This window comes from Afipia massiliensis, from assembly GCF_014203115.1.
GTDB lineage: Bacteria > Pseudomonadota > Alphaproteobacteria > Rhizobiales > Xanthobacteraceae > Afipia > Afipia massiliensis.
The window spans coordinates 112629-168648 of sequence record NZ_JACHIJ010000006.1; the positions used below are offsets into that span (position 1 = coordinate 112629).

Sequence of the window (56020 nt, forward strand, 5' to 3'; positions counted from 1 at the left end):
TTGTCGTTGGTGACGGTGATGTCCGCGGTTCCGATGTTGTTGGAGCCGGGCTTGCGCCACTTCTCGATCGAGATCTTGACCTTGTCGCCGGGCTCGGCGGCGGTGGCTGCGCCGGTCGCGCCGAGAAAGATCGCGGCGATGGCGGAAACGATGATCGTTGTCTTCATGGTCGTAATCCTGACTGTTCCAATGCGGCCTCGACCGCCGGAGCGGCGGCCATAAATCCAAAGCGGCCTTAAAATCCAAAAAAGAACGTGCAGCCATTGAGCGCGAGCGTTTCACCGTTACTATAACGGCCGCGACATCGATGCGGCAACGGCTGTTGAACAGGAATTGCAATGAACGATATCTGGCGACTCTCGGCAGCCGATCTTGCGGCGCACATCCGCTCACGCACGCTCTCGGCGAGGGAGGCCGCGCAGGCCGCCCTCGATCGATTGAATGCCGTCAATCCCGCGATCAATGCCGTGGTCGATCATCGGCCCGAAGACACGCTGGCACAGGCCGACGCAGTTGATGCCGCGCTTGCGAAGGGCGAAAATCCCGGCGCGCTCGCAGGTGTGCCGATCACGATCAAGGTCAACATCGACCAAGCCGGATTCGCTACCACGAACGGCGTGAAGTTGCAGCGTGACCTGGTGGCGCAGACCAACAGTCCGGTGGTGGACAATCTGCGCAAGGCAGGCGCAGTGATTGTCGGGCGCACAAACGCACCGGCATTCTCGTACCGCTGGTTCACGACCAACTTGCTGCATGGCGACACAAAGAATCCACGCGATCCCTCGATCACGCCGGGCGGATCGTCGGGCGGCGCGGCGTCCGCCGTCACGGCAGGTATCGGCCATATCGCGCACGGCACCGACATCGCGGGCTCGATCCGCTATCCGGCCTATGCCTGCGGGGTTCACGGCCTTCGTCCTTCGCTCGGCCGCATTCCCGCATTCAATGCCGCGCTCCCGGAACGGCCCATCGGCCCCCAGATCACGGCGGTCTCCGGCCCGATTGCGCGCACCGTAGGGGATGTGCGGCTGGCGCTCCATGCCATGGCGCAGCGCGATGTGCGCGACCCTTGGTGGGTGCCCGCACCGCTCGAAGGGCCGGCGCGGCGCAAGCACGCCGCGATATGCCTGCGCCCCGGCGGCCTTGAGACGGTCAAGGAAGTCACCGACGCGGTCGTGGACGCCGGCAAGCGGCTGGAGCGGGCAGGCTGGAGCGTCGAGGAAGTCACCGAGATTCCGCCGTTCGAAGAAGCGGCAGAGTTGCAGGTCAAGCTGTGGCTCGCGGACGGCTACGACGCGATGCTCGATGCCGCCGAGCGCGAAGGCGATCCGGGCGCGCTTGCGGTGCTGCGCGGTCACGAGAAGATGGCGCGCTCGATCGACCTCGCTGCATTCTCCAAAGCGCTGACGCGGCGCGCGACGCTGGTCCGCGCCTGGGGGACATTCTTCGAGACCTATGCCGTCATCGTGATGCCGCCGTGCGGCGAACTGCCGTTTCCATGGCAACTCGATTTGAAGGACGACACGTCGTTCCGGCGGGTGTGGCGGGCGCAGATGCCGCAGATCGCGCTGCCGTTCATCGGCATGCCGGGACTGACGGTTTCGACCGGGCTGGTCGGCCGCATTCCTGTCGGCGTTCAGATCGTCGCCGGACGCTACAGGGAAGATCTCTGCTTGCTGGCGGGCGAGGCAATCGAGGCGGGCGGCGTGCCCGTAAGCCCGATCGATCCGGTGCTGGCCTGAAGGCGGCGCTTGGCGCTGAATACACTCTCGGTATCCGCGAGAAGTTGCTGTGTGCGCCTGACCACGCTTCGTCCGGCCTTGAGATCGCGGTTGGCGACGTGAAGCAGGCGATGCCCCTCGACGACGAGTTCACGGGCATGCTTCAACTGCTCGTCAAACGAGACAACCGCTGCCTCTGGCTTGGCCGTCGTCATGATCCGGCTCCGTGTCCGCGCTAGTCCGACAGTCCAACGCTGATGTTAGCCAATCGTTCAGCGTGAGTCCCGCTGAACGGCCAAACTTTCCACCAAAACCTGATCCGCAACGTAATGCTTTGGCGGTATGGGGGAATCCGGCGTTGAACCTGACGCCGGCCGTGGCCGTCCAACCGGAAAGGCGGCAAACGCCGCCGCTTGCGAGGGCGGGCGTGCCGGTTATTCTCTCTGCACGCGGGGCGGGGTGGACATGAGCCAGACAAAGACGGCGGACCGGGGTGAACCGGCGGAAGCGTCTGCGCCGATGCCGGCGAGCAACCGCAAGGTCGGCGTCTATCTTGCGCTGCTGCAACTGTTCTTCACGCTGGGCTGGACGATCTATGTGGTCTACCTGCCGCAGCTCGCGGCCAAGGTCGGGCTTCCTCCCGGCGCCGTCATCGTCATTCTTCTGGTCGATCAGGCGATCTTCACCATCACCGATACGCTGATGGGTATCGCGGCGGATCGCATGACGCCGATCGTCGGGCGGCTCAGCCGCGTCGTGATCTGGCTGACGGTGGTTTCCTGCGCGGCGTTCATCGCGCTGCCGTTCGTCGCCGACCTCGGCCCGGACGCGAAGATCGCACTGATCGCGCTGACGATGACATGGGTCGTCACATCGTCGGCGTTGCGCGCGCCGCCGCTCGCCTTGCTCGGAAAGTTCGCAGCAAAACCGTCGATTCCGATGCTGTCGTGTCTCGTGATGCTCGGTTACGGCATCGCCGGCGCGGTCTCACCGTATCTCGGCGTCGTGCTGCGCAACCACGATCCGCGAATTCCCTTCGTGGTCTCGACCGTGGTGCTGCTGCTCACCGCGCTGATGATGTCGTGGATCGAGCGCCAGTTGCGCGAAGGCAAGTTGAGCGTGCCGGAGCGCAAGCCGCTGGCGGTGCCGAAATCATGGGGCGCGCTGGCGCTGGTCTTCATCGTCGCGGTGCTTGTTCTCGCACTCGGCTATCAGCTGCACTTCAGCGTCAACAGCGCGCAGTTGTTCTTGCGGTTCGCCAAGCAGCCCGATCTGCAATGGCTGATGCCGGTGTACTGGATCGGCTTCAACATCGCGATGTTCCCAGCGAGCTTCGTCACGCGGCGGCTCGGCGGATTGCTGGTGATCGGCTGCGCGGGATTGCTCGGCGCAGGCGCGGTGTTCGGGATGGAGAATGCCACCGGGCTGAACACCATGATCGCGATGCAGTTCCTGGCCGGCGCGGCGTGGGGTTGCATCCTGATGAGCGCGGTCGCGGCTGCCATCGCGGTCAGCGGCGGCGCGGAAGGCAAGGTGCTCGGCCTGATGTTCTCCGCGCTGGCGCTGGCGACATTCGCGCGGATTGCCGCCGTGGCAGGCGGCCTGACGAAAGACCCCGCCTATCAGGCCTTGCTGCAATGGACGCCGATTCTGTGCTGGGCGCTGGCCGGCGCGGCCTTGCTGACGATTGCGGTGACGCGGCTGCGCAAATGGCGGGAGAGTGCCAATCCCGCCGATGCACCTGTCTAGATAACGTGTGCATTTATTCCCGCAGTCCGGCTCCTTTTTCTCGTGGACGCTCTCCAACCTTTGACTTGGCAAAGGACAGGGGACGTCGCAGAACGAATGTCATGCGAGTTCGCGTAATCCTTCAGGCGCTTTGCGTGATGCTTCCGATGGCTCTTGCAGCGACGGCGGGCCACGCGGCTGCGATGGAGCGCGGCGTTGCGATCACCGATCCCGCAATTCTGCAACGCCTCGACAATGCGGGACTGAGCCTCGGCAAGCTGCTCGGTGCAGACGCCAACCGCTCCGGCGCGGAGCTATTCGCGTTGCCGTCGATGGGGCCATTGCAAGCCGCGACCGATCGCGATTTCAACAGCTATGTCCTCGAACACAGGGACGATCTCGACAGGCTTCATCTGTTCGACCGCGACGCGCTCAATGCGCCGGGAACGCGGTTCAGCCTGACCGGCATCGTCAACCGGATGGACCGCGCCTACGTCTCACCCGCCGAATGCGGCGAGATCCGCCTGATCTACCGGCCCATCGCCAACAGCGACTCCCCGAACAAGGAGGCTCCGCCGTCGCGCCTGCCGATGACGCTCAATCTCGTCGTGAAGGCCATGCCTGCAAGCACGAGCGATGCGACATGCGCCGAGCTGGCCCGGCGGTGGCTCGCTCTGGCCGATCAGCCCCCGACGACAGAGCGCGCGGCGATGCTCACCGCCAGCGGCGGTGCGCTCGAATGGGTGACGCGCGAGGCCATCGACCGCATCGAGATCGATGTGCAGATCGCCCGCGCATCGGCGGACGTCAACGACTTCGAGGGCAGGGCGGATTACCTGATGAAGGTGTTTCGCTACGACGGAAAGAACTTCGAAGAGTCGCCGCTGGAAAACCAGATCGACACCGCGCGAATTCAGGCCGATGCCCGGCTGGCAGCGGACTTCAGGCAATGGCTGCTCGATCCGGTGCGGATTGCGGATCTCGATCGCGGGACGATCGTGCTGCCGGACCGGTTTCTTGCATCGAGCGCCATCAATGTGACGCCTGCACATGATGACCTGAACAGCAAAGCACGCGCTCTGTTCACCGACGACGACATCGCTGCCGCGTTGGCGAAGGCATCCGCCAATGCGCCGCTGGAAAACCTGCAATCTCCGGCGGGCTTTATGCACAGGCTGAATGACATGACATGCAGCGGATGCCATCAGACCCGCGCAATCGGCGGCTTTCATCTTCCGGGAATGGAACGGCCGGGATGGGCGGCAGGTGCTGTGGTGGTCGCAGCATCGCCGCACTTCTTCGGCGATCAGGAGCGCCGCCGCGACATCCTGATCGCGTTCCGCGACGGCCGCGCGCCGGATTTTACGCGGGGATTTTCCGCGCGTCCCCAGGCGCATCGCGCCAACGAACTGACCGGTACGACCTATGTGAACGGATGGGGCGCGGTGTGTGACGCGGGTGCTGCGCCCGACAAGAGCTTCACGTCATGGACCTGCGCGGAGGGGCTGATGTGTCAGGCATCCGGCGCGAAGGATTCCCGCGCCGGTTTCTGTTTTCCGAAGAGCAATTAACGCAACGCAGGGATTCCATGCCCGTTCGTCCCCGCGAAAGCGGGGACCCAGATCTTTGAGGCCTTTGATTTCTGGATTCACGCTTTCGCGGGAATGAGCGGAATTTTTTCCGATGACGTGCAGTGTTTACGCCACGATCCCCGCAGCGCGCATCTTGGCGATTTCCGCTGCGGTGAAGCCCGCCGCCGCCAGCACCTCATCGCTGTTCTGGCCGACATGGGGCGCCATGCGCGGCTGCACTTTCTGCGCGCCCTCGATGAAGATCGGCGTGTTGATGGTGCGCAGGTCGCTGTCAGCAAACTGCACGACGGCTTCGGTCTCGCGCATCTGCGGATCGTCCGGAACGTCGGCGGAGATGCCGACGACGCCGAAAATGAGTCCGTTGCCGTCGAGAGTCTTGCGCCAGTGGGCGAGCGGCTTGGTCGCGAACACCTCGTCGAGGATCGCGATCAGGGCCGGTGCGTTCTTGTGGCGGATAGGCTTGGTCTCGAAGCGCGGGTCGGCGGCGAGTTCTTCGCGGCCGATCACTTTCACAAACACCGGCCACTGCTTGTCCTCGTTGAGCAGCGAGAGGATGATCCAGCGGTCGTCGCTGCACTTGTAGTGGCAGGTGACGGCATTCAGCGCGCGGTCGCGCGGCGGGCGCTTCTGGAAGGTCGCGCCGCAGAGGGCCGCCTGCGCATAGATGCCGTTGGACCAGATGCCGTTGACCATCAGGTTCGACATCACCTGCGTACCCTTGCCGGTGCGCTCGCGCTGATAGAGCGCGGTGGCGATGCCTGCGAACATCGACATCGCGCAGGGATGATCGCCCATGCCGGGCATCGAGCGGGCCGGTGTGCTCTCGTCGGTTTCGCGCACCAGGTCCATCAGGCCCGAGCGCGCCCACCATGCGTTGCTGTCGAAGCCCGGCTTGTCGGCTTCCGCGCCGATCTCGCCGTAGCCAGTGAACGACGCATAGACCAGCCGGTCGTTGAGCGGGGCGAGGTCCTTGTAGGTGACGCCGAGCTTCTTGCGGACCGGAGGCGGGAAATTGGTGATGAACACGTCGCAGTCGGCGGCGAGCTTGCGCAACACGGCCTGCCCCTCGGGCTTGCTCAGGTCGAGCGCGAGGCTCTTCTTGTTGCGGCCTTCCAGCATCCACGCATAATTGTGCGGGCTGATGGGGTATCCCGGCAAATTAGGCAGGTTGCGGACCGGATCGCCTGCACCCGGCGGTTCGATCTTGATGACGTCGGCCCCGAAATCGGACAGCGCCGTTGCCGCCGCGGGCGCGGCGATGAAACTGGCGCAGTCGATAACCTTGAGACCTTCGAAAATTCCCTGACCCATGCGGTTTGTTCCCTTTTTTTGTTAAGGGCCGCCTGGGAGGTGACCCAAATCAGTCGTTTTTGCGCTCGTCCGAGATCGCCTTGCCGTCATTCGGCAGCGAACCCGGTGCCACGAGGGTGACATTGCCCTGTAGCTTTGTCACGGCACGCAGGGTCGATGCAACCTCATCCCGGAGCGATTCGCCGCTTGACGGGCATTCCGCAGACAGGGTCATGACATCGACTTCGCTGTCGCGCGTCACAACGAGGCGCAACCGCCCCAGTTCGGGGTGCCGCTTGCCGATTTCGGCGATCTGCTCGGGTCGGACGAACATGCCCTTGACCTTAGTGGTCTGGTCGGCGCGGCCCATCCAGCCCTTGATCCGCATGTTGGTCCGGCCGCACGGGCTTTGTCCGGCCAGCACGGCGCTGAGATCGCCGAGCGCCAGGCGAACCCACGGATGATGCGGATCGAGCGTGGTGACGACGATTTCGCCGACGTCGCCGTCCGCCACCGGCTCGCCGGTTCCCGGGCGCACGATTTCAACAATGATGTTCTCGTTGACCACCAGGCCTTCGCGCGCCGCAGTCTCGTAGGCGACGATGCCGAGGTCTGCGGTTCCGAAATTCTGATAGGCGTCGACGCCGCGCGCCTTCATTTCGTCCTGCAGCGACTTGGGGAACGCCGCGCCCGATACCAGCGCGCGCTTGATCGAGGAGATGTCGCGGCCGGTCTTGTCCGCCGTGTCGAGCAGGATCTTCAGAAAATCCGGCGTGCCGGAATAGCCGACGGGGCGATAGGTTTCGATCAGTTCAAACTGCTGTTCGGTGTTGCCGGGGCCGCCGGGGATCACGGCGCAGCCGAGCGCGCGGGCTGAGCTATCGAAGATGAAGCCGCCGGGCGTCAGATGATAGCTGAAGGTGTTGAGCATGATGTCGCCCGGGCGAAAGCCTGCGGCGAACACCGCGCGCGCGCCGCGCCATGGATCGTCGGCGGCGACTTCCGGTTCGAAAATCGGACCGGGTGAGGTGAACAGGCGGCCGAACGATCCCGCCGGCGAGGATACGAAACCGCCGAACGGCGGCGCGGCCTTGTGCAGCGCGGGCAGTTCGGATTTGCGCAGCACCGGCAGTTTGGCGAGAGCGGCGCGGCTGGTGATGGTGGCGAGGTCGATGCCCTTGAAGCGCTCCGCATAGGCTGGTGCTTTCGCCGCAGCACGCAGCGCGCCGGGCAGCCGCGCGAACAGGTCGGCATCGCGCTCGGATGGCGAGCGGGTTTCGAGAGCATCGTAGTGGTTGGTCATGGGTAGTCCATATGTTCGTCATTGCGAGGAGCGAAGCGACGAAGCAATCCAGTCTTGCGTCAATTCTCACCGCAGGCGTGTGTGGCCATGTCTGGATTGCTTCGCTGCGCTCGCAATGACGGATGTGGTTACAGCCAGCGCTTGCGGCGCTTGAAGCTCTTCAGGTTCTTGAAACTCTTGCGCTGGTCGCCTGCGCCGCCGAGATAGAATTCCTTGACGTCCTCGTTGTCGCGCAGTTCGGCGGCGGTGCCGTCGAGCACGACTTTGCCTTGCTCCATGATGTAGCCATGGCTCGCGACGGAAAGGGCCGCGCGCGCATTCTGCTCCACCAGCAGGATGGTGACGCCGAGGTCGCGGTTGATCTGCTTGATGATGCCGAACACTTCCTTGACCAGCAGCGGCGACAGACCCATCGACGGCTCGTCCATCAGGATCATCTTCGGGCGCGCCATCATCGCGCGGCCGATCGCCAGCATCTGCTGCTCGCCGCCGGAGAGATAACCGGCGAGGCCGGTGCGTTCCTTGAGGCGCGGGAAATACTTGTAGACCATGTCGATGTCGTCATCGACGTTCTTGTCGCTGCGGGTGTAAGCGCCGAGCCGCAGGTTTTCCAGCGCGGTCATGTCCGCGATGATACGGCGGCCTTCCATCACCTGAAAAATTCCACGGCGTACGATCTTGTCGGGATCGATGCCGTCGATGCGCTCATTGTCGAACACGATCTCGCCGCGGGTGACTTCGCCGTCCTCGGTCTTGAGCAGTCCGGAGATCGCCTTCAGCGTGGTCGACTTGCCTGCGCCGTTGGCGCCGAGCAGCGCGACGATCGCGCCCTTCGGCACGTCCATGCTCAGGCCGCGCAGCACGAGGATGACGTTGTCGTAAACGACCTCGATGTTGCGCACGGCCAGCAGCGGCGCGGCTGTTGCAGCGGGAGCAGGCTTTGCGTTGGGTTCAGCGGCTGTTTGCACGTCGGTCGTCCTGGTTGGGCAGGATGCCGCCCCGCGATGCGGGGCGGCGCTGTTGTGTTGAGGTCCGGCTTACCAGCCGAGCCATTCGTTCTTGCGCGGCAGGTCGACGGTCTTCACCTTGTCGAGCTTGATCGCGCCGTTCTTGACGAGGTCGCCGACGGACGCGTCGGTCGCACCGGACACCTTCATGCGATAGATGTCGACCTTCAGCGTCGGGCGGTGATCCTTCTCGGTCCAGGTCGAAGGATTGCAGACGCCTTCCATTCCGGCCGGAACCCAATCCTTCTTCTGATAGAAGGCCTTGAGAACGTTCTCGCCGGTTGCGCCGCCGTTCTTGGCGGCCCAATCGAGAGCTTCCTTCATGTACATCGCGGTGCAGACACCGGCGATGTAGTGAACCGGCCGATAGGTGGTGCCGGCAGCGTCGGACATCTTGGAGATCTCCTGCATGGTCTTCATGCCGGGAGCATTGCCGCCCCAGGCCACTGCGGTGCGCAGCGGGAACACCACGCCGTCGGCGGCCGCACCGGCGGCCTTCGCAGCGTTCTCGTCCATGCCCCAGACGTTGCCCATGAACTGGACATCGACGCCGGCGGCCTTACAGGCGTTCAGCACAGAGATGTTCGAGCCGGCGGTGTTGCCCAGATAAGCGTAGTTCGCACCCGAGCTCTTCAGCGTCAGGCACTGCGCGCTGTAGTCGCCCGGCGTGAGGGCGAACACGATGGCCGGCAGAACCTCGAAGCCGAGTTCGGCGGCGAGCGCTTCACCCGCAGCCTTCGGTGCGTTCGGGTACGGATGGTTCGCGCCCATGTGAACGTACTTCGGCTTGCCGGATTTACCCTTGGTCTTCCAGTCGTCCGCCGCCCAGGTCAGCATGCCGCGCAGTGCGTCGGAATAGCTCGGACCGTAGAACAAGTTGTAGGGCGCAGCCTTGCCCTTGCCGCCCGCGCCGGTCGGATCGGACAGCGCCGCCGAGTACGATGCCGAGATGTCCGGGATCTTGTCCTGGGCGAGGAAGCCGGTGAGGGCTTCGGTATCCGCCGTGCCCCAGCCGATGATCGCGGCGACCTTGTCGGAGCCGGACCACTTCTTGTACTGCGCGATCGCGCGCGGCACCTGGTAGCCGTAATCGACGGTGTCGATCTTCACCGGCTTGCCGCCGATGCCGCCGTTCTTGTTGATCCAGGCGTAGGCGTCGGCGACGCCTTGTCCGTAAGGCGTTCCGACGTCGGATGTCGCGCCGGAATAGTCGGCGAGATGGCCCAGCGAAACCTGCGCCTGAGCTACGCCGGCGGTGCCGCCGAGCAGCAGGGCGAGTGACGCTGTACTCAATAATTTCGTCATGGTCATAAGCGTAATCCTCCGGTTTCCTCTCGAGGTCTTCTTATTGTCTGTCCCGTTCCGACCTCAATGCGAGAACGGGTAGAGTTTCCAGTAAGCCTTGATTTGCCTCCACCGGTGAGCAAGTCCGTCCGGCTCGAAGATCAAAAAGATGATAATGATGACGCCGATGGCCATCTCGCGCAAGAATGCGATGTTGTTCTTGAGTCCCAGAAACTGATCGATGGTGCTGCCGCTGAGCGCGGCGCTGAGCCACTCCATCGATTCCGGCAGCAGCACCATGAAGGCGGTGCCGAGCAGCGTACCCATGATCGAGCCAATGCCGCCGATGATGATCATGGCGAGGAAGATGATCGAGCGGTCGATGCCGAAGCCTTCGTTGGAGACGACCTGATTGTAGTGGGCATAGAGCGCGCCGCCGACGCCGGCGAAGAATGCCGCCAATCCGAACGAAAGCGTTCGGTACTTGGTAAGATTGATGCCCATGATTTCGGCGGAGAGATAATGATCGCGGACCGCCACCAGTGCGCGGCCGTCGCGCGTCCGCATCAGGTTGGTGACCAGCAGATAGCAGACGATGACGTAGGCCAGCACGACGTAGAAATACTGGCGGTCGCCGCGCAGCACCTGGCCGAAAATCGAGAACGGCTCGGCATGTGCCGGAACGCTGCCGCCGGTGAACCATTCGGCGCGCGAGAAGAAGTCGAGCAGGATGAATTGCGCCGCCAGCGTCGCGATGGCGAGATAGAGGCCTTTCAGCCGCGCCGCGGGGAGGCCGAAGATCAGGCCGACAAGTGCCGTGACGAGACCCGAGAGCGGAATGGCGAAGAACACCGGGACGTGGAGCTTGGTCGAGACATAAGCCGAGGTGAACGCGCCGAATCCGAAGAACGCAGCATGGCCGATCGAGATCTGTCCGGTGAAGCCGACCACGATGTTGAGGCCGAGCGCGGCGATGCCGAAGATGCCGATCTGGATCAGTAGGCTCAGCGCATACTCGTTCAGCACGTAGGGTGCAAAACAGATCAGCACGATGCCCGCGATCATCGCGTTGCGGCTGGTCGTGGTCGGAAACACGGTGGTGTCCGCCGCGTAGGTGGTGCGGTAATCGCCTGCGGGAAGGAGGGTATGGCCTGCCATGATCAGATCCGCTCGATGTCTTTGGTGCCGAACAGGCCGTAAGGCTTGATCATGAGGATGATGATGAGCGCGTAGAACGGCGCGATCTCGAACAGGTTGCCCCAGTGGAGATATTCGCTGTCGACAAAGTGCGCGACGTTCTCAAGCAGCCCGATGATGATGCCGCCGACCACCGCGCCGCCGACACTGTCGAGGCCGCCGAGGATCGCCGCCGGGAACACCTTGATGCCGTAAGCCGAGAGGCCCGCCGAAACGCCGTTGACCACGGCGACGACGACACCGGCGACGGCCGAGACGGTCGCGGAAATCGCCCATGCCATCGCGAACACGCTCTTCACCGAAATGCCGAGCGACTGCGCGACCTGCTGGTTGAACGCAGTGGCGCGCATGGCGAGGCCATACTTCGACACCTTGAAGAACCACGCCATGCCCGCCATCATCGCCACCGACACCGCGAGGCTGAGGATGTAGACGGTCTGCACCTGCATCCCGAAAATATTGACGAGCTGGGTGTTGAAGATTTTCGGGAACGGCTGGAGGTTGACGCCGAACATCCATTTCATCAGCGCCGAGAACACCGTGGACAGCGCGATCGTCACCATGATGACGGAAATGATCGGCTCGCCGATCATCGGGCGCAGGATGATGAGCTGGATCAGGATGCCGAAGATGAACATGAAGACGAGCGTGATCGGCATGCCGATCCAGAACGGCACCTGATATTTGGTGAGCAGGAACCAGCACACCCACGCGCCGATCAGCAGCAATTCGCCCTGCGCGAAGTTGACCACCTGCGTCGCCTTGTAGATCAGCACGAAGGACATCGCGACGACGCCGTAGAGCGTGCCGACCACGAGGCCGTTGATGAGAAGTTGAACGAGAAGCTGGGTGTTCACTCGGCGGCCTCCGCCGTCTTGTGTGACGTTCCGAGGTCGATGACGGGCAGGGTGCAGCGGATGCGCTGCGTGGTGCCGTCCTGGAAACGGATCACGGTGTCGATGTCGATGTCGGGCTTGCCGCCGTAGATCGCATTAATAATGTCGGCGTATTTCTCGTTGATCACGGTGCGGCGGACCTTGCGGGTGCGGGTCAGTTCGCCGTCGTCGGCGTCGAGCTCCTTGTAGAGCAGCAGAAACTTGGAGATGCGCTGCGCCGGCGGCAGCGTGGCGTTGACCGCTTCGACTTCCTTGCGCAGCAGCTCGTAGGTTTCCGGGCGCGAGGACAGGTCGGTATAGGTGGTGAAGGAAATCCGGTTCTTTTCGGCCCATTTCGAGACGATGGAGAAGCGGATGCAGAGCATGGCGGCGAGGTAATCGCGCCCGTCGCCCAGCACCACGGCTTCGGCGACGTAGGGCGAGAACTTCAGCTTGTTCTCGATATACTGCGGCGAAAAGCGGTCACCGCGCGCTGTCTGCGCCATGTCCTTGATGCGATCGATGACCACAAGCTGCTTCGCCTTGTTGAAGTAACCGGCGTCGCCCGAATGCATCCAGCCGTCGCGGACTTCCGCAGCGGTGGCGGCCTCGTTCTTGTAGTAACCCGAGAACATGTTGGGATGGCGCACCACGATCTCGCCGACGCCGTTGACGTCGGGATCGCGGATTTCGATCTCGATGGTGTTGCCCATGGCAACGCCGGTGGTGTCGGGATCGACGGCCTCAGGCTGATGCAGGGTAAATGCGCCCAGCGTTTCGGTCTGGCCGTAGAGCGTGCGCAGCGGAACGCCCATGGCGCGGAAGAACTTGAAGGTGTCGGGGCCAAGCGCAGCGCCGCCGGTCGCCGCCGAGCGCAATCGGGTAAACCCGAGACGGTCACGCAGCGCGCGGAACACCAGCGTTTCCGCCACCATCGATGTCTTGCCTTGATCCAGCGCGGAAAGGCCGGCCTTCATGCCGGTTTCATACAGGCTCTGCTTCATCGCGGAGGCGTCCATCACGCGGGCGCGAACGTCGGCGGCGATGGCTTCCCAGATGCGCGGCGCGAACAGCACGAACGTCGGCGCGATCTCGCGGAAGTCGTTCATCATGGTGTCAGCCTGCTCGACGAAGTTCACCTTCATCCGGGAGAGCAAGCCTTTTCCGAGCGCGTAGACCTGCTCCATGATCCAGGGCAGGGGCAGCACCGAGACGTATTCATCGTCCGGGCCTTTCGGGTCGAAGGAGAGATACGTCGCGCAATGGCGCAGCACGCTGCCCGCGGTCAGCATCGCGAGCTTCGGGTTCGACGTGGTGCCGGACGTGGTGCAGAGGATGGCGACGTCCTCGGTGTTGGTGGCATCGACCAGCTGATCGTAAAGCTGAGGCTCGCGCGCGGCGCGCTCGCGGCCCATCTCCGCGAGCTTCGCGGCATCGATCAGCCGGGGATCGCTGTATTTGCGCATGCCGCGCGGATCGGAATAGACGATGTGCTTGAGGTGCGGCGCGCGGTCGCCGAGTTCAAGCAGCTTGTCGACCTGCTCTTCGTCCTCGGCGAACACGATCTTGGTTTCGCCGTAGGTCAGAAGATACAGCACTTCCTCGGGCAGCGATTCGCGATACATACCGAGCGACATGCCGCCGATGGCGTGGGCCGCGATTTCCGCCGCTACCCAGTCCGGACGGTTATCGCCGATGATGCCGATCACATCGCCGCGCTTCAGTCCCAGCTCGATCATGCCGAGCGCGAAATCGTGCACGCGGGTGTGGTAGTCGTTCCACGAGAAAACGCGCCAGAGACCGAAGTCCTTTTCGCGCAGCGCGATGGCGTTGCCGTGCTCCTTGGCGTTGAGCCGCAGCATCTTGGGGTAGGTGTCGGCCTGTGCGACGCGGCCTGCATAATCCATCATGCTGTGGCCTCCGCGACGGGATTGGTGTCATCGAGAGCGTCGAGCACTTCGTCTTCTTCGCCGAGATAGGCCTTGCGGACATGCGGATCGTCCAGCACGTCGGCGGGCAGGCCCTCGGCGATCTTGCGGCCGAAATCCAGCACGGTGACGCGGTGGGAGATGTCCATCACCACACCCATGTCGTGCTCGATCATCATCACCGTCATCCCGTATTCTTCGTTGAGATCGACGATGTAGCGGGCCATGTCTTCCTTCTCCTCGAAGTTCATGCCGGCCATCGGCTCGTCGAGGAGAATGAGTTTCGGCTCCAGCGCCATGGCGCGCGCGAGTTCAACGCGCTTGCGCAGACCGTAGGAGAGGGTGCCGGCGGTCGCCTTGCGCACCGACTGCAGGTCGAGGAAGTCGATGATCTCTTCCACCTTGCGGCGGTGTTCGAGTTCTTCGCGCCGCGCGCCGGTCAGCCAGTACAGCGAGCCGGTGATGAAGTTGTTTTTCAACAGGTGGTGCCGCCCGACCATGATGTTGTCGAGCACGGTCATGTGGTGGAACAGCGCGAGATTCTGGAACGTGCGGCCGATGCCGAGCGCCGCGCGTGCATTCGGCTTGAGGCCGGTGATGTCGCGGTCCTGATAGAAAAGCTGTCCCTCAGTCGGGGTGTAACGGCCGGAAACGCAGTTGACGATCGAGGTCTTGCCGGCGCCGTTGGGGCCGATGATCGAAAACAGTTCGCCTTCCTTGACGCCGAAGCTCACGTCGGTCAGGGCGCGCACGCCGCCGAACCGCAGTGAGACCCCCCGCACCTCCAATGCGTAAGCCACTCAAATCCTCCCAGATACGGCGCTTGGCGCGCTCTTTATCTATGGTTCGATGCCATGGTCCCGATCCTATACCGGGGGGCCGTGGCAAGCCATTCTACTATTGATGTTTTGCGCCGCAGGACGCATTTGCCGTCGTCGTCCTTACGGCAAACCGCGACACTGAAATGTCTTGTGCCTGACAATTCGTTGGGCAATTTCGGTATGCGCGCGGTATACCAAAGGACATTTTACCGCGTCGCAACATTACGCGAAGCGAGGGGCGGTTAAGACAGCATGGTTTCTGCGGAATATCTCAAGCGTATTGCGGTCTGGTCGCGCGGCCTGAATGAGCGGGAAATCGAAGTCGCTCGCGCCGGCGTGATCGAGAAGTCGTTCGGCGCGAACGAATTCATCTGCATGCGCGGCGATCATTTCGAATACTGGATGGGCGTGGTGAGCGGGCTGGTCCGGATCGGCACCGGCTCGCGCGACGGTAAGGCTGTCAGCTTCACCGGCATGACCAACGGCGCGTGGTTCGGCGAGGGAACCGTGCTCAAGAACGAAGCCCGGCGATATGACGCAGTCGCCTTGCGGGAGACGCGCCTGGCGTTGATGGATCGCGCCACCTTCTTCTGGCTGTTCGAGAACAGCGTCGCGTTCAACCGCTTCCTGGTGGGATTGCTGAACGAGCGGCTCGGCCAGTTCATGGGGCTGGTCGAATACGGCCGGATGCTGGACGCCAAGGCGCGCCTCGCGCGTAGCATCGCGTCGTTGTTCAACCCGATCCTGTATCCGGATCATACGCGCCACCTGGACATTACCCAGGAAGAACTCGGCGCGATCTCCGGCATCTCCCGCCAGAACGCCAACCAGTGCCTCAAGACGCTGGAAAAGGAAGGCCTGCTGCGCCTCGAATACGGCGGCGTAACGGTGATCGATCTGGAGAAACTGCGCGGGTACGGGGAATAGCTTCTGCGTCGCAATGTTTCTTCACGTCGTCCCGGCGAAGGCCGGGACCCATACTCCCTGTCGTTGTTTTGATGACAGATCGGACAGCACCGTCAGGGATTGCGCCACAACGAAGACCTAGGGGTTATGGGTCCCGGCCTTCGCCGGGACGACATCCAATATGCTCCTCCTTCATCGAATGCCTTCGGCAAGCCTCACTCGGCCCATTCCTGATCGGTCGTGAACACAATGGACAGCCAGCGGTCGGGGGTGTCGTTGCCGATGGCGTCGCCGATCTCGTCGCGGATCTTGTCCCATTCCTCAAGCCGCCTTGGCGGCAAGCCGGCCGGGACAATGAAGTAAAGCTCGATCTGTCGGCCGCGGCCGACGCGCGCGACATAGGCCCGATATGACAGGAATTGATAGCGCAGCACGATTTGCTGGGCGATGGCCTCGACGTGCTGCATGAGATCGGGTGGTGTGACCAGCAGGGCGTCGGCCAGCGCCTGACGCACGGTGCCGATCGGTATCGGAATGACAATCAGGCAGACGATCGCCAGCGCGGCAGGGTCAATATAGGGCGACATCCATTGCAGGTTCGTACCCTGAATCATGTAGCCGAAGATGAAGGCAACGAGCAGGGCAGCGGTCAGCGCCGCCGACATCATCCAGGCCTTGGCGTCCAGGGCGACAAAATTGGATTTAATGACCCGGTTGGCTCTCGTGTCAAAGATCGCCATGCCGATCGCGGCGAGAGTTATCACGACGGCGTAGATGATCGCCTGGTCGAAGGCGAGTTCGCGCCCTCCCGTCAGCAGGCTGCCGATGGCGGTGATCAGCGCGTAGATCGCGGCGCCGATCAGCAGGATGCCGTTCAGACCGAGAACCATCGGCTCCAGATGCCAGAAGCCCATGGTGAACTGTGCGATCAGCCTCGACCTGGAGCCGCCTTCTCGCGTCGATGCTGCGATCAGGTTGGCGACCAGCAGCGCCAGCATGGTCATGACAGCGTCGATCAGCGCGTAGACGCCGTCGAAAACAATCGCGTAGGACCCCGACAGAAGACCGAACAGAATTCCAAGCCCGGCCAGAACCAGGGTTACAGCGATCGACAGGCGCAGAACGCCTTGTTCTGTTCTCATGCGAGCGCATCCGGCAATTCCGCGGTGTAATCCCTACATCGCGGAGCGGACGGTATCACACCTCAAGCCATTCCTTGCGGATGGCCTGATTGGCCTTGAGGTCGGCCGGAGTGCCCTCGAACACGATGCGGCCGTGGCCCATCACGTAGAGCCTGTGGGAGATGCGCATGGCGATGGACAGCTTCTGTTCAACCAGAAGGATCGCCACGCCGCGTTTGGCGATTTCCGCGATCAGGTCGCCGACCTGCTGCACGATCAGCGGCGCGAGACCTTCGGTCGGCTCGTCGATCATGATGAGTTCAGGGTCGCCCATCAGCGTGCGGCAGATGGTCAGCATCTGCTTCTCTCCGCCGGAGAGCACGCCCGCCGTCGTATCGGCGCGCTCCTTCAGGTTCGGGAACATGTCGAGCATGTTCTCGAGCTTCCACTTGCCCGGATGTTTGGGGTCCTTGACGCCGAGCAGCAGGTTCTGCCGCACGGTGAGGCCGGGGAAGATGTCGCGATGCTCGGGCACGTAGCCAAGCCCGAGATGCGCGATCCTGTAGCTCGGCAGACCGGCGATGTTCTGGTCCTTGAACTTGATGGTGCCGTGTGGCGGCACTTCGCCCATGATCGCCTTGACCGTGGTCGAGCGGCCGACGCCGTTACGCCCCAGCAGGCTGACGACCTCGCCGGCGCCGATATGCATATCGACGCCCTGAAGGATGTGGCTCTTGCCGTAATAGGCGTGCAGATCCTGAACTTCCAACATCAGGCAGCTTCCTCGCCGAGATAGGCTTCCTTGACCTTCGGACTGTTGCGGATTTCCTCGGGTGTTCCGGATGCGATGATATGGCCGTAGACCAGAACCGAGATGCGGTCGGCAAGGCCGAACACCACGCTCATGTCGTGCTCGACGATCAGCAGCGTCTTGCCGACCGTGAGGCGGCGGATCAATTCCACTGCTCGTTCGGTCTCGGCGTGGCTCATGCCCGCGGTCGGTTCATCGAGCAGGATCACGTCCGCGCCGCCGGCGATGGTGATGCCGATTTCGAGCGCGCGTTGTTCGGCATAGGTCAATAGACCTGCCGGCACGTCGCGCCGCGAGGTGAGGCTGATGTCTTCCAGAATGCGCGCCGTCAGTTCGCGCACTTCCGGCAGGTTGTCGACGCTTTTCCAGAACGCGTATTTGTGTCCCGTCGCCCACAGCACCGCGCAGCGCAGGTTTTCCCACACCGTCATGTTGGCGAAGACGTTGGTGACCTGGAAGCTGCGGGACAGCCCGCGCCGGTTGATCTGGTAGGGCGCGAGACCGGAAATCAACTCGCCGCGCATCAGCACTTCGCCGCTGGTCGGCGCCATGTAGCCGCTGATGAGATTGAACGTGGTCGATTTGCCAGCACCATTGGGGCCGATCAGGGCGTGGCGTTCACCCTGCGCAACCCTCAGGTTGAGATCGCGGATCACCTTGGTGATGCCGAAGTTCTTCTGGACGTCACGAATTTCGATGGCGTCGGGCTTCACGGTCGACATCATGCTGCCATTCCCTTCGCACGCGCTGCGGTCAGCGCTTCGTCCCAGGCTATTGCGACCCGCTTCCATGTCATGCGCGCGACGATGAAGCCGCCGACGATCAGGATCAGCGCGAGAACCCATGTCAGGGGACTTGCGGCGTTGAACGGAATGCCGAACGCCTTGATGTTCGGACTTTCGGTCGGATTCATCGTGTAGTGAACGACGGATTCGATCGCGAGCATCAGGCCGATCATGAGCGCAACCGTCGGAACGAGCGCGACGAGATATGACGGCAGCACACGCCCGAGCGTCCCGCCCCTGAGCAGCGGGCGATGCATCATCAACAGTCCGGTGATGCCGCCGGGCGCGAACATCACAACCACGATGAAGAACAGCCCGAAGTAAAGCTGCCAGACGTGGGTCAGGTCGCTCAGTCCGAGCGACAGCAGCGTGACGAAGATCGCGCCGACGATCGGGCCGATGAAGAAGCCGACGCCGCCGATATAGGCCGCGAACAGCACGGTGCCGGACTGCACCGCGCCGAGATAGGCCGAATTGGCGATCTCGAAGTTGATGGCGGCGAGCGCGCCCGCGATGCCGGCAAAGAAGCCCGAGAAGCAGAACGCGATGTAGCGGACCACGTGCGGATCGTAACCGACGAACTGCACGCGCTCGGGGTTATCGCGAACCGCATTGCACATCCGTCCCAGCGGCGTGCGGGTGAGGGCGTACATCGCAATCATGCAGATCAGCGTCCAGGCCGCCACCAGATAGTAGATCTGGATCTGCGGACCGAAATTCCAGCCGAATACGCTCAGCAGCTTGGTGCGGTTGGCGGAAATGCCGGCTTCGCCGCCGAAGAAGGTGCGCAGGATCAGCGCCGAGGAGGCGACCAGTTCGGCGACGCCGAGCGAGATCATGGCGAAGGCGGTGCCTGAGCGTTGTGTCGACACCCATCCGAGCAGGATTGCGAAGGCGAGGCCTGCCAGTCCGCCGATCAGCGGCACCAGCGGCAGCGGGATCGCCCACTTGTTGCCGCCGATGATGTTGATGGCGTGAATGACGAGGAAGCCGCCGAGACCGTAATAGACCGCATGGCCGAACGACAGCATGCCGGTCTGGCCGAGCAGGATGTTGTAGGACAGCGCGAAAATGATCGAGATGCCGATCAGACTGAACGTTGTCAGAGCGCCGCCGGAGCCGAAAACTTTCGGCAGCACCAGCAGAAAGATCGCGACAGCGGCCCAGAGGCCGTAGAACTTGAGGTTATCGGCCGCGGTCGGAGGCGGCGGCGCGACGCGTGCGGTGATATCGCTCATGTTTCACGCGTCCCCAAAAGGCCCATCGGGCGGAACGCCAGGATCAGCACCAGCAGCACATAGGGCATGATCGGCGCGATCTGTGCCACGGTCACATTCCAGATGTCAGCCAGCCATGTCGCGGACCATGCCGGACTGAGCGGCCCAAACACTTCGGAGAGCGAGCCGTTCATCGAGACGGCGAAGGTCTGCACGAGGCCGATCAGCAGCGAGGCGATGAACGCGCCCGGTAGCGAGCCGAGCCCGCCGACCACCACGACGACGAACAGGATGGGTCCGAGGAGGCCGGCCATGTTCGACTGGGTGACCAGCGCCGGACCTGCGATGACGCCCGCCACCGCGGCGAGCGCGGTGCCGACGCCGAACACCATCATGAAGATGCGCCCGACATTATGGCCGAGATGGCCGACCATGTGCGGATGGGTCAGCGCAGCCTGCACGATCATGCCGACCCGCGTGCGCTTCAGCACGACCAGCAGAGCCAGGAAGATGGCGACCGACACCAGCAGCATGAACATCTTGTAGGCGGGATAGTTGGTCGAGAAGATCGTGAAGGCGGGGAAATCGAGCGAGGACGGCACGCGGAAATCCACCGGGCTCTTGCCCCAGATGATCTGCACGACTTCCTCGATCGCGAACGCGAGGCCGAAGGTGAACAGCAGTTCGGCGACATGGCCGTTGCGGTGGACCTGGCGCAGCCCGAAGCGCTCGACGCCGGCGCCGATGACCCCCGCGAGGATGGGCGCGACCAGCAGGGCGGGCCAGAAGCCGAACCACCGGCTGATCTGAAATCCGAAAAATGCGCCGAGCATGTAGAAGCTCGCATGCGCGAAGTTCAGCACGCCGAGCATGCTGAAGATGACCGTCAGGCCGCTGGCCATCAGGAACAACAGCATCCCGAACAGGACGCCGTTCAGTGTGGATATGACGATTAGTTCAAGCACGACCTCAGCACTCCCCCCGGATACATGAAGGTCTCGTGTTCACCCCGGCGCGGGCCGGGGCGAACACAATCAGTTGGCGAAAAAAGCCAGCTTGCGGTGACCTCTTATGGACGGGTCATCTTGCAAGTGGTCGGCAGGACGGTCTTGTCGGCATCGATCTTGGCGACACCCTTCCAGCCCCAGCCGGTCTTTTCTTCGTCAAACGGCTCCTTGTTCTTCAGTTCGCCGAATTGCGCGATGTAGATCGGCTGGAAGAACTGGTGGTCGTCCTTGCGCATGAAGCCCTTGCCGCCGTTGAAGACTTCATAGTCCATGCCTTCGAGAGCAGCGGCAACCTTCACCGGCTCAAGTGACTTGGCCTTTTCGGCAGCGAGCGCGAACATCCGCATTTCGTTGACGGCGCGCGGATAGAACAGGCTGAAGCCATACTTGTCGCGCAGCGCCTTTTCGAACGCCATCGACGACTTGTTGTCGATGTTGGCGTAGCCTTCCGCGACCTGGAACACCTGATCGTTCAGGTTGCCCTGCTTGATCGCGGTCGGGCCGCCGGTGCCGCCTGCGTAGTAGGTGTACCAGTTGACCTTGAGCCCGGAGTCAGCCGCGGCCTTGAGCAGCAGCGCGAAGTCCTGGCCCCAGTTGCCGGTGATGACGCTGTCCGCGCCGGACGCCTTGATCTTCGCGATATACGGCGCGAAGTCGGTGACCTTCAGCAGCGGGTGCTTTTCGTCGCCGACAATCTCGATGTCCGGACGCTTCGTCTTCAGCATCGCGCGCGCGGTGGTGCGCACCGATTCGCCGAACGAGTAGTCCTGGTTGATCAGATAGATTTTTTTGATCGACGGAGTGCCCTTCATGTAGTTGGTGAGGGCTTCCATCTTGATGTCGGAGTTGGCGTCCCAGCGGAAGTGCGAGAAACTGCACTTTTCGTTGGTGAGGACCGGGTCAACCGCGGCGTAGTTGAAGTACAGCACTTCCTTGCCGGGATTGCGCTCGTTGTACTTGGTGATGAAGTCGGTCAGCGCGCCTGCCACCGAGGAGCCGTTGCCCTGGGTGATGTAGCGCACGCCCGAGTCGATCGCCTTCTGGGCCTGGATCAGGCTTTCCTGCGGATTGGTCTTGTTGTCGAGCGGAACGATTTCGACCTTTTTGCCGAGAATGCCGCCCTTGGCGTTCACTTCGTCGGCAAGGAACTGAAACGTCTTGAGGCCGATTTCGCCGACGCTGGCGCCGCCGCCGGACAACGGGTCGATGTAGCCAATTTTCAAGGTGTCCTGGGCCATCGCCGCTCCGCCCAGCATGGGAAGCGCGAACGCCGCAGCCATCATCAATTTACGCATTTTTATCTCCCTGAATTCTCTTTGTGATCGGCCCGTTCTTGCGGGTGGACAGCCAAGATTTTGGGATCTTGTACCGTCCGGGCCGTTCGTGCGGCGGATTGTGGTCCAACACCCCGCAAGCCGCAAGCCCGGTCTCTGGGCGGAATGGAGAATGCTTAATTTGCCCGTCCGGGCAGGACCGTGATAGGGGTCCGGGCCGTTTGCTGGGACCGCGACCGACGGACGCACGCCGTCGTTGGTTGTTTCTGTGCTGCCTGCATTTCGGTAATCTTCGGTGCGGGGTTGAGTGAATATGCCAGCGAGAAAATCGCGATCGACGGTCGCCGTGCGGGATCGATGATGGCCGTCCTGCCATTTGATCTGAAGGGGAAACGCGTGTTCGTGGCCGGCCATCGGGGGATGGTGGGCAGCGCCATCGTGCGCCGGCTCGGCCGCGAGGGTGCCGAGGTCCTGACTGTTTCGCGGAGCGAACTTGATCTGCTCGATCAGGCCGCCGTGAACAGGTGGTTCGCGGCGATGCGCCCGCAGGTTGTGTTCCATGCGGCCGCGAAGGTCGGCGGCATCGTCGCCAACAACACCCTGCGCGCCGAGTTCATCTACGAGAATCTGCTGATCGCGACCAACGTCATCCATGCGGCGCATGTGCACGGCGTCGAGAAACTGCTGTTTCTCGGTTCCTCCTGCATCTATCCGAAGCTGGCTCCGCAGCCGCTGCGCGAGGATTCGCTGCTGACCGACACGCTCGAGCCGACCAACGAGCCGTATGCGATCGCCAAGATCGCCGGCGTCAAGATGGCGGAGGCTTACCGCGCCCAGTACGGCAGCGACTTCATCAGTATCATGCCGACCAATCTCTATGGCCCCGGCGACAACTATCATCCCGAATACAGCCACGTGGTCGCGGCGCTGATCCGCCGCTTCCACGAGGCGAAGGAAACCGGCGCGCGCGAAGTCGTGGTGTGGGGCACCGGCACGCCGCGGCGCGAGTTTCTCTATGTCGACGACATGGCCGACGCCTCGATCCATCTGATGAAGAATTACTCGGAAGGCGGCCTGATCAATGTCGGGACCGGCGAGGATATTTCCATCGCGGACTTTGCGCGCGTGGTCGCGCGGACCGTCGGCTACACCGGCGAGATCTCGTTCGACACGTCGAAGCCGGACGGAACCCCGCGCAAGCTGCTCGATGTCGGCAAGCTCGCGAATTTCGGATGGCGGGCGACGACTTCGCTCGACGACGGCATCAAGCTTGCCTATCAGGCGTTCCTGAAAGAACGATCACCGTAGTCCGACGCCGAGTCCGGGAACTGTTGACGCCGTTTCGCAAGACATCACGGAACAGGCGGCGTCTTGCGTCGTTGGCTCTTCATGTCTCACACATGGAGAGAAGTAATGGCTCAACAGGAACGCGAAACGTCTTCCCTTATCGGCAGTGACAAGGTGGATGGAACTGCCGTCTACGACGCGGACGGCGAGAAGATCGGTTCGATCGAACGGGTGATGATCGAAAAGATGACCGGCAAGGTATCGTATGCCGTCCTCAGCTTCGGCGGCTTTCTGGGCATCGGCGACGATCATTATCCGCTGCCGTGGTCGTCCCTCAAGTACAACGTGGAGCTGGGCGGCTATCAGACGATGATTCCGGTGGAGAAGCTGAAAGGCGCTCCAAAGTACGCGGACGAGAACGAATGGGACTGGGGTGCGACCCGGACGAAAGGCCTGAGCGACTATTACGGCGTTGCGATGTAAGATCATCGCCGATGTGGTCGCGGTCGCGTCGAATCCCGGCGCGTCCTTGGTCCGTGATTGACGGCGATGAGTGACATCCACGATCTTCAGCGGTTTATGGAGGCGCAGGCGCCGGTCTATCCGCGCGTGGTGTCGGAGTTGCGTGCGGGCCGCAAACAAAGCCACTGGATGTGGTTCATCTTTCCGCAGATCGAAGGCCTCGGATTCAGCGCGATGGCGCAGAGGTACGCCATCGGCTCGCGCGCGGAGGCCGTGGCGTATCTGGATCATCCGGTGCTCGGGCCGCGGCTGCGCGAATGCACGCGGCTGGTGAACGCGGTCGACGGCAAGGACATTCATGCGATCTTGGGTTCGCCCGACGATATGAAATTCAAATCGTCGATGACGCTGTTCGCCAAAGTCACTGCCGACAATGCGGACTTTGTTGCGGCCCTGCATAAATACTACGATGGCGAATTCGACGCGGCGACAATCGCCCGCCTGTGAGCGACAGATCCATGAAACAGACGCCCGTTGTTGTCACCGACGTCGAGACCATCGCCAGTTCGGTATTGACCGTGCCGACCGGGGGCGAGGGCTTCATCGACATCACGGCGGAGGTCGCGCGGTTTCTGAAGCAGACCGGCGGCGTGACGGGAGCCGTGACCCTGTTCATCCGTCACACCTCGGCGTCGCTGACCATTCAGGAAAACGCCGATCCCGATGTGCTGGCGGACCTGATCACGTCATTGCGACGGCTCGCGCCTGCCGACGGCGGCTGGCGTCACACCATCGAAGGTCCGGACGACATGCCGGCGCATATCAAGACCATGCTGACGTGCAGCAACCTGCAGATCCCGGTTCTCGACGGCGCGCTGGCGCTCGGCACCTGGCAGGCGATCTATCTGATCGAGCACCGGACAAGGCCGCACAGCCGCGAGGTGGTGATGCAGTTCATGGGAAGCTAGCGCGATACCATCACCGTCATTCCGGGGCGCGAGCGCTTGCGAGCGAACGCGGAATCTCGAAGTTGTTTCCGATGAACTCTTCGGGATTCCGGATCAGTCGCGGAGCCTGTCATCGGGCCGGCCAAAAGCGCGTTTACGCGCGTCTTTGACGCGCTATGGCCGGACCCGCTGGCGTCCTGTCCGGAATGACGTGCTGAAGAAGACTAGCTCGCCGCACTCGCGGTCTTGCCGTCACTCTTTTTCTTCTTCGGCTTCGGCAAGGTCGCCTCAGTCCCGATGACTTCAGCGCGCGCAAGCTCCGCGATCTCGGCGTCGCTGAGATTGAGCACCTCGCGCAACACTTCGTGGTTATGCTGGCCCAGCGTCGGCGCGACATTCACGATCGGATAGGGCAACTCGTTCTCGCCTTCGCGATAGGCCACCGACGGCAGCAGATGCGGACCCATGAACGGCCGGTCGCTCGGCTGCCAGTGTCCCGTCTTCAGCAAATGCGGATCGGAGGCGAGATCCTGCGGCAGCTTGGCGATGCCCGCAGGCACACCGGCCTTCTGCAATGTCACCATCGCGATATCGGGACGCACATCCGCGAGCCAGTGACGGATCGCGACCTCGATGGAATCTTCATGCGTGCGCCGGCCTTCAGCAGTCGCGAACTCGGGATTGGCCGCAAGGTCCGCCCGCCGCATCACGCCGCACAGCGCGCGCCACTCGTCGTCGCTGCGAACCGAGAGCGTGATCCACTGATCGATCCCGACGGTGGGGAAGCAGCCATTCGGCACATATTGCGGATGACGGTTGCCGATGCGCGGACTTGTTGCGCCGGTAGCGGATTGTTCGAGGATCGACGGCGCGACCATCGGCAGCATGCATTCCACCTGGCTGAGGTCGATGTGCTGACCTTCGCCGGTGCTCCGCTGATGCATGAAGCCGAGCAGCAGCGCGGCGGCGCCATTCAGGCCGCCAATCGGATCGCCGATCGCAGCATGCAGCATCACCGGCGGGTCTTCCGGGCCGCCGGTGACCGAAGGCAAACCCGACGCCTGTTCGAGCGTCGAGCCATAGGCGCGCACGCCGCTCCATTTTCCCGTCATGCCGAATGCGGGCATGGTGACGACCACGAGACGCGGATTGATCTTGAGAATGTCGTTCACGCCGAGGCCGAGGCGCGGCATCACGTCGGCGGCGTAGTTGTCGATCACCGCGTCGGCGTCCTTCATCAGGCGCTTGAGCAGCGAGAGGCCGGCGTCGGTGGTGAGGTCCAGTGTGATGCCGCGCTTGTTGCGGTTGTTCATCTGAAACCAGTAGGTCTTCTCGTAGGTCCGCTCCTCGTGATAGGGCGGCCGCGTGTCGGTGCCGCGGAACCAGTCGGGATACTGGCAGGACTCCACTTTAATGACGTCGGCGCCGAGATCGCCCATCTGGCGCGTCGCGGTCGGGCCGGCCCATCCCATGGTGAGATCGATGATGCGCAGGCCCTTCAGCGGCAGCGCGTCCGCCGCATTCGCCGCGCGGGTCGCGTTGCGTTTATGCGCGGGCAGGGCGGCCTTGTCGTCCGCCCCCGCCAGCGGCGCGCGACCGTTCGGCTTCGGCCGTGAACGCGTCAGATATTGCGGCAGCACCGGCCCCTCGAACGACGCAGTGCCGATCTCCACCGGCCCGAATACGCCGCGGGTGCGATGCACATCCTGTTCGAGCAATTCCTTCATGTCGGGCACGACCGCGAGCGGCAGCCGCAGCTCGATGCCCATCTCGAACCATTCGAGTGCGGTTTTCTTCAGCAGCGCCGGCGTGATGATCGCCTTCAGTTCATCCGCATGGTTGAAGCGGCCGATGGTCGCCGAGTATTTCGGATCGGCGCCGAGTTCGGGCATGTCGAGCATGGTGCAGAACGCCGCCCATTGCGCGGGCGTGACCACGGTGACGCCGAGCCAGCCATGCTTGGTGACGAAGTTGCCGGACGGATAGCCGCGGCCGAACCGGTTGATGCCGGGGCGCGGGCGCGTGAAGCCGGACTCGAGCGCAAGCCCGGTGTCGAACTCGCTGATATGCAGCATCGCTTCAAGATTGTTGACGGCGAAGCGGTGCGCGCCGTGCGCGTATCCATAAAGGCCGGCAAGGCTCGGAATGAAGGCGGTCAGTCCGCCGACCACGCCGATCTGCCCGTCGCGCGGCAGCACCGGCGGTCCTTCGATGGGGCCGACCAGTTTCACGAGGCCCGCAAGGCTGCGGCACACCGAGTCGGTCGCGAGATAATTGCGATATGGGCCGTGTTCGCCGAACCACGACATCGCGGTGATGGCGAGGCCGGGATCGACCTTGCGCAAACGGTCGTGCGAAATCTGCGAGGCTGCGATCTCGTCGGGATGCCGCGCGTCGAGCAGCAGGTCGGAACCGGCGAGCAGTTCGAGAATCCGGTTGGCGCCTGCCGGTGTTTCCGGGTCGGCGGTGATGCTTTTCTTGTTGGTGTTGAGCCACGCGAAGGTGAGGCTCTGGCGTTTGCCGTCGCCCGCATCCGCAAGCGGCGGAACAAGGCGGCCGGGATCGCCGCCCTGCGGCTCGATCTTGATGACCTCCGCGCCGAAATCCGCGAACAGTTTGCCGCAATAACCGAGCGTATCGCCCGATCCGAGTTCAACAACGCGCAGACCAGAAAGGGGGAAAGATGGCATTTGATCCCTGTTTTTTTATTGGCTTTGTTTTTTGCAGGGTGCCTGATCTGGTTCGATCACGCAATCATTCAGGCGGGTAGGAAGGAGCCGCATATGTGATCGTCATCACCGGGCTTGTCCCGGTGATCCACGTCTTTTTTCGTTGATCGCGCCAAGACGTGGATGGCCGGGACAAGCCCGGCCATGACGAAAGCGAGATTTGACGTTCGACTAAGACGCCATGCGCGGCGGCGTTCTGTTCAGCGCAACAGCCATGGCGCTGATCAGCGGCTTCATGAAAAACGAGTCGTTGGCGGGATAAATGTCGGTGTGCAGACCGTTGGCCTTCAGCTCATCCGACACGACGGGGCCGACCGAGGCCACCGGCGTCTGCTTGAGGCCGGCGCGCAACTGGTCTTCGCAGTTGTGGGCGCGCGCGACATCGACCAAACGCCGTACCTGACCTGAACTCGTCAGCGCAATCGCATCGACGCGGCGCTGCGCCATCTCATCAATGGCTGCGACGATGTTGGTGTCCGCCGCCTGTCCGTCATAGATGTAGGGCAGCACAGGCTCGACGGTTGCGCCGAGCGAAGTGATCGCGGCGATCAGCTTGCCGTGATCCTTGTCGGGATAAAGCTGAAGCCCGACACGATGACCTTTCAGATTCTCCTGAGCGAGCATGGTGGCGACGCCTTCCGAAGTCGGCGTCTCGGTCTGGACGTCGGCTTCGAGGCCGATTTCGCGCAGCGCACGCACCGGCTTCGGGCCGCGTGCGTATCGCTTCGCTTTCGCAATGGCCGCGACAAAATCCTGATCGACGCCGATGCGCCGTGCAACCTTCATCATGCGGCGCAGGCCTTCGCCGGTCATCAGCACCAGATCGTCGAACGGCTTGTCGATGAACAGCCTGATCCAGGCCTCAATCGGGGCGGGGTCCGGCGCGTCATGAATGGTGAACATCGGACATTGCAGCACGTGGGCGCCCTGTTCCTGAAGCAGGCGAGAAAACTGCGCTTCTTCGCGCGTTTCCAGAATCAGGATGCGGTAACCTTCAAGCCTGCCAGCCATATCAACCTTTCGCGACCAAAGCCGAACCGAAGCGCCAGCCTATTGCCGCCGCGGATCGCATGCCAGCCTGTTTTGTGGCCGCTTTCGTCATGTGAGCCAATGAGTCGGCACGGGAAGGAGCGCGTAGCATCGACAATCACGGTCGTCATCACCGGGCTTGTCCCGGTGATCCACGTCTTTCTTCTCGGATGCCGCCAAGACGTGGATGGCCGGGACAAGCCCGGCCATGACGAGAGAAGATGATCGCTCCGCACCTCGCAATGACGATGCAGGCTACCGATGCAATTGGCGAACGGAAGGAGTGGTGTTACAGGAAGGTTCCGCCCGCCACCTGTCGTCCAGAATCGAAAAAATCCCCATGTCCGCACAGCAATTCGTCCTGACCCTGTCCTGCCCGGACCGTCCCGGCATCGTGTCCGCGGTCTCCACCTTCCTGTTCGCCAACGGGCAGAACATTCTCGACGCGCAGCAATACAGCGACATCGAGACCGGCCGGTTCTTCATGCGGGTGAGTTTCGATTCGCCCGCCGCGCAGGCGGACCTGCCGACGCTTCAGGCCGGATTCGGCGTGATGGCGAAGCCGTTCTACATGGTCTGGCAGTTGCGCGACCGTGCCGTGCAGCAGCGCGTGCTGCTGATGGTGTCGAAGTTCGATCATTGCCTCGCCGACATTCTCTATCGCTGGCGGCGTGGCGAAATGCCGATGACCCCGACCGCGATCGTTTCCAACCATCCTCTGGAGACCTATGCCGGGCTCGATTTCGCAGGTATCCCGTTTCACCATCTGCCGGTGACGCGCGCCACCAAGGACGAGCAGGAAGCGGCGGTCTGGAAAATCATTCAGGACACAAAGACGGATCTCGTGGTGCTGGCGCGCTACATGCAGGTGCTGTCGGAGGATTTCGCCGGAAAGCTCTCCGGGCGCTGCATCAACATCCACCACTCGTTCCTGCCGGGCTTCAAGGGCGCCAAGCCCTACCATCAGGCGCATGAGCGCGGCGTCAAGCTGATCGGCGCCACCGCGCATTATGTGACGAGCGCGCTGGATGAAGGCCCGATCATCGAGCAGGACATCGAGCGCATCAGCCACCGCGATGCGCCGGAAGATCTCGTCCGCAAGGGCGCGGATATCGAGCGGCGCGTGCTCGCCCGTGCGATCCGCTATCATCTTGAGGACCGCGTGATCCTCAACGGTCGCAAGACCGTGGTGTTCACGGACTGACTTTCAACAGCCCGCCTGCCGTCACCCTGAGGTGCCGTAGCGAAGCGGAGGCCTCGAAGGGCGACGGCGCGATTCCGGGTGGTCATCCTTCGAGGCTCGCAAGAGCTCGCTCCTCAGGATGACGGCCGCAACCGTTACGCCGCCGACAGCCGCCGCTCGATGTCCTCGACCGGGTGGCCGGTCAGATCCTTGTCGATTTCGGCGATGATGCGGACTTTCACATTGGTATCGAGGAGGCGGCGCAGTTCCGCCAGCGTGCGTGGCGGCGCCGCGATCACGAAGCCGGGGATGTCGCGGTCTCGCGCCAGCCCCTCCAGTGCATCCGCGATGGTGCGCGCAAACCGCTGTTCGCCGATCTCTTGCCAGTCGGTTTGCTCCATGGCGCTCCGTCGCGCGCCGACGCTCGCGAATGAGCGTCCGGGCTGATCGGACCCCTGTTCGCGCGTTGGCGGATTATCGTTCCGGAGAACCTGCTCGGTTTTCAGGCGGGGGGCGGTCTGGTTACCTTCGTTGCGGAGGAAAAGGGCTTTGCGGCCGTCGCCGACGATGATGTAGGCGTTATGGGGAATGCGGATAAATTCATTGTTTTTGGTCATGTGGATGGTCTCCCATGCCTCGCAAACCAACCGCCCGGCCGGGCTTTCGTTCCGGACGCCGCGCTGGTTAAACGGCCGGAAACCGTATCGACAAGCGCGGCCGAGCGGCTGCGTGCAATGCATAAAAGTTGCTCAGTCTTGCTGACGGATTGTGGTAGTGAGCGCGCCAAGATCGGACAGGGCCGATCCGGAGAACATGATGCAGAAATCGAAGCCGCCGTTTCGCGCCGACCATGTCGGCAGCCTGTTGCGGCCGGAGCGGATCAAGGACGCGCGCGCGCGGTTCGCCAAGGGCGAGATCAAGGCCGCCGAACTAGCGCGCGTCGAATCCCTCGAAATCGGCAAGATCGTCCAGAAGCAGAAGCAGAACGGCCTGAAGCTCGCGACCGACGGCGAATTCCGCCGCTCGTGGTGGCATTTCGATTTTCTTAAAAATCTCGACGGCTGCGAGCTTCACAAGACCGACGGCATCCAGTTCAACGGGATAACGACGCGCGGCGAAAGCATCCGCGTCACCGGCAAGCTGGATTTTCCCGGCAGCCATCCGATGATCGAGCATTTCAAGCTGCTCAAGGACAAGTGCGACCTCGCCGGGATCATGCCGAAGATGACGATCCCGTCGCCGTCGCTGCTGCACTATCGCGGCGGCCGCCGGGCGATCTCGCAGGAGGTCTATCCGGACATGGATGACTTCTTCGTCGATCTGGCAAAAACATATCGCAAGGCCGTGCAGGCGTTCTACGACGCAGGCTGCCGCTATCTGCAGTTCGATGACACCGTGTGGGCCTATCTTTGCTCCGAGGACCAGCGCGAGAAACTGCGCGGGCGAGGCGAGGACCCCGATGCTCTTCCGGCGGTCTATGCCCGCGTCATCAATTACGCGATTGCCGAGCGCCCCGCCGACATGACGATCACCACGCATGTGTGTCGCGGCAATTTCCGTTCGACCTGGATTTCATCCGGCGGCTACGAGCCGGTGGCGGAGATCCTGTTGTCGCGCGTCAACTACGACGGCTACTTCCTCGAATACGATACCGATCGCGCGGGCGGGTTCGAGCCGCTGCGGTTCCTGCCGAAAGGCGACAAGACGGTGGTGCTTGGGCTCGTCACGTCGAAGAGCGGCGCGCTTGAGACAAAGGACGACATCAGGCAGCGCGTGATGGAGGCGGCGAAGTTCGTATCGCTGGATCAGCTTGCGCTGTCGCCGCAATGCGGCTTCGCCTCGACGGAGGAAGGCAACGTCCTCACCGAGGACGAGCAGTGGGCGAAATTGCGCCTCGTCGTCGATGTGGCGAACGACGTCTGGGGCAGGTCCTGAGGGCGGACCTTGAACCAGAACTTCGACCTGAGACCGTGATCTTGTAACCACGCGGAAACGCTGTCCGCGCGAGGCTCGCCGCTCGCTCGAAAACCCCTTCCACGCCACACGTCCGCGCGCCGTCCCGGAACAATTTTGCCTGCCCACCGTTGAAATGTGGGCAAATGCGGCCGGTTACGGCGAGGGGACATGATCTTGAACATCGGCGATACGGTGCGTCCAGGCGTCGTGCAGGCCGTACGGGGGCCGGGCGTCGCCTCAGCGATTGTTGCCGCGCTCATTATCACCGGTCTTTATGTTGGTCGCGAAATCTTCGTTCCCATCGCGCTCGCCATTCTACTCAGTTTCGTTCTCTCGCCGCCGGTTGATCGTCTCGAGCGCTGGCGCGTGCCGCGAAGCGCCGCGGTGCCCATCGTCGTGGTCGGAGCTTTTTTCCTGATCTTCGCGCTGGGCAGCCTGATCGCCTCGCAGGTCACGCAACTCGCCGAAGGCCTGCCGGGCTATCAGCAAACCATGCAGACCAAGATTTCATCGCTGCGGAGCTTCACCTCGGTGGGGCCGCTGGAACGCGCAGCGAGTGTCTTGCAGGATCTCGGCAAGGAGCTGAACAAGCCGGAAGCCAGCGTCGAGACCCCGCGCACGGCGCCGCAGCCGGATCAAGCCAAGCCGCTCCTGGTCGAGGTGCGGGCGCCGCCGCCGACGGCCCTTGAAAATGTCGCGGCGCTGATTTCGCCCTTGCTGCAGCCGCTGGCGACCGTGGGCGTGGTCCTGATCTTCGTCGTGTTCATTCTGTTCCAGCGCGAGGATCTGCGAAACCGCTTGATCAAGCTCGCCGGCGCAAACGACCTGCAGGCGACGACATCCGCCATCGATGACGCAGCCGGCCGCCTCAGCAGCCTGTTCCTGTCGCAACTCGGCTTGAACACCGCCTTCGGCATCGTGATCGGATTGGGACTCTGGGTGATCGGCGTGCCGAGCGCGGTCCTGTGGGGCATTCTCGCAGGCATCATGCGCTTCGTGCCGTATATCGGCGCGTTCATCGCTGCGTTCTTTCCCCTGACGCTCGCGATCGCCGTCGATCCCGGCTGGTCGATGCTGGCATGGACCGCCGGGCTGATCATCATCACCGAGATGACGGTCGGCCACGCCATTGAGCCGATGCTGTTCGGCCGCAGCAGCGGTCTCTCGCCGTTCGCGGTGGTGGTGTCCGCAACATTCTGGACCGCGTTGTGGGGCCCGATCGGTCTCGTGCTCGCGACGCCCATGACGGTGTGTCTCGTGGTGCTGGGTCACCACGTGGAGAGCCTGAAGTTCTTCGACATTCTGCTGGGCAATCGTCCCGCGCTGTCGCCGCCCGAGATTTTCTACCAGCGCATGCTTGCGAATGATCCCGGCGAAGCTGTCGAGAAGGCCGAGGAATATCTGAAGGAGCGCACGCTTTCGGAGGTCGCGCTGAAGGGATTGAAACTCGCTCACAACGACCTGAAGCGGGATCGTCTGCCCGCCGTCCGCCTTGCTGCCATCCGCGACAGCGTCGTCGAACTGATCGACGATCTCGCCGATGAGGACGACGACGCCCGCAAGGGCGACACCAACGATGCGGAGGCCGAAGCCGCCATCGAGGCGTCGGTCCCGATGCCGGAACTGCCTTTCGTCATCCGCGAAGGCCTTCCCGCGGCCTGGCAGGCGGAATACCCGGTGCTATGCGTGGCCGAGCGCACCGACCTCGACGAGGCTGCCGCGCTGATCCTCACGCAGATCCTGTCGAAACACGGACTTGGCGCGCGCGTGGCGAAGAAAGAAGACGTTTCCAGCAGTGGAATTTTCCGCCTCGACGGCGAGGGTGTCGCGCTGGTTTGTATTTCCGCGCTGGATGATGGAAGTCCGGCCTATACGCGCCATGTCGTGCGCAAGCTGCGCCGCAAGATGCCGCAAGCCAACATCCTCGTCTGTTACTGGATGGCGGAAAATCTCGCGATCACGAAGGACAGTATCAAGGCCGATGCGCTCGCGACTCGCCTGAGCACGGCGGCAAAGTATTGCCTGGATCTCGCACAGCCGCGCGGCGAGACGGGCGAGGATGGCGCACCCGTGCGCGATGTGGTTCTCCGCGTCGCCGGGTGAGGGCGACCGCGGTTTCGCGTCGCAGACTCAGTGTCCGCTCAGCACCAGCGTCTTGACCGGCAGCAGCAGCGCCTGAATCCGCAGCAGCATCGCGTGCACGATGCCGACGGCATCCACCGCATGCAGCCAGATGCGCTTCGACGTGCCGGTCTCCTTGGCGGAGATCACGTCGTGGTTATTGGTGTAGGCGTTGGCGATGCAGCTGCTGCCGGGCGTCACGCCTTCAAGGCCGCCCTTGTAGATCGGCTCCATGAACACGAGAATCGTACCCGGACGTTGCGTCTGCTGCGCTTCGAGCAGCTGCTCCCCGCCGCGGAATTGGCCCGCCGCGATATAATTCTGCACGTTCGTGACCACCATCGGGATCACGGTCCATGGTTTTGAAATGCAGGTGGCCTCGGCGACCATGCCGACCTTCATGACCTGCGCTTCGATCTGTCCGAACCCTGCTGAAAGCGCGCGCTGTCCCGCGCCTTCCGGAATCAGGATGCCGGCAGACCGCATGATCGGATTGACGACATCACCCGGCCGCAAAAAGAACTGTTCGACACGTCCATCGACGCCGGCGCGAATGAAGGTCTTGTCCAGATCCACTTGCGCCTGGGCCAGTGCGGCTTCCGCGCTTGCCTTCTCCGCAGGTAGAAGTGTCGTCACGCGGATCACGGCAGATTGCTTCGCTGCGGTGACGGCATCGAGTGTGCCCTGTCGCCCCGCCATGATCACTTCGAGCTTCTCGATGTCGCGCTGCGGAACGATGCCCGGATTGCGCTTCTGCAACTCGCGTTTGACGTCGAGTTCGTCGGACGCCTGCTGAAGCGAACTCTTGGCTTCCTGAATCTGGGCCTCGGCCTTGACCACATCCGATTGCGCCGCGACCAGCGAGGCATCGACTTCCGCGCTCTTGCGCTTTGCAGTTTCCAGCGCTGCCGCCTGCTTTGCACTGTCGAGCGTGAAGATGACGTCGCCCTTCTTGACGGGAGCGCTGTGATCGACACGAACCTCTGCCACGCGGCCGACCACTTCAGGAATGATGGGCACGGTTCGATAGTACATGGTCGCGCTGGTGGTGGACGGATGGAAATAGAAAATGACGGTGATCAGCGCCACGGTCAGTATCACGCATGAGGTGATGCCCCAGCGCAGCTCGTACCAGACCGAGAACAGCGTAATCTCTTTGCCCAGCCGCTTTCCTTGCGCATAGCGGCGATAGAGGTAATCGGGAAAGACTGTCAGAAGCGAGCACAGGATCAGTTCAAGCATGATGCTGCACCTCGCTCTTGCCGACAGAGGCTTTCGTCTTGTCGGATGCGTCCGCGGGAGGTGTGTGAGCCGCCGTTTGGTCCGGCGGTTCGGATGGATCCGGATCGGGCGGAATTCCAGCCATCTTCTGGACCGAGCCTGCGATGCTGCGCAGTGGTGTGCTGAAATCCGGCAAGTCGACCAGAGCGAGCAACAGCGCGATCACCCAGAACAGGTGATTGTGCGTAAACAGCGCGAGCAGGCAGAGCACGGCCACGATCTCGAACTGCAGCTTCTGGGACTTGTGCGCCATCCGCTCGGGCAGGGAGTGGATCTGCAGATAGATGTTGCCGACGAACAGAATGGCGCCGAGCAGGATAATGCCGACGACCACCATCAGCACATCGGTGTCACCGGGGGCGGTGATAAAGCCCGGGAGGTGATGCGGTGCGGCTGGATGTAGGGACTCGCTCAAAGGCAACCTCCGCCCGGAAGAATGTTCGTCATAAATAAACTACCAAAAATAAAAACTGGATCAGTCATCCAGCGTTGCCGAGGGTTCCATCCTCGCACAGGGGCGGAACTTGGCAAGATGCAAAAGATGTTCTGCGGGAGAGAACTGCAGTTTCTGGATAGTGGGTGCCGGCAGCGTCCCACCCGCGCGAAATGCGCATCGTTCAGTCGTGGGCGGTGAAAATCCACATGCTCCTGTCGCATTGATGCAATGGGCAGTGTGCCGAACTGCCGTCACCATCCCGCCTTTTGCACGGAAGTTCGCCGCCGTTTCGCCTTTTGACTGCGCGGCCGTCAGTGACGGGTTTCTGGCGCTCCAGAAACGCTGAGCGCCTCCGCGACATGACGCAGCTTGTCGGGATTGCGAGTGATGTAGATCTCGGTGATCTTGCCGTCCTCGATGGCGAACGCCGTGGTCTGAAACACGTTGTCGCGCTCAAAGCTGACATAGCCCGGCAGGCCGTCGATCCGCATCGGCTCGAACGTATCGGCCTTCTTGATCCCGAGTTTTCTGCTCAGGCCCTCATAGAGGCGCAGCACGCGCTCCAGCCCGACGATGGGATTGAGGAAGGCAAGCACCTTGCCGCCGCCGTCCGAACGGATCACGACGTTCTGCGCGAGGATCGAGCGCAGGGCGTTGGTGTCGCCGCTGCGCGTGGCGACGAAAAAGGCTTCGGCGATACGGCTGCCTTCGTCGCGCGCAACGGGAAAACGCGGCCGCGAGTCCTGAACATGCTTGCGCGCCCGCGCGGCCAGTTGCCGGACTGCGGCGGGTTCGCGCTCGACGGTCGCTGCGACTTCATCCAGCGGGACGCCGAACACGTCATGCAGCAGGAACGCGGCGCGCTCCAGCGGCGACAGGCGTTCCAGCGCGAGCATCAGCGTCAGCGTGAGATCGTCCTGATCCATTTCATCCGGCTCCTCGATCATCGGCTCCGGCAGCCACGAGCCGACATAGGTTTCGCGGCGGGAGCGGGCGGATTTCATGACGTCGAGGCACAGCCGCGTCACGATGCGGGAGAGGAACGCGGCCGGAGTGTCCACTGCCGTGCGGTCGGCCTGCTGCCAGCGCAGCCACGCGTCCTGCACGACGTCCTCGGCCTCGGCGACCGAGCCGAGCATGCGATAGGCGAGACGCACCAGCCGGGGCCGGTGCGTCTCGAATATTTGCGTGCCGTCGTCAGGCAGCGACATCGGCCTTGTCCACGGGATGGAGCGCGCGGAAACCGACCTGCAACCTGTTCCAGACATTGATGGCGCCGATCAGCATGGTCAGGTTCACCTGTTCGCTCTCGGTGAATTCGCTCTTGAGCAGTTCGTAGTCGCTGTCCGGTGCGCCTGTCGCCGCGAGCAGCGTCAGGGATTCCGTCCAGGCAAGAGCTGCTCTTTCGCGGGCGCTGTAAAGCGGGGATTCGCGCCACGCGGTCAGCATATAGATCCTCATCTCGGTTTCGCCATGGGCGCGCATATCGGTCGAATGCATGTGAAGGCAGAAGGCGCAGCCATTGATCTGCGAGGCACGCATTTTGACCAGTTCGATCAGGCTGTGCTCAAGGCCGCTTGTCTTGATGGCGGCTTCGAGAGCGTGCATCGCCTTGATGGCATTGGGGGCAAGCGTGTAGGCGGCTTCAATACGAGGCTTCATGATTGTCTCCAGTTTGTGTGACAGTTGTTTCGGTCAGCGGCCCGGTTATGCGGCCGCGGTGGTCTGATCGCGGCGCAGCCACGCGTCGAATGTGATGGCGCCGAGACGGGCGCCGGCATCCGGCGTCAGCGAGCGATCGTCGAGCTTGATGCCGAAGTAGCGCGCGTCGGGATCGGTGATCACGTCTCTCCGGTCGTTCCTGGCGGTCAGGTATGTCCGGATCAGCTGATCGAGCTGGAAGGATTCCGGTCCGGCAACTTCGACCATACCCTTCGCAGGGGCGAGCGCTGCGTCGACGACGGCAGCAGCAACATCATCGGCCGCCATCGGCTGAATCCGCGCGGACGAGACGCGAACGGTCTGTCCCTGCGTCGCTTCCTGCGCGATTCCGCCGACGAATTCGAAAAACTGCGTGGCGCGGACGATGGTGTAGGGCTGCCCTGAATTTTCGATCAGGCGCTCCTGCGCCAGCTTGGCGCCGAAGTATCCGAACTCGAGCAGACGCTCGGTGCCGACGACCGACAGCGCGACATGAAGCTTCACGCCGGCGGCCTTTTCCGCCGCGAAAATGTTGCGTCCCGCTGCCTCGAAGAAGGCGAGCGCGGCTGCGGCCTCAAACGACGGCGAGTTCGCCACGTCCACGACGACATCGGCGCCCGCGAATGCCTCCTTCAGTCCCTCGCCGGTGACGGTGTTGACGCCGGTCGATGGTGAAGCCGCCAGAACATCATGGCCGCGCTGGCGCAACTGGGTGACGACGCGCGATCCGATCAGGCCGGAACCTCCGATAACGACGATCTTCATGATGGCCTCCTGTCTGCTGCCGCGATGCGCGGCGGTTGATGACGGAAGTGCATGAAAGGTCTTTGGTTTTCGGCGGGTTTGCCGCCTTTGCCGTCGGGTTCTTTCTGCACCTTCGCCATCAAGACGAGGCAGCAGGGGCCGGATGTGACATCGCCCGAAAGATTTTTTTTGAAGGGACGGAAATGGACGTAATTTGAACCGCTTCGGTTCCGATGGCCTGATTGGAGGCAAATACGTCATTTTGGCCGGCTTCTCCGCCGCGTAGGTCTTGGTCCGGCCTTTGGACAATGGAGCGAGCCATGAAAGATCTGCTGACCAACATCATCGACGCCCATGGCGGCATCGCGCGCTGGAATTCGTTTCAGAAGGTCGAGGCGACCATCGTGTCCGGCGGTGAGCTTTGGGGCATGAAGGGTCTGGTGCAGGATTCCAATCCGCGCCGCATGACGGTTTCGCTGCATGAGGAATTCGCCTCGGTCACGCCGTTCGGAGCCGCCGACCAGCGCACCAGCTTCACGCCGGACCGCATCGCTATCGAGAAGCTCGACGGCACGGTGGTGGCCGAGCGTCGCGATCCGCGGGCGCTGTTCGATGGACACGAGATGCTGACGCCATGGGGACCGCTGCATCGCGCCTACTTCAACGGCTACGCGCTGTGGACATATCTGACCACACCGTTTCATCTGGTGATGAAGGGCGTCGAGGTTTCAGAACGCGATCCGTGGCGCGAAGGCAATGAGACGTGGCGCGTGGTCCGTGCGCGCTTTCCCAAATCGATCGCCACCCACAGCGATATTCAGGACTTCTTCTTCGGCGAGGATTTTCTGCTGCGGCGGCACGATTACAACGTCGATGTCTCAGGCGGATTCGACGCGGCGCAGAACGTGTTCAACTATATCGAGGCCGACGGGATCAAACTGCCGTCAAAGCGCTTGGCTTACACGCGCGCTCCGGATCATCGCGTCGCGCTCGATCCGCTGATGGTCTCCATCGATATCAGCGACGTGCATTTCAGTTGAAGCTTTCAGCCGAGGCAGGGACGGCGCAACGCATGCGTTGCGCTAGTCCATCTTGCTGAGGCGCATCAGTTCGAAGCCGCCGCCATCGAACAGCAAAAGTTTTCTCTGCGCCTGGTTGATCCGCCACGTCCTGATTTTTTCCAGCGTGCTGTGGAATTTGCCTTCCTGCCTCATCGCTGCGGCTGAGCAGGCCATGCGCGTAGAGGCCATCGGCAGGAACTTGATCGCATTGCCGTCGATCTTCGCCGAACCCGCATAGCGGTTGCAGCCGCCCATGCCGTTGACGATGCCGTCGTCGCGAATCTCCAGCGTCGTTTGCAGCCGGTCGATCACGCCGCCGCCGTCGATGTCTTCCGCCAGCCATTTGCCGGTCGGTGTTGCGGAATCCGCCGCCGCGCCGAAGGCCACCAGGCTGAGGAAAAGGACCGATGCGGCAAATCTGATGAGCATGATGTGGCTTCAAAAACGAGGAGGCGGGGACACGTATCCTCCGTGGACACGTATCATCATGTGGATGATTGCCGATGCCGCCATTTTAAAGGCTCTAACTTTAAAGGGCGGGATTTTCCGGAATCCCGGTTTCCATTGTGGGCAGATGATGGTAGGAAGCCGAACGCAAAATCGTTCTGCCCACAAATTCTGGCCCACCCGAACCCTGCCCACCGGTCTGATGAAAAACGACCAGCTCCTGGCTCAGATTTCCGAATACTGCCGGCAGGCGGGAATGGCGGAATCGACGTTCGGCCGCCGCGCGGTGAACGACGGCAAGCTGGTGCACCGGCTGCGCGAGGGCAAGCGCATCACCGTCGATACGCTTGAGCGGATTCAGGCTTTTCTCGGCGACGGCGTGCCGGTCGTCACCGTGCCGGAACCGCCGATCGAGAAGCGCGATCCTACCGGGAATTTCCGCTTTTTCGAGAACCGGCAGAAATATCTGCTGTTCGTCCACACCTGCTCGGAAAAGCGGGTGATTGCCGACCGGGTGGCGCTGGAGTTGGGGAGCATCCATCCGCGCCCGCCCGCGTTGCGTGTTTTCGACGCAGGCGTGGGCGACGGGACGGTACTGGCGCGGGTGATGCGCGCGATGCACAGCCGGTTCCCGAACATGCCGTTCTATATCGCCGGCAAGGAGATCAGCCTCGAGGACGTGCGGCTGACCCTGAACAAGGTGCCGGACCGGCTGTTCGAGCATCCTGCCACGGTCTTCGTCCTGACCAACATGAACTACGCCGAGGCGCCGTGGCTGGCGCCGAAATCGCCCACCGCCGCCGCCGGCATGATCTGGCGCGAGGTCGCGCTGCGCGGCTCATCCTCCGGCGAATTCGAGACGCAAATCGCCGACTTGCAGCCGTTTCTGGAAGAAAACTGGCGCGCCGCTGTCAGCTCGCGCTCGGGCATGCCGGTCTATGAGCGACCGATCGCGCTCGTGATCTATCGGGAGGATCACCGGTTCCTGCTCGATGCCATGATTCCACGGGCCGGCCGGGTCGAAGCCAATTTCGATCTGGTGATCGCCTCGCAGCCTTATCGGGCCAGATCGTCGCTGAATTTCCGCGCCAAGAAGATTGTTGCGCCATTGGCCCGCGCGCTGCGCGCCGGCGGCCGGCTGATCGGGATTCACTCCTACGGCCGCGATCCCGGGATGGAGATTGTGCAATCGGTTTGGCCGGGAGAAAATCCTTTCGCGGTCAGCCGCCATGAGCTACTCCGCGCCGTGAAATACGAGCTGGGCTCGTCCGGGCGCGATCTTAACTTTAATGCCTATGCGGATAACCGCTCGATCTTCCGATACGATATGGAAGCTTTACCAAACGAGGTAACGGGTCCCATTGGGACCTCGACGGCCTTTGCAGCATGGAACGCGGCGGTGTATGTCGCTCAGGTCGAAGACGACCGCCTGGACGAAGTCACGCAAAGCGGACGTTATCTCGACGCCACCAGAGAGGTTCTGCGCAAGCACAACGGCCTCTGGTTCTACGATGAATCCTACGTCATCTCACGGCGTCGAGATTGAAGAATCTAACTTGAGAATTCAAACGGGCCGACCGCGGCCCATCTGGAAGGGATTGGTTGATGCGCGCGTCTTATCTGTTCACAAGTGAATCGGTTTCTGAAGGTCATCCGGACAAGGTTTGCGACCGGATTTCGGACGAGATCGTCGATCTGTTTTTCCGTGAAGGCCCGAAGGCCGGAATCGATCCGTGGGACATCCGCGCCGCGTGCGAAACGCTGGCGACCACGAACAAGGTGGTGATCGCGGGCGAGACGCGCGGCCCATCGACGGTTACCAACGATCACATCGAAGCTGTCGTGCGCGCTGCGATCAAGGACATCGGCTACGAGCAGGATGGCTTCCACTGGAAGAACGCCGACATTGAAATCCTGCTGCATCCGCAGTCGGCCGACATCGCGCAGGGCGTCGATGCGAAGCAGCCGACCAACGCGGAAGAGGGCGCGGGCGACCAGGGCATCATGTTCGGTTACGCCACCAATGAGACGCCGGAACTGATGCCGGCGCCGATCCACTACGCGCACAAGATCCTGCGCCTGATCTCGGAAGCCCGTCACTCGGGCGTCGAGAAGGTGCTCGGCCCGGACTCCAAGAGCCAGGTCACCGTGCAGTACGAAAACGGCAAGCCGGTCGGCGTGCGCGAGATCGTCGTGTCGCATCAGCATCTCGTCGAGGACATGACCTCGAACCAGGTGCGCGAGCGCGTCGAGCCATACGTGCGCAAGGCGCTGCCGGAAGGCTGGATCAACGGCAAGACCATCTGGCACATCAACCCGACCGGCAAGTTCTACATCGGCGGTCCCGATGGCGACGCAGGCCTCACCGGCCGCAAGATCATCGTCGACACTTACGGCGGCGCGGCTCCGCACGGCGGCGGCGCGTTCTCCGGCAAGGACTCCACCAAGGTCGACCGCTCGGCGGCTTACGCGGCGCGTTACGTCGCCAAGAACGTCGTCGCGGCTGGCCTTGCGGATCGCTGCACGCTGCAGCTCGCTTACGCCATCGGCGTCGCGCGTCCGCTATCGATCTACATCGACACCCACGGCACCGGCAAAGTCTCGGACGACAAGATCGAGAAGGCCGTCGCCGAGTCGATGGACCTCACGCCGCGCGGCATCCGCAAGCACCTTGATCTCAACAAGCCGATCTACGCGCGCACTGCCGCTTACGGCCACTTCGGCCGCACCCCGGACGCCGACGGCGGCTTCTCGTGGGAAAAGACCGATCTCGCCGACACGCTGAAGAAGGCGGTTTAAGCAACATCCACGACGTCATGGCCGGGCTCGTCCCGGCCATCCACGTCTTGGCGAAAACTCAGGAAAGACGTGGATGCCCGGCACAAGGCCGGGCATGACGACATCAAAATAGCGGGTCGTGCGATTGCGCCGGCCCGCCTCGAATAAGGATAGCAACATGACCACCGCCACCGCGAAAGCCCCCGCAGGCTTCAACGACTACATCGTCGCAGACATCGGCCTCGCCGATTTCGGCCGCAAGGAACTCTCGCTGGCCGAGACCGAAATGCCCGGCCTGATGGCGACCCGCGAGGAATACGGCCCGAAGCAGCCGCTGAAGGGCGCGCGCATCGCAGGCTCCCTGCACATGACCATTCAGACCGGCGTGCTGATCGAGACGCTCGCCGCGCTCGGCGCCGACATCCGCTGGGTCTCGTGCAACATCTACTCGACGCAGGATCATGCCGCTGCCGCGATCGCTGCTGCCGGCATTCCGGTGTTCGCGATCAAGGGCGAGACGCTGAAGGATTACTGGGACTACACCGCCAAGCTGTTCGACTGGCACGGTGGCGGTCACCCGAACATGATTCTCGATGACGGCGGCGACGCCACCATGTACGTCCACCTCGGCCTGCGCGCCGAGAACGGCGACGTCGCATTTTTGGACAAGCCGGGCTCCGAGGAAGAAGAAGTGTTCTTCGCGCTGCTCAAGAAGCAGCTCAAGGAAAAGCCGAAGGGCTACTTCAAGGCGATCGCCGACAGCATCAAGGGCGTTTCGGAAGAAACCACCACGGGCGTGCATCGTCTGTACGACATGCAGAAGGCCGGCACGCTGCTGTGGCCAGCCATCAACGTCAACGACTCGGTGACCAAGTCGAAGTTCGACAACCTCTATGGCTGCCGTGAATCGCTGGTCGACGGCATCCGCCGCGGTACCGACGTCATGATGTCGGGCAAGGTCGCGATGGTCGCTGGCTTCGGCGACGTTGGCAAGGGTTCGGCGGCCTCGCTGCGCCAGGCCGGCTGCCGCGTGATGGTTTCCGAAATCGATCCGATCTGCGCGCTGCAGGCGGCGATGGAAGGCTATCAGGTCGTGACGATGGAAGACGCGGCGCCTCAGGCCGACATCTTCGTCACCGCGACCGGCAACAAGGACATCATCACCATCGAGCACATGCGCGCGATGAAGGATCGCGCGATCGTCTGCAACATCGGCCACTTCGACAACGAGATCCAGATCGCCTCGCTGAAAAACCTGAAGTGGGACAACATCAAGCCGCAGGTTGACGAAATCACCTTCCCCGACGGTCACCGCATCATCATGCTGTCGGAAGGCCGCCTCGTGAACCTCGGCAACGCGATGGGCCATCCGTCCTTCGTGATGTCGGCGTCGTTCACCAACCAGACGCTGGCGCAGATCGAGCTGTGGGCCAACAACAAGGACGGCAAGTACAAGAAGGAAGTCTACGTGCTGCCGAAGTCGCTCGACGAGAAGGTTGCGCGCCTCCACCTTGCCAAGATCGGCGTCAAGCTCACCGAGCTGCGCAAGGACCAGGCCGACTACATCGGCGTGAAGCAGGAAGGCCCGTACAAGAGCGATCACTACCGCTATTGAGCCTTTCTCTCTGCACAAAACACAAAGCCCCGGAGCGATCCGGGGCTTTTGTTTTGCTTACCTAAGGTGAGGAAGACCGACACACGAACAGCTATCGGCTGTCGCTGGCTTTTCCACCGGGCAACAGCCGCCGCAGCGCGCGAAGCGGTCTCGTGATACGCCACGAGGTACTCTGCTGTAGTTGCAGGTTCGTCGCTAGCAATTCATTTCGCTGCGCATCCAGTGCGGCCATCGCCTTTTCGCGGCGGTCCATCTCGGGAAGGATTTCGTTCATGAGCATCCAGGACAGCCGTGACACGACTTTGTCCAGAGTGGCGCGGAACGTCGCGCTCCATTGCAGGCCGCCTGCCTCCATGACGGTGCTGTAGGCTTCCTGCACGGTCTTGCCGGGCGATGGCGCGCAGCGAAGCAGCGAGGGCCACCATCCACAGCGCTCCGCGAACGCCGATCCGTAGCTATGGGCGCGAAAGCGCGACGCGTCCGATGTGCGCCAGTTGGCGATGAAATGAAGCGATGTTGCCACGGGGAGGTGGCTCACCTGGCCGCCATCCGCATCGATGATCCGCCGCCAGAGAACCCAGTCCGCAGCATCGGGGATGTTTTCAGGCCAATAGCCGACACGCTCCAGGCTGTCGCGGCGATGGACGATGGCATTCGCGGGGATGCTGTTGCCGACCTCGCGAAACTCCGCCTGAGCATCCGGAAACGTAATGTCGGTATAGAGCGGGATCGCCGTGCCTTCGTCGGAAACCCAAACGGGGCGGCTGTAAGCCAGTGCGGTGCCGGAACGGTCGAGCAACTCGCCGAGCAACTCGAGATGATCCGGGAATAGAAGGTCGTCGTGCGCTGCAAATGCAATGTAGCGGCCGCGGGCTTCGCGCAACGCGATGTTGCGGTTCGCGTAGCCGAAGAACGGCGCCTTCGGCAGATCGAAGAAACGAATTCTGGGGTCGTCAAATCCGCCGACGACCCTGGCGGTGTCGTCGGTGCATCCGTCGGCAACGATGAACAACTCGAAATCGCGGTTGGTCTGGGCGAGCACGGACCGGATCGCGAACGCAATGACATCCACGCGATTATGCGTCGGCATCAAAACGGTGAACTGCGGATCGGCGCGCGATCCGTCGCCTACCACCCGGTGGCTCCCGGTCCGAAGGAATACGGAATCAGATCGGTGTCGATGGGGAGCCGGTACTTGTCCGGGTTGGCATAGTCGTAGGGCTCGGTCGGAAAATTCACGATGGTCGCATCGCGGCTTCCGATATTGTGGTCGGCGTGCCACACGTCGACCGGAACATTGACCAGCACGCGGCGATGCTCCGACAGGACGACCTTGCAGATCTGACCGAAGGTCGGACTGGCGGGGCGGGTATCATACAGGACAAGTTCGATTTCCCCGGTCAGCAGCGTGTAGCGGTCTTGATGACGGCGATGAAGATTCCAGCCTTTGACGACGCCGGGCCGGATCGTGAATGTATAAGAGGAGCGGATCGCGTCCGGATAGCCCCATCGCTCGTCCATCAGTTCGGTGACCGTCCCGCGCGCGTCACTGTGGGTTGTCAGCGGTCGAATGACGACGCCGTGGGTCAAGGGGCGCAGCAAGTCGCCCGAGTTCGACACTGTGGGACGGTCCTGCGCGGCAGCCTCGAGCAGTTGATTGAAATGATGCGCCTGATCCATTTTTCCAGCCATGTACAATAATTTGTCCCTTCTATCCGATATGTAGGAAGGCACAATCGATTTGGCTGTTTCTGGTGAATCACACCGGCGCTGACTGTCAGGCGTGGATGCGCGAGGCTGACTTCGTCTCCACGCGGATCGAGTCTCTGGTGGGCCCGGATTCAATGGTGGTTGGCTTCAGGCCGGACGAAGCGAAGCCGCATTCGATCGAATTTGCCAAAAGCCCCGGAGCGATCCGGGGCTTTTTGCTTTGTTATTTTGCTGGCGTGTTGATTGTCACGCTGGGGGCAGAACCTCCGCCGCCCTTCATTCCGCCTTGCAGAAAAAAGAAACCAATGGCGATAACGAGGGCCGCGCCCACGATCACGCCCAATATTCCAATTCCGCCACTTCCGCCGTCAGCCATTAAAGCCTCCTCATAAAGAACGGCAACGATCACGAAGCTGTTAGGTTCCCGTCCGCGCGGCCCGGCGTTCGCGTATCGCGGTGCGCGAATCCCGATAAGATGGCCGCAGGCTTCCGGTTCAGTCGCACTGATGCGAGGTTGCTCGTGACCGCAGATTCAAATTCCTATCCGACGACGGTTTCGCTGCTCGGCGTGCCCATCGAAGTCGGAGCGTCGCAGAAGGGCGCGCTGATGGGCCCCGCGGCGCTGCGCACGGCGGGCATCGCGCCGCTGCTGGAAAGCCTCGGGTTTACGGTCGAGGATCACGGCGACCTGTCGCCGCGCGAACTCGTGTTGAGCGCTGAAGCGCCGCCACCGAACGCCAAGCACTATCGCGAAATCAAGGCGTGGATCGGCGAGACCAGCCAACGCGCTTATGCGATGGCGAAGTCGGGCGCGATTCCTGTTTTCCTCGGCGGCGATCATTCGCTGTCGATGGGCTCGGTCAACGGCGTCGCGCGGCACTGGCACGCGCAGGGGCGCGAGCTGTTCGTGCTCTGGCTCGATGCCCACGCCGATTACAACACGCCCGCGACGACGATCACCGGCAACATGCACGGCATGTCCGGCGCGTTCCTTTGCGGCGAGCCGGGGCTGGACGATTTGCTGCCGCGCAATGAGCGATCCTCGATCGCGCCGCGCCAGCTTGGCCTGTTCGGCCTGCGCTCGGTGGACAAGCTGGAAAAGGAATTGCTCGGCAAGCGCGACGTCTGGATCGCCGACATGCGCAGGATCGACGAGTTCGGCGTCGGCGTGCTGATGCGCGAATTCATCGAGCGGGTGAGGGCGCGGGGCGGCGTCCTTCATGTCAGCCTCGATGTGGACTTTCTCGATCCGGTGTCAGCCCCCGGCGTCGGCACCACGGTGTCGGGCGGGGCGACCTATCGCGAGGCGCATCTTGTGATGGAGATGCTTCAGGATTCAGGTCTGGTGCGCTCGCTCGATCTGGTCGAGCTCAATCCGTTTCTGGATAACCGGGGCTTGACCGCGCGCACCGTGGTCGAACTCGTCGGCTCGTTGTTCGGCCAGCAGATCCATGACCGGCCGACGCCGAGCAATGCGGTGGTTTAGGTGCAATAGGAATAGAGCTGCATGGTTGATTAGATAGCGAAAAACTTTCCGACCGTATCGAAGACGTTTTGTAATAAGGGCCCGCGGTTCCGGCGCGCTGCGTCCGGCGCGGATGAATCCATGCACGAAGATCTGGTCCGCCTTCAGCGGCGCGCGATCGCGCAACACCTCCGATGTCGTCCCCGCGAAAGCGGGGACCCATACTCCCTGGACTATCGATGTTGTCGCGATAGCCGGTCACACCTTCCTTCGCTATCAGCAAGGCCGGTGTTTATGGGTCCCCGCGTTCGCGGTGACGACGCGAGGAGTTCGCGTCACCGCGTTGTGGATGCGCGTGATCTTCCTCGCGATCGCGGCCTTCTTCGCGGCGTCGAGCAGGCCCGCGGGACCGGTGCCGTGACAGGTCGGCATGGATGCCTCGCTGGTTGGTTGAAGTGAATCTTCTTGGAGAGCTTTAAGGATATATCCGCACGTTAAGCTGGAAATGCCGCTGCATCGGCAAGCTATTTTCAGCTCCCAAGCCTCTGGCATTGCTGCGTTAAACGTCCGCGCCGCTGTGCGAACACAATTGAGTTGTTGCTTTAGGGGCTTGAACTGCTACAAGCCTCGCATTCGACCTGCGGCACAGCTTTAGTTAAAGCGCCCTTTGGACCTTTTTGGTCCCCTCCGGCTCCTTACCCAAAGACATCGCTAGATTGGATTGCTCCGCGCGACGTCGTGCGGAACTGCGCATGTACGCGCCTAAAGGATTGTTTGTTATGACGACTGGTACTGTGAAGTGGTTCAACGGCCAAAAGGGCTTTGGTTTCATTCAGCCGAACGATGGCGGCACCGATGTGTTCGTTCACATCAGCGCTGTCGAGCGTGCTGGCCTGACCGGCCTCGCCGAAGGACAGAAGGTTTCGTACGAAGCCAAGGTTGACAAGATGCGCGGCAAGACCAGCGCAGAAAACCTGCAGATTCTGTAAGGCCTGATCGCGGCGACCGGACATCGGTTGTCGCGCAAGCCTTCTTAAAGAAAAAGAGCCAGGCGCTGCATCCACGGATGTACTGGTCGCAGCAGCCAGCTTTTCGTTCGTTTCACGGATGTAATGAAACGGACGTCACTAGTGGAGCGGATTTGACATTCGCTCCATTTTGCCGCGCTTTCCAAAGCGAATGTCAAATCCAAAGCTCCACTAGAAATATAGTTGCTAGTGGGCCTTTGATTCTAACATTCGCAAGGGAAGTCCGCCGCAATATGATGCGAATGTTAGAATCGGCCCACTAGCCCCGTCAGTAATGATGGGGCTTTTTGCTGTCTGGCATGATCCCGAACAGCATGCCCTCGGGCGCGATCCGAGGGTGGGCACCAGTTTTAAACAAGGTGTTGCGCGCACCGATGCCGCAAAATCGGGTTGGCATTTTGCCCTGCTTGCCGGTTAAATCCGGGGCAGGGAGACTGAAATGCTCGACAAGACCAAAGCAGAAAGCGACCACTTCGATGTGCTGATCGTCGGCGCGGGCCTGTCGGGCATCGGCGCCGGTTATCACCTGCAGAAGAATTGCCCCGGCAAAAGCTACGCGATCCTCGAGGGGCGCGAGAGCATCGGCGGCACCTGGGATCTGTTCCGCTATCCCGGCATCCGCTCCGACAGCGATATGTACACGCTCGGCTATTCGTTCAAGCCGTGGACCGAAGCCAAGGCGATCGCCGATGGGCCGCGCATTCTCAACTACGTGAACGAGACCGCGCGCGACAACGGCATCGAGCAGAAAATCCGGTTCAGCCATCGCGTCAAAAGCGCGTCGTGGTCGTCGAAGGATGCACGCTGGACCGTGGAGGTGGAGCGGGGGCCTGCAAAGGAGATCGCACATCTCACCTGCAATTTCCTGTTCATGTGCAGCGGCTACTACTCCTATGAAGGCGGCTATTCGCCGGAGTTTCCCGGCGCGGATCAGTTCGCCGGCCGCATCGTCCATCCGCAGAAGTGGACCAGCGACATCGATTACGCCGGCAAGCGCGTGGTGGTGATCGGCTCGGGTGCGACCGCGGTGACGCTGGTGCCAGAAATGGCCAAGACGGCGGCGCATGTCACCATGCTGCAGCGCTCGCCGACCTATGTGGTCGCGCGGCCCGCCGAGGACGCGCTCGCCAACAAGCTGCGCGAAAAACTTCCGGCGAAGCTCGCCTATCACATGATCCGCTGGCGCAATGTGCTTTGGGGCATGTATTTCTTCCAGCTCTGCCGCCGCAAGCCGGAGCGGGCCAAGCAGTTGATCCTCGGCGGTGTGCGCCATGCGCTCGGGCGGGATTACGACATCGCCACGCATTTCACGCCGCGCTACAATCCGTGGCAGCAGCGGTTGTGCCTGGTGCCGGACGGCGATCTGTTCAAGTCGATCAAGGACGGCCGCGCCTCGGTGGTCACCAACACCATCGACACGTTCACGCCGAAGGGCATCCGTCTTTCGGACGGCAGCGAACTGGATGCCGACCTGATCGTCACCGCCACCGGCCTCAATCTGCAGGTGCTCGGCGGTATGCAGGTCAGCGTCGACGGCCGCTCGGTCGATTTCTCCAACACGCTGAACTACAAGGGCATGATGTATTCCGACGTGCCGAACATGGCCTCATCCTTCGGCTACACCAACGCCTCGTGGACGCTGAAATGCGATCTCACCTGCGAATATGTCTGCCGCCTGATCAATTACATGGACAAGCGCGGCTACAAGCAGTGCACGCCGCGTAATACCGATCCCGAAGTGAAACAGGAGAACTGGCTCGATTTCACCTCGGGTTATGTGCAGCGCTCGGTGGCGAAGATGCCGAAGCAGGGTTCGAAGCGGCCGTGGAAGCTCTATCAGAACTACGCGCTCGATATCGTCTCGCTGCGCCTCGGCAAGGTTGACGACGGCGTCATGGTGTATGAGTAAGATTGCGCGCTGCAATTTTAAGGAATCCCCAATGAAGTCTCTTCCGTTCGCGCTCGGCCTGTTGCTGGTCGCGTCGCCGCTCTATGCGGACAATCACGCAACGACCAGCAAGGTCGTCGTCAAGCCGGTACTCTCCTCGACGGTGACGTCGAGCGGCCAGCCCATCGTGCTGCCGCAAAAGGACGCGCAGGTCATCGTCTCGACCTACGAGATTCCGGCGGGCGCGGTGCTGCCGAAGCACAAGCACCCGTTCCCGCGTTATGGCTACGTGCAGGCGGGGACCATTGAAGTCACCAACGTCGATACCGGCAAGACCGAGACCTTCAAGACCGGCGATTTCATTCTCGAAGCGGTCGATCAGTGGCACTTCGGCACGAACAAAGGTCCCGACCCGGTGAAGCTGCTGGTCATCGACATGGTCGAGAAGGGCCAGAGCAACACGGTCCTGCACAAGTAGACATTTGACTGAAATTTGACAGACAGGCCGGCGAGCTGGTTGCGCCCGGTTCGACTTGGGCGCAATTTGCTTGCGGCGGTGGCGCGTCTGTGATGATCCGGAGCAGGCGCCGCCTGGAGGCGCGTATTGCAACACATTCATTTCAAGCGAGGCAGACCATGCGCTGGTTAAACACGGCTGTGATTGTCGTTCTTGTCGCCGGGATTTTGATCTTCGCGTTTCAGAATCTTCAGAGCGTGACGGTGTCCTTCCTCGGCCTGCGGATCACCGCGCCGTTGGCAGTGCATATCTTGATTGTTTACGTCGTCGGCATGGCGACGGGCGGCAGCGCGTGGGGGCTAGTGCGCTGGGCCCTGCGGAAGTCCAAAAGGACGTAGCCTTCGTTCCGGCAGCTACATGTGGCGGCGAATGAACGCGCCGACGCTCGCGAGCGCGCGGCGGCCGGGTTCGAGATGCGCGTTCCACAGCGGCCAGGCGTGGATCATCTCCGGCCACACCTCCAGCGTGACATCGACATCCGCCGCGCCCGCCGCCGCCGCAAAGCGCGTCGCGTCATCCAATAGCGTTTCGTGCGAGCCGACCTGAACCAGTGTCGGCGGGAATCCGTGCAGATCTGAAAACAGCGGCGAAATGCGCGGGTCGTTGCGCGCGAAGCCCGCGGGCACGAAGGCGTCGGCGAGTTCGCCGAGATAGCCCTTGTGGATGATCGGATCGACCGCGTCCTTGGTCGCGAGCGAACTGCCTGACATGGTGAGGTCGGTCCAGGGCGAGGCCAGCCACGCGCAGGATGGATGTTCGCCCTGTTCGCGCAGCGTGTTGATCAGCACGGCGGTGAGGTTGCCGCCCGCGCTGTCGCCGCCGATGGCGATCTGCGACGGCAGATAGGCCTGCTTGCGCAAGTATCGCCATGCGGTCATGGCGTCGTCCAGCGCCGCAGGAAACGGATGCTCCGGCGCCAGGCGATAGCCGACCGCGAGCGTCCGGAGTCCCGCCGCGCGTCCAGCCTCGGTCACCATGCGGCGATGGCTTGTGATCGAGCCCGAGCAATAACCGCCGCCGTGGAAGAACATCAGCACGCGCGAGGCATCGCTGCCGGGCGCAAGCGACCATTCACCGGGCACGCCGTTTACATCGACGCTGGTGAGCGTGATGTCATCGGCCACCGGCCAGACCGAGCCGATTTCGTCCAGCCGCTCGCGGCGCTGCGCCCAGCCCACCGGCCGGGCCTTCGCCGTCAGCAGCGCACGGATGGCGTCGATTTCGGAGGAGGGCATGGTGCTGACTCCTGTTGCGTAGACCTTACTTCTGTTCAAGCCGCCATACACCGTCCCAGTCATCGCCGGGCGGGGTAGACGTAAAGCCGTCGAGCCGCTTGATGAATGTCAGCGACGGGCCGTCATCAGGAACGGAATCGAGCGCTGCGGCGAAGGCGCGGCGTGCGTCGTCCCAGCGCCTAGCGCGATAGGCGGCAAGTCCATCCGAGTAATGATCCCGAAGCGCGATCTGGGATGCCGCCAACGTGCTCTTACGGCCCATGATCTCGAACACCGCCTGCGGTTCGGTTTGACCCACCATCACGATCCGGTCGATCTCGCGGACCTCGATGTCGGCGGCGGCGCTTGCAACAGTCGCCTCGGACACCAGAATGCGGCTGCCATACGCCTTGTTCGCGCCTTCCAGCCGCGATGCGAGGTTCACGGTGTCGCCCATCACGGTGTAGCTCATCATCAGTTCAGAGCCGATGCTGCCGACCAGCACCTCGCCGGTAGCGATGCCGATGCGAATGTCGAACGGCGCCGGGAGATTGCGGACACCGAGCAGTTCCGGAAGCTCTGCCCGCAATTGCGGGATCAGCTCCAGCATATCGAGCGCTGCGATACTGGCGAGCCGCGCCTGATCCGCGTCGGCGGTGAAGGGAGGGCCCCAATAGGCCATGATGGCGTCGCCGATATATTTGTCGATGATGCCTTCATGCTGGCGTATCGGGCCGGACATCGCCGAGAGATAGCGGTTCATCACCTTGACCAGCCCCTGCGGCGTTGTCCCCCGGCTGGTGCTGCTGAATCCTTTCACGTCGCAGAACAGCACGGTCATGACGCGGCGCTGACCTTCGGAGGCCAGCGCAGGGCGGTCGATCAATCCCTCGACCACGCGCGGGTCGATATATTTGCCGAAGGTTTCGCGGATGCGCTCCTTGAGGCGCAACTGCTCGACCATGCTGTTGAACGCGGTGGTCAGCTGGCCGATTTCGTCCTGGGTGGTCACGACCAGCTTGTCCCCGAGATGCCCCGCTTCGACGGCGCGGGCGCCCTCCAGCAGTTTGCGAACAGGCCGCGTTACACCGGCGCTGACCAGCATGGAGAACACGAGACCCATGATGGCGGCGAGCACCGTCAGCACGGCGGCAATGATCGTGACTTGGGCCTGCTTCTGTCTGGTGCGGTCGGCTTCTGTCCGCAGCAGCGCAAACATGTCCGCCCGGATGGAGTCGAGGCTCTGATTGAGTTCGTTGCGCAGGACATCGACTCGCGCAAGGCCTTCGTCGATCGCCTTGGTGTCGCCGGTTTCAAGCAGCGGCAGCATGCGCTCGATCTCGCTGTTGAGATGGCGGCGCGAGACATTGAGCGCTGCCTCCAGACGTGTATCGAGCCGGGCGAGCGCCGTCGGATCGCTGAAAGCGGCTCCCTTTTCGATCAGCCCATTGATCAGTTCGTGCGCGGCCTGCGCTTCCCGCTCGACCTCGACCCCCTTGGCTTCGAAAGCACTGCGGATCGCCGTCAGGCGGTCGCTGCCGAACGGTGAGCGAATCCGCTCGATTACCATGCGCCGCAATTCCAGCGATCGCTCGACGGACCGGATGTTCGCGCGTGCCAGGTCGCCATAGGCGGGGATATAGCTTTTCGTCAGCTCTTCGAGGCGTGCGCTGACCTGCATGACCGACACCATCGACAGGACGGCCGTGACCGCCATCAGGACGATGAGCGCCACGGCAATGCCCATGATTTTTCGTCGGATCGACAGTCGTATCATTGCGATTCCCCCAATTCAGGAACTTTATCGCGGATAGGGTTGTGGGGATATGCGGCTGGGCTTTTAGCCGCGCGCTCGCGGCTCCGCCGGTATTTGGGCAAGTCGAAATATTTCAATAATCATTGAAATATCTCTTGTGTCGGGAATGACATTTCAATAATCATTGAAATATGGACAAGCCGGACATTCTGGCGGCGCTGGCTGCCCTTTCGCAGGAAAACAGGCTGGATGCCTATCGCCTGCTGGTGCAGGCGGGGGCTGACGGGATGCCCGCGGGCGAGATTGCCGCGGAGCTCGGCCTGTCTCCCAATGCTCTCACGTTTCATCTGGATCGGTTGCGCGAAGCGGGTCTGGTCACGGTTCGCCGCGATGGCCGCTCGATGATCTACGCGGCGCAGTTCGACACCATGAACGGCCTGATCGGATACCTCACCGACAACTGCTGCGGTGGCGCCGTCGCGTGCGCGCCGGTTGTCGTCTGCAAACCCGCGCGCAAGCGCACCAAGGTTTCTGCCTAGGAGTCATTCGTGTCTGATCACGTTTACAACGTCCTCTTCCTGTGTACCGGCAACTCCGCCCGTTCGGTGATCGGCGAGGCAATCCTCAACAAGATCGGTGCAGGTAAATTCCGCGCCTACAGCGCGGGAAGCCAGCCCAAGGGGAACGTTCATCCGGAAACGATCCGGTTGCTGAACGAACTCGGCTACGACACGTCGGGCTTCCGGTCGAAGTCGTGGGCCGAGTTTGCGGAGCCCGGCGCGCCGAAGTTCGATTTCGTGTTCACCGTCTGCGACAGCGCGGCGGCGGAGTCATGCCCGATCTGGCCGGGTCAACCGATGACGGCGCATTGGGGCGTTCCCGATCCGGCGGAAGCGACGGGCACGCCCGCCGAGATCGCGGTTGCCTTCAAGGAAGCCTACCGGCTGCTCAACCAGCGCATCAGCGTGTTCAGCGCACTTCCGATCGGCTCGCTCGATAGTCTCACGCTCAAAAGCAGGATTAAGGACATCGGCCAAATGGAAGGTGCAACGAAAGCGCCTGAGCCGACCTGATGCCTTCGCTCGCGCAACGCGCCTTCGTCGAATGGCTCGGTACGGCGTTTCTGCTCGCGGCCGTCGTCGGCTCGGGGATCATGGCGCAGAGGCTCGCAGGCGGGAACGGCGCCATCGCGCTCCTGTGCAACACCTTGCCCACCGGCGCGATCCTTGTCGTTCTCATCCTGATCTTCGGCCCGATCTCGGGCGCGCATTTCAATCCCGCCGTCTCGGTTGCCTTTGCAATGCGTGGCGAACTGCCGTGGTCCAGCGCCGCGCTTTACATCGCGATGCAGGTGATGGGCGGCCTCGCGGGAGTTTGGGCCGCGCACCTGATGTTTGAACTGCCGCTCTGGCAATTCTCGGCCACGGTGCGCTCGGGAGGCGGGCAATTGTTCGCCGAGGCCATAGCCACGTTCGGACTGTTGCTGACTATTCTGGGATGCGTGGCGCGCGCGCCATCGGCGGTGCCTTACGCTGTGGGGCTCTACATCACCTCGGCATACTGGTTCACGGCTTCGACATCGTTTGCCAATCCGGCCGTGACTGTTGCGCGTTCGCTGTCGGATACATTCGCCGGAATTGCGCCGGCTGGCGCGCTGGCGTTCGTCGTCGCGCAAATGATCGGCATGCTGGCCGCCATTCTGGTAGGCGGCTGGCTATGGCAACGATCGGCTGCGAAGCCAACGTAGCCCGGATGGAGCGATCTGATTTCTCCACCCGTCATTCCGGGATGCGCCTCCTGGCGCAGGCCCGGAATCCATACTGTGAGAATATCATTAGTGGCGGTGGATTCCGGGCTCGCGCGAAGGCGCGCGCACCGGAATGACGGCGGATAATGTCGAGCAGCATGTGGGCTACGACTCCTGCAACATTTCGTGATGGGGATACAAATCCCCGTGCTCTGAAGCTCTCTTATGTTCGGCGTGTCCCGCCTCACACGAGGGGCGTTCGCGATCGTCACAGACGCGAGGCGGGATGCGATGGCCGCTGAGGCGTTCGAGTCCGGAGTGTCGAAAAGCACACCGGGTGACGACCGCGCCGGAGGCGGACGGCGAGAGGCGTGTGTTGTCCCGGTTGGGTCGTCCCCCAACCAGATGGGAGCCTGGGCCGGCCCTCGCGATCGTTGTCCCCGCAAGGGGCAAAGGTCGTGTTGGCGGTAAGCGAGAGCCCGGCAAACGGCGGAAACCCGGAGCGTTCGCCGGGGGCGCCACGCACGACGCCGTTCCAACCATTGCGTGCGGAACGCCGGATGTGTCCGGCGCAACCGTGGTGACGACACTCGTGTGCTTTCTACCTTTGCACACGGGGCTGCGGATGCGTCGAGCATCCGGCGTTCCGCGCGCCCTCAATTCGAGGGCGGAGCGATCGGAATTCGGGCGCCCCCGCGCCGTCATAACAACAGGGGTAATCACGCGCGTCCGCGAGGGATCGCGTGATGCGCCCGGAGAATGCGAAATTTTAGAGGCATTGCCTTCTGCGTACGAAAAATCCATTCTCCCGGCCCCGTTCTCGTAAATCAAAAAGAGCCAAGACAGCCTCCATGACAGCCTCATCCCGCGACCGTCTCGAACAAGCCCTCACCAAAATCGCCGATCCCGCAGGCGAAGGTGCGCGGGCCTGCCTCACCGTCTACGCCGACGAGGCCCGCAAGGCGGCCGATGCCGCCGACGCACGGATCAAATCCGGCAGCGCGCGCGGGCCGCTCGACGGCGCGGTCGTGACCGTCAAGGATCTGTTCGA

Annotated in this window: 55 protein-coding genes (2 of these 55 only partly in view); 24 read left to right on the plus strand and 31 right to left on the minus strand. The window is 62.5% G+C overall.

Annotated features, from left to right (window positions below):
• Positions 1-167 carry the 5' end (the start) of a hypothetical protein gene (locus HNQ36_RS20130; RefSeq protein WP_184088007.1) on the minus strand. The gene continues 199 nt to the left of window position 1, outside the view, so the window shows 167 of its 366 coding nt (coding positions 1-167); its start codon is at positions 165-167; its stop codon lies beyond the left edge, outside the window.
• A gap of 171 nt (positions 168-338) precedes the next feature.
• Between HNQ36_RS20130 and HNQ36_RS20135 the strand changes: the two genes are divergently transcribed.
• Positions 339-1742 carry an amidase family protein gene (locus tag HNQ36_RS20135; protein ID WP_184088009.1) on the plus strand — a complete coding sequence of 468 codons (1404 nt, stop codon included), beginning with the start codon at positions 339-341 and terminating at the stop codon, positions 1740-1742.
• On the opposite strand, the gene HNQ36_RS20140 is transcribed toward HNQ36_RS20135, so the two are convergent.
• Complete coding sequence (locus HNQ36_RS20140) at positions 1655-1936, minus strand: hypothetical protein (protein ID WP_184088011.1); 282 nt, start codon at positions 1934-1936, stop codon at positions 1655-1657. The genes HNQ36_RS20135 and HNQ36_RS20140 overlap by 88 nt on opposite strands.
• Before the next feature lie 250 nt (positions 1937-2186).
• On the opposite strand from HNQ36_RS20140, the gene HNQ36_RS20145 reads away from it, so the two are divergent.
• Together HNQ36_RS20145 and HNQ36_RS20150 are read left to right on the plus strand one after the other, a co-directional pair.
• Positions 2187-3470: an MFS transporter gene (locus HNQ36_RS20145; protein WP_246395465.1), complete on the plus strand. Its 1284-nt coding sequence runs from the start codon at positions 2187-2189 to the stop codon at positions 3468-3470.
• A 101-nt stretch (positions 3471-3571) separates the two neighbouring features.
• Positions 3572-5020, plus strand: a complete 1449-nt coding sequence (locus HNQ36_RS20150; RefSeq protein WP_246395466.1) for a hypothetical protein — start codon at positions 3572-3574, stop codon at positions 5018-5020.
• Positions 5021-5146: 126 nt separating this feature from the next.
• Here the strand turns inward: HNQ36_RS20150 and HNQ36_RS20155 are convergent, their stop codons facing one another.
• From HNQ36_RS20155 to HNQ36_RS20190, 8 genes are all read right to left on the minus strand, one after another.
• A complete protein-coding gene (locus HNQ36_RS20155; protein WP_184088013.1) occupies positions 5147-6352 on the minus strand; it encodes a CaiB/BaiF CoA transferase family protein in 1206 nt (401 codons plus the stop codon).
• 49 nt (positions 6353-6401) lie between these two features.
• The gene (locus HNQ36_RS20160; protein WP_184088015.1) at positions 6402-7634 is read right to left on the minus strand and encodes a phenylacetate--CoA ligase family protein; all 1233 of its coding nucleotides are present in this window, start codon (positions 7632-7634) and stop codon (positions 6402-6404) included.
• Between the two features lie 128 nt (positions 7635-7762).
• Entirely contained in the window at positions 7763-8602 is an 840-nt protein-coding gene (locus HNQ36_RS20165) for an ATP-binding cassette domain-containing protein (protein WP_184088017.1), read from the minus strand.
• A 69-nt stretch (positions 8603-8671) separates the two neighbouring features.
• A complete protein-coding gene (locus HNQ36_RS20170; RefSeq protein ID WP_184088019.1) occupies positions 8672-9952 on the minus strand; it encodes an ABC transporter substrate-binding protein in 1281 nt (426 codons plus the stop codon).
• Positions 9953-10009: 57 nt separating this feature from the next.
• Positions 10010-11083, minus strand: coding sequence for a branched-chain amino acid ABC transporter permease (locus tag HNQ36_RS20175; RefSeq protein ID WP_184088021.1), 1074 nt, complete (start codon positions 11081-11083; stop codon positions 10010-10012).
• A 2-nt stretch (positions 11084-11085) separates the two neighbouring features.
• Positions 11086-11979, minus strand: coding sequence for an ABC transporter permease subunit (locus HNQ36_RS20180; RefSeq protein ID WP_184088023.1), 894 nt, complete (start codon positions 11977-11979; stop codon positions 11086-11088).
• Positions 11976-13907, minus strand: coding sequence for a long-chain fatty acid--CoA ligase (locus HNQ36_RS20185; protein WP_184088025.1), 1932 nt, complete (start codon positions 13905-13907; stop codon positions 11976-11978). The genes HNQ36_RS20180 and HNQ36_RS20185 overlap by 4 nt, the downstream gene beginning before the upstream one ends.
• Complete coding sequence (locus HNQ36_RS20190) at positions 13904-14725, minus strand: ABC transporter ATP-binding protein (protein ID WP_040425647.1); 822 nt, start codon at positions 14723-14725, stop codon at positions 13904-13906. The genes HNQ36_RS20185 and HNQ36_RS20190 overlap by 4 nt, the downstream gene beginning before the upstream one ends.
• 273 nt (positions 14726-14998) lie before the next feature.
• Here HNQ36_RS20190 and HNQ36_RS20195 point away from each other — a divergent pair, with 273 nt between their 5' ends.
• The gene (locus HNQ36_RS20195; protein ID WP_184088027.1) at positions 14999-15673 is read left to right on the plus strand and encodes a Crp/Fnr family transcriptional regulator; all 675 of its coding nucleotides are present in this window, start codon (positions 14999-15001) and stop codon (positions 15671-15673) included.
• Between the two features lie 194 nt (positions 15674-15867).
• Here the strand turns inward: HNQ36_RS20195 and HNQ36_RS20200 are convergent, their stop codons facing one another.
• From HNQ36_RS20200 to HNQ36_RS20225, 6 genes are all read right to left on the minus strand, one after another.
• Positions 15868-16794: a cation diffusion facilitator family transporter gene (locus HNQ36_RS20200; protein WP_184088029.1), complete on the minus strand. Its 927-nt coding sequence runs from the start codon at positions 16792-16794 to the stop codon at positions 15868-15870.
• A 55-nt stretch (positions 16795-16849) separates the two neighbouring features.
• Positions 16850-17545: an ABC transporter ATP-binding protein gene (locus HNQ36_RS20205; RefSeq protein WP_046827163.1), complete on the minus strand. Its 696-nt coding sequence runs from the start codon at positions 17543-17545 to the stop codon at positions 16850-16852.
• The gene (locus HNQ36_RS20210) at positions 17545-18309 is read right to left on the minus strand and encodes an ABC transporter ATP-binding protein (protein ID WP_430641388.1); all 765 of its coding nucleotides are present in this window, start codon (positions 18307-18309) and stop codon (positions 17545-17547) included. The genes HNQ36_RS20205 and HNQ36_RS20210 overlap by 1 nt, the downstream gene beginning before the upstream one ends.
• A complete protein-coding gene (locus HNQ36_RS20215; protein WP_184088031.1) occupies positions 18306-19607 on the minus strand; it encodes a branched-chain amino acid ABC transporter permease in 1302 nt (433 codons plus the stop codon). Before HNQ36_RS20215 ends, HNQ36_RS20210 begins: the two co-directional genes overlap by 4 nt.
• Positions 19604-20551, minus strand: a complete 948-nt coding sequence (locus tag HNQ36_RS20220) for an ABC transporter permease subunit (protein WP_184088033.1) — start codon at positions 20549-20551, stop codon at positions 19604-19606. The genes HNQ36_RS20215 and HNQ36_RS20220 overlap by 4 nt, the downstream gene beginning before the upstream one ends.
• Positions 20552-20655: 104 nt before the next feature.
• The gene (locus HNQ36_RS20225; protein ID WP_184088035.1) at positions 20656-21888 is read right to left on the minus strand and encodes a branched-chain amino acid ABC transporter substrate-binding protein; all 1233 of its coding nucleotides are present in this window, start codon (positions 21886-21888) and stop codon (positions 20656-20658) included.
• Positions 21889-22227: 339 nt separating this feature from the next.
• On the opposite strand from HNQ36_RS20225, the gene fcl reads away from it, so the two are divergent.
• The 4 genes from fcl (at position 22228) to HNQ36_RS20245 (ending at position 24584) form a co-directional block, all read left to right on the plus strand.
• Complete coding sequence (fcl, locus tag HNQ36_RS20230) at positions 22228-23175, plus strand: GDP-L-fucose synthase (RefSeq protein ID WP_283814056.1); 948 nt, start codon at positions 22228-22230, stop codon at positions 23173-23175.
• Between the two features lie 105 nt (positions 23176-23280).
• Complete coding sequence (locus HNQ36_RS20235) at positions 23281-23637, plus strand: PRC-barrel domain-containing protein (protein ID WP_184088037.1); 357 nt, start codon at positions 23281-23283, stop codon at positions 23635-23637.
• Between the two features lie 66 nt (positions 23638-23703).
• The gene (locus HNQ36_RS20240; RefSeq protein WP_184088039.1) at positions 23704-24123 is read left to right on the plus strand and encodes a DUF1810 domain-containing protein; all 420 of its coding nucleotides are present in this window, start codon (positions 23704-23706) and stop codon (positions 24121-24123) included.
• Positions 24124-24134: 11 nt separating this feature from the next.
• Positions 24135-24584 carry a secondary thiamine-phosphate synthase enzyme YjbQ gene (locus tag HNQ36_RS20245; RefSeq protein ID WP_184088041.1) on the plus strand — a complete coding sequence of 150 codons (450 nt, stop codon included), beginning with the start codon at positions 24135-24137 and terminating at the stop codon, positions 24582-24584.
• Between the two features lie 203 nt (positions 24585-24787).
• Here HNQ36_RS20245 and HNQ36_RS20250 read toward each other — a convergent pair whose 3' ends face one another.
• Together HNQ36_RS20250 and HNQ36_RS20255 are read right to left on the minus strand one after the other, a co-directional pair.
• The gene (locus HNQ36_RS20250; RefSeq protein WP_184088043.1) at positions 24788-27253 is read right to left on the minus strand and encodes a CaiB/BaiF CoA-transferase family protein; all 2466 of its coding nucleotides are present in this window, start codon (positions 27251-27253) and stop codon (positions 24788-24790) included.
• Between the two features lie 210 nt (positions 27254-27463).
• Positions 27464-28303, minus strand: coding sequence for a uroporphyrinogen-III synthase (locus tag HNQ36_RS20255; protein WP_184088045.1), 840 nt, complete (start codon positions 28301-28303; stop codon positions 27464-27466).
• 358 nt (positions 28304-28661) lie between these two features.
• Here HNQ36_RS20255 and purU point away from each other — a divergent pair, with 358 nt between their 5' ends.
• Positions 28662-29525: a formyltetrahydrofolate deformylase gene (gene purU, locus HNQ36_RS20260; protein WP_184088047.1), complete on the plus strand. Its 864-nt coding sequence runs from the start codon at positions 28662-28664 to the stop codon at positions 29523-29525.
• A 134-nt stretch (positions 29526-29659) separates the two neighbouring features.
• Here the strand turns inward: purU and HNQ36_RS20265 are convergent, their stop codons facing one another.
• The gene (locus HNQ36_RS20265; RefSeq protein WP_184088049.1) at positions 29660-30121 is read right to left on the minus strand and encodes a baeRF12 domain-containing protein; all 462 of its coding nucleotides are present in this window, start codon (positions 30119-30121) and stop codon (positions 29660-29662) included.
• A gap of 199 nt (positions 30122-30320) precedes the next feature.
• Between HNQ36_RS20265 and HNQ36_RS20270 the strand changes: the two genes are divergently transcribed.
• Positions 30321-31439, plus strand: coding sequence for a cobalamin-independent methionine synthase II family protein (locus HNQ36_RS20270; protein WP_184088051.1), 1119 nt, complete (start codon positions 30321-30323; stop codon positions 31437-31439).
• A gap of 189 nt (positions 31440-31628) precedes the next feature.
• Positions 31629-33563: an AI-2E family transporter gene (locus tag HNQ36_RS20275; protein ID WP_184088053.1), complete on the plus strand. Its 1935-nt coding sequence runs from the start codon at positions 31629-31631 to the stop codon at positions 33561-33563.
• Between the two features lie 27 nt (positions 33564-33590).
• On the opposite strand, the gene HNQ36_RS20280 is transcribed toward HNQ36_RS20275, so the two are convergent.
• From HNQ36_RS20280 to HNQ36_RS20300, 5 genes are all read right to left on the minus strand, one after another.
• Positions 33591-34823, minus strand: coding sequence for an HlyD family secretion protein (locus HNQ36_RS20280; protein WP_184088055.1), 1233 nt, complete (start codon positions 34821-34823; stop codon positions 33591-33593).
• On the minus strand, positions 34816-35277 hold the full coding sequence (locus HNQ36_RS20285; protein WP_184088057.1) for a hypothetical protein: 462 nt from the start codon (positions 35275-35277) through the stop codon (positions 34816-34818). The genes HNQ36_RS20280 and HNQ36_RS20285 overlap by 8 nt, the downstream gene beginning before the upstream one ends.
• Before the next feature lie 332 nt (positions 35278-35609).
• Entirely contained in the window at positions 35610-36509 is a 900-nt protein-coding gene (locus HNQ36_RS20290; protein ID WP_184088059.1) for a sigma-70 family RNA polymerase sigma factor, read from the minus strand.
• Positions 36496-36960: a carboxymuconolactone decarboxylase family protein gene (locus HNQ36_RS20295; RefSeq protein ID WP_046827151.1), complete on the minus strand. Its 465-nt coding sequence runs from the start codon at positions 36958-36960 to the stop codon at positions 36496-36498. Before HNQ36_RS20295 ends, HNQ36_RS20290 begins: the two co-directional genes overlap by 14 nt.
• Before the next feature lie 45 nt (positions 36961-37005).
• The gene (locus HNQ36_RS20300) at positions 37006-37764 is read right to left on the minus strand and encodes an SDR family oxidoreductase (protein WP_184088061.1); all 759 of its coding nucleotides are present in this window, start codon (positions 37762-37764) and stop codon (positions 37006-37008) included.
• A gap of 299 nt (positions 37765-38063) precedes the next feature.
• Here HNQ36_RS20300 and HNQ36_RS20305 point away from each other — a divergent pair, with 299 nt between their 5' ends.
• Positions 38064-38783, plus strand: coding sequence for a hypothetical protein (locus tag HNQ36_RS20305; protein WP_184088063.1), 720 nt, complete (start codon positions 38064-38066; stop codon positions 38781-38783).
• 42 nt (positions 38784-38825) lie between these two features.
• Here the strand turns inward: HNQ36_RS20305 and HNQ36_RS20310 are convergent, their stop codons facing one another.
• Entirely contained in the window at positions 38826-39233 is a 408-nt protein-coding gene (locus tag HNQ36_RS20310) for an META domain-containing protein (protein ID WP_184088065.1), read from the minus strand.
• Between the two features lie 220 nt (positions 39234-39453).
• Between HNQ36_RS20310 and HNQ36_RS20315 the strand changes: the two genes are divergently transcribed.
• The 3 genes from HNQ36_RS20315 (at position 39454) to ahcY (ending at position 43644) form a co-directional block, all read left to right on the plus strand.
• On the plus strand, positions 39454-40797 hold the full coding sequence (locus tag HNQ36_RS20315; protein ID WP_184088402.1) for a hypothetical protein: 1344 nt from the start codon (positions 39454-39456) through the stop codon (positions 40795-40797).
• Positions 40798-40856: 59 nt separating this feature from the next.
• Positions 40857-42050, plus strand: a complete 1194-nt coding sequence (gene metK / locus HNQ36_RS20320) for a methionine adenosyltransferase (protein WP_184088067.1) — start codon at positions 40857-40859, stop codon at positions 42048-42050.
• Positions 42051-42207: 157 nt separating this feature from the next.
• Entirely contained in the window at positions 42208-43644 is a 1437-nt protein-coding gene (gene ahcY / locus HNQ36_RS20325) for an adenosylhomocysteinase (protein WP_184088069.1), read from the plus strand.
• 91 nt (positions 43645-43735) lie between these two features.
• Here ahcY and HNQ36_RS20330 read toward each other — a convergent pair whose 3' ends face one another.
• The 3 genes from HNQ36_RS20330 to HNQ36_RS20340 form a co-directional block, all read right to left on the minus strand.
• Positions 43736-44779, minus strand: a complete 1044-nt coding sequence (locus HNQ36_RS20330; protein ID WP_184088071.1) for a glycosyltransferase — start codon at positions 44777-44779, stop codon at positions 43736-43738.
• Complete coding sequence (locus HNQ36_RS20335; protein WP_246395467.1) at positions 44773-45336, minus strand: dTDP-4-dehydrorhamnose 3,5-epimerase family protein; 564 nt, start codon at positions 45334-45336, stop codon at positions 44773-44775. The genes HNQ36_RS20330 and HNQ36_RS20335 overlap by 7 nt, the downstream gene beginning before the upstream one ends.
• Before the next feature lie 241 nt (positions 45337-45577).
• Positions 45578-45763 carry a hypothetical protein gene (locus HNQ36_RS20340; RefSeq protein WP_184088073.1) on the minus strand — a complete coding sequence of 62 codons (186 nt, stop codon included), beginning with the start codon at positions 45761-45763 and terminating at the stop codon, positions 45578-45580.
• Positions 45764-45829: 66 nt separating this feature from the next.
• On the opposite strand from HNQ36_RS20340, the gene rocF reads away from it, so the two are divergent.
• On the plus strand, positions 45830-46840 hold the full coding sequence (gene rocF, locus HNQ36_RS20345; RefSeq protein ID WP_246395468.1) for an arginase: 1011 nt from the start codon (positions 45830-45832) through the stop codon (positions 46838-46840).
• A gap of 255 nt (positions 46841-47095) precedes the next feature.
• On the opposite strand, the gene HNQ36_RS20350 is transcribed toward rocF, so the two are convergent.
• Positions 47096-47251: a hypothetical protein gene (locus HNQ36_RS20350; protein ID WP_184088077.1), complete on the minus strand. Its 156-nt coding sequence runs from the start codon at positions 47249-47251 to the stop codon at positions 47096-47098.
• 347 nt (positions 47252-47598) lie between these two features.
• Here HNQ36_RS20350 and HNQ36_RS20355 point away from each other — a divergent pair, with 347 nt between their 5' ends.
• The 4 genes from HNQ36_RS20355 (at position 47599) to HNQ36_RS20370 (ending at position 50590) form a co-directional block, all read left to right on the plus strand.
• A complete protein-coding gene (locus tag HNQ36_RS20355) occupies positions 47599-47808 on the plus strand; it encodes a cold-shock protein (protein WP_006021548.1) in 210 nt (69 codons plus the stop codon).
• A 478-nt stretch (positions 47809-48286) separates the two neighbouring features.
• Positions 48287-49756, plus strand: a complete 1470-nt coding sequence (locus tag HNQ36_RS20360; protein ID WP_184088079.1) for a flavin-containing monooxygenase — start codon at positions 48287-48289, stop codon at positions 49754-49756.
• 31 nt (positions 49757-49787) lie between these two features.
• Entirely contained in the window at positions 49788-50213 is a 426-nt protein-coding gene (locus tag HNQ36_RS20365; RefSeq protein WP_184088081.1) for a cupin domain-containing protein, read from the plus strand.
• A 158-nt stretch (positions 50214-50371) separates the two neighbouring features.
• Positions 50372-50590 carry a lipopolysaccharide assembly protein LapA domain-containing protein gene (locus HNQ36_RS20370; RefSeq protein ID WP_184088083.1) on the plus strand — a complete coding sequence of 73 codons (219 nt, stop codon included), beginning with the start codon at positions 50372-50374 and terminating at the stop codon, positions 50588-50590.
• A gap of 15 nt (positions 50591-50605) precedes the next feature.
• Here HNQ36_RS20370 and HNQ36_RS20375 read toward each other — a convergent pair whose 3' ends face one another.
• Positions 50606-51487: an alpha/beta hydrolase gene (locus tag HNQ36_RS20375; protein WP_184088085.1), complete on the minus strand. Its 882-nt coding sequence runs from the start codon at positions 51485-51487 to the stop codon at positions 50606-50608.
• A 25-nt stretch (positions 51488-51512) separates the two neighbouring features.
• Positions 51513-53243, minus strand: a complete 1731-nt coding sequence (locus tag HNQ36_RS20380) for an adenylate/guanylate cyclase domain-containing protein (protein WP_184088087.1) — start codon at positions 53241-53243, stop codon at positions 51513-51515.
• Positions 53244-53413: 170 nt separating this feature from the next.
• Here HNQ36_RS20380 and HNQ36_RS20385 point away from each other — a divergent pair, with 170 nt between their 5' ends.
• The 4 genes from HNQ36_RS20385 to HNQ36_RS20400 form a co-directional block, all read left to right on the plus strand.
• On the plus strand, positions 53414-53761 hold the full coding sequence (locus tag HNQ36_RS20385) for an ArsR/SmtB family transcription factor (protein ID WP_184088089.1): 348 nt from the start codon (positions 53414-53416) through the stop codon (positions 53759-53761).
• Between the two features lie 9 nt (positions 53762-53770).
• Positions 53771-54295, plus strand: a complete 525-nt coding sequence (locus HNQ36_RS20390; protein ID WP_184088091.1) for an arsenate reductase/protein-tyrosine-phosphatase family protein — start codon at positions 53771-53773, stop codon at positions 54293-54295.
• A complete protein-coding gene (locus HNQ36_RS20395) occupies positions 54295-54969 on the plus strand; it encodes an aquaporin (RefSeq protein ID WP_184088093.1) in 675 nt (224 codons plus the stop codon). Before HNQ36_RS20390 ends, HNQ36_RS20395 begins: the two co-directional genes overlap by 1 nt.
• A gap of 785 nt (positions 54970-55754) precedes the next feature.
• A protein-coding gene (locus HNQ36_RS20400) for an amidase (protein ID WP_283814057.1) crosses the window boundary here: on the plus strand, positions 55755-56020 show its beginning. 1099 nt of this gene lie beyond the right edge of the window; only the first 266 of its 1365 coding nucleotides appear in the window; its start codon is at positions 55755-55757; the stop codon falls past the right edge of the window.

Coding starts and splice junctions, on each gene's coding strand:
- HNQ36_RS20255 (WP_184088045.1), bottom strand. CDS start 28,303: ATGGCTGGCAGGCTTGAAGGTTACCGCATCCTGATTCTGGAAACGCGC.
- HNQ36_RS20170 (WP_184088019.1), bottom strand. CDS start 9,952: ATGACCATGACGAAATTATTGAGTACAGCGTCACTCGCCCTGCTGCTC.
- HNQ36_RS20335 (WP_246395467.1), bottom strand. CDS start 45,336: ATGGCTGGAAAAATGGATCAGGCGCATCATTTCAATCAACTGCTCGAG.
- purU (WP_184088047.1), top strand. CDS start 28,662: ATGTCCGCACAGCAATTCGTCCTGACCCTGTCCTGCCCGGACCGTCCC.
- ahcY (WP_184088069.1), top strand. CDS start 42,208: ATGACCACCGCCACCGCGAAAGCCCCCGCAGGCTTCAACGACTACATC.
- HNQ36_RS20355 (WP_006021548.1), top strand. CDS start 47,599: ATGACGACTGGTACTGTGAAGTGGTTCAACGGCCAAAAGGGCTTTGGT.
- HNQ36_RS20270 (WP_184088051.1), top strand. CDS start 30,321: ATGCAGAAATCGAAGCCGCCGTTTCGCGCCGACCATGTCGGCAGCCTG.
- HNQ36_RS20145 (WP_246395465.1), top strand. CDS start 2,187: ATGAGCCAGACAAAGACGGCGGACCGGGGTGAACCGGCGGAAGCGTCT.
- HNQ36_RS20370 (WP_184088083.1), top strand. CDS start 50,372: ATGCGCTGGTTAAACACGGCTGTGATTGTCGTTCTTGTCGCCGGGATT.
- HNQ36_RS20375 (WP_184088085.1), bottom strand. CDS start 51,487: ATGCCCTCCTCCGAAATCGACGCCATCCGTGCGCTGCTGACGGCGAAG.
- HNQ36_RS20395 (WP_184088093.1), top strand. CDS start 54,295: ATGCCTTCGCTCGCGCAACGCGCCTTCGTCGAATGGCTCGGTACGGCG.
- HNQ36_RS20235 (WP_184088037.1), top strand. CDS start 23,281: ATGGCTCAACAGGAACGCGAAACGTCTTCCCTTATCGGCAGTGACAAG.
- HNQ36_RS20310 (WP_184088065.1), bottom strand. CDS start 39,233: ATGCTCATCAGATTTGCCGCATCGGTCCTTTTCCTCAGCCTGGTGGCC.
- HNQ36_RS20225 (WP_184088035.1), bottom strand. CDS start 21,888: ATGCGTAAATTGATGATGGCTGCGGCGTTCGCGCTTCCCATGCTGGGC.
- HNQ36_RS20250 (WP_184088043.1), bottom strand. CDS start 27,253: ATGCCATCTTTCCCCCTTTCTGGTCTGCGCGTTGTTGAACTCGGATCG.
- HNQ36_RS20275 (WP_184088053.1), top strand. CDS start 31,629: ATGATCTTGAACATCGGCGATACGGTGCGTCCAGGCGTCGTGCAGGCC.
- HNQ36_RS20195 (WP_184088027.1), top strand. CDS start 14,999: ATGGTTTCTGCGGAATATCTCAAGCGTATTGCGGTCTGGTCGCGCGGC.
- HNQ36_RS20295 (WP_046827151.1), bottom strand. CDS start 36,960: ATGAAGCCTCGTATTGAAGCCGCCTACACGCTTGCCCCCAATGCCATC.
- HNQ36_RS20365 (WP_184088081.1), top strand. CDS start 49,788: ATGAAGTCTCTTCCGTTCGCGCTCGGCCTGTTGCTGGTCGCGTCGCCG.
- fcl (WP_283814056.1), top strand. CDS start 22,228: ATGGCCGTCCTGCCATTTGATCTGAAGGGGAAACGCGTGTTCGTGGCC.
- HNQ36_RS20140 (WP_184088011.1), bottom strand. CDS start 1,936: ATGACGACGGCCAAGCCAGAGGCAGCGGTTGTCTCGTTTGACGAGCAG.
- HNQ36_RS20240 (WP_184088039.1), top strand. CDS start 23,704: ATGAGTGACATCCACGATCTTCAGCGGTTTATGGAGGCGCAGGCGCCG.
- HNQ36_RS20185 (WP_184088025.1), bottom strand. CDS start 13,907: ATGATGGATTATGCAGGCCGCGTCGCACAGGCCGACACCTACCCCAAG.
- HNQ36_RS20160 (WP_184088015.1), bottom strand. CDS start 7,634: ATGACCAACCACTACGATGCTCTCGAAACCCGCTCGCCATCCGAGCGC.
- HNQ36_RS20210 (WP_430641388.1), bottom strand. CDS start 18,309: ATGATGTCGACCGTGAAGCCCGACGCCATCGAAATTCGTGACGTCCAG.
- HNQ36_RS20150 (WP_246395466.1), top strand. CDS start 3,572: ATGCGAGTTCGCGTAATCCTTCAGGCGCTTTGCGTGATGCTTCCGATG.
- HNQ36_RS20175 (WP_184088021.1), bottom strand. CDS start 11,083: ATGGCAGGCCATACCCTCCTTCCCGCAGGCGATTACCGCACCACCTAC.
- HNQ36_RS20155 (WP_184088013.1), bottom strand. CDS start 6,352: ATGGGTCAGGGAATTTTCGAAGGTCTCAAGGTTATCGACTGCGCCAGT.
- HNQ36_RS20205 (WP_046827163.1), bottom strand. CDS start 17,545: ATGTTGGAAGTTCAGGATCTGCACGCCTATTACGGCAAGAGCCACATC.
- HNQ36_RS20380 (WP_184088087.1), bottom strand. CDS start 53,243: ATGATACGACTGTCGATCCGACGAAAAATCATGGGCATTGCCGTGGCG.
- HNQ36_RS20245 (WP_184088041.1), top strand. CDS start 24,135: ATGAAACAGACGCCCGTTGTTGTCACCGACGTCGAGACCATCGCCAGT.
- HNQ36_RS20350 (WP_184088077.1), bottom strand. CDS start 47,251: ATGCCGACCTGTCACGGCACCGGTCCCGCGGGCCTGCTCGACGCCGCG.
- HNQ36_RS20385 (WP_184088089.1), top strand. CDS start 53,414: ATGGACAAGCCGGACATTCTGGCGGCGCTGGCTGCCCTTTCGCAGGAA.
- HNQ36_RS20300 (WP_184088061.1), bottom strand. CDS start 37,764: ATGAAGATCGTCGTTATCGGAGGTTCCGGCCTGATCGGATCGCGCGTC.
- HNQ36_RS20215 (WP_184088031.1), bottom strand. CDS start 19,607: ATGAGCGATATCACCGCACGCGTCGCGCCGCCGCCTCCGACCGCGGCC.
- HNQ36_RS20290 (WP_184088059.1), bottom strand. CDS start 36,509: ATGTCGCTGCCTGACGACGGCACGCAAATATTCGAGACGCACCGGCCC.
- metK (WP_184088067.1), top strand. CDS start 40,857: ATGCGCGCGTCTTATCTGTTCACAAGTGAATCGGTTTCTGAAGGTCAT.
- HNQ36_RS20315 (WP_184088402.1), top strand. CDS start 39,454: ATGAAAAACGACCAGCTCCTGGCTCAGATTTCCGAATACTGCCGGCAG.
- HNQ36_RS20265 (WP_184088049.1), bottom strand. CDS start 30,121: ATGACCAAAAACAATGAATTTATCCGCATTCCCCATAACGCCTACATC.
- HNQ36_RS20360 (WP_184088079.1), top strand. CDS start 48,287: ATGCTCGACAAGACCAAAGCAGAAAGCGACCACTTCGATGTGCTGATC.
- HNQ36_RS20305 (WP_184088063.1), top strand. CDS start 38,064: ATGAAAGATCTGCTGACCAACATCATCGACGCCCATGGCGGCATCGCG.
- rocF (WP_246395468.1), top strand. CDS start 45,830: ATGGCCGCAGGCTTCCGGTTCAGTCGCACTGATGCGAGGTTGCTCGTG.
- HNQ36_RS20135 (WP_184088009.1), top strand. CDS start 339: ATGAACGATATCTGGCGACTCTCGGCAGCCGATCTTGCGGCGCACATC.
- HNQ36_RS20200 (WP_184088029.1), bottom strand. CDS start 16,794: ATGAGAACAGAACAAGGCGTTCTGCGCCTGTCGATCGCTGTAACCCTG.
- HNQ36_RS20280 (WP_184088055.1), bottom strand. CDS start 34,823: ATGCTTGAACTGATCCTGTGCTCGCTTCTGACAGTCTTTCCCGATTAC.